This is a genomic window from Streptomyces sp. NBC_00358, from assembly GCF_036099295.1.
Classification (GTDB): domain Bacteria; phylum Actinomycetota; class Actinomycetes; order Streptomycetales; family Streptomycetaceae; genus Streptomyces.
Genome location: NZ_CP107976.1, coordinates 6,317,207 through 6,374,877 on the forward strand (window position 1 = coordinate 6,317,207; position 57,671 = coordinate 6,374,877).

General features: G+C 73.2%; 41 protein-coding genes, 3 tRNA genes and 1 pseudogene (2 of these 45 running past the window's edge). 15 read left to right on the forward strand and 30 right to left on the reverse strand.

Features of this window, described 5'->3' with window-relative positions; all coding sequences use genetic code 11:
• On the reverse strand, positions 1–1,337 hold the 5' portion of the coding sequence (locus OHT01_RS26890; RefSeq protein ID WP_328555683.1) for a M4 family metallopeptidase. It extends 307 nt beyond the left edge of the window; 1,337 of the gene's 1,644 nt are visible here — the first part of the coding sequence; its start codon is at positions 1,335–1,337; the stop codon falls past the left edge of the window.
• 209 nt (positions 1,338–1,546) lie between these two features.
• On the opposite strand from OHT01_RS26890, the gene cutA reads away from it, so the two are divergent.
• The 3 genes from cutA (at position 1,547) to OHT01_RS26905 (ending at position 2,769) form a co-directional block, all read left to right on the forward strand.
• Positions 1,547–1,873: a divalent-cation tolerance protein CutA gene (gene cutA / locus OHT01_RS26895; RefSeq protein WP_328555684.1), complete on the forward strand. Its 327-nt coding sequence runs from the start codon at positions 1,547–1,549 to the stop codon at positions 1,871–1,873.
• Positions 1,870–2,337, forward strand: a complete 468-nt coding sequence (locus OHT01_RS26900; protein ID WP_328555685.1) for a gamma-glutamylcyclotransferase family protein — start codon at positions 1,870–1,872, stop codon at positions 2,335–2,337. The genes cutA and OHT01_RS26900 overlap by 4 nt, the downstream gene beginning before the upstream one ends.
• Positions 2,338–2,556: 219 nt before the next feature.
• The gene (locus OHT01_RS26905; RefSeq protein ID WP_328555686.1) at positions 2,557–2,769 is read left to right on the forward strand and encodes a hypothetical protein; all 213 of its coding nucleotides are present in this window, start codon (positions 2,557–2,559) and stop codon (positions 2,767–2,769) included.
• A gap of 58 nt (positions 2,770–2,827) precedes the next feature.
• On the opposite strand, the gene OHT01_RS26910 is transcribed toward OHT01_RS26905, so the two are convergent.
• On the reverse strand, positions 2,828–3,550 hold the full coding sequence (locus OHT01_RS26910) for a SanA/YdcF family protein (protein WP_328555687.1): 723 nt from the start codon (positions 3,548–3,550) through the stop codon (positions 2,828–2,830).
• Positions 3,551–3,919: 369 nt separating this feature from the next.
• Between OHT01_RS26910 and OHT01_RS26915 the strand changes: the two genes are divergently transcribed.
• The 5 genes from OHT01_RS26915 to OHT01_RS26935 all read left to right on the forward strand — a co-directional run bounded on the left by OHT01_RS26915 (position 3,920) and on the right by OHT01_RS26935 (position 11,305).
• Positions 3,920–4,840: a sirohydrochlorin chelatase gene (locus OHT01_RS26915; protein ID WP_443043443.1), complete on the forward strand. Its 921-nt coding sequence runs from the start codon at positions 3,920–3,922 to the stop codon at positions 4,838–4,840.
• An 81-nt stretch (positions 4,841–4,921) separates the two neighbouring features.
• Positions 4,922–6,376 (forward strand): deoxyguanosinetriphosphate triphosphohydrolase, encoded by a 1,455-nt coding sequence (locus tag OHT01_RS26920; RefSeq protein ID WP_328555688.1) that lies wholly within the window; start codon positions 4,922–4,924, stop codon positions 6,374–6,376.
• Positions 6,377–6,469: 93 nt separating this feature from the next.
• Positions 6,470–7,735, forward strand: coding sequence for an NAD(P)/FAD-dependent oxidoreductase (locus OHT01_RS26925; protein WP_328555689.1), 1,266 nt, complete (start codon positions 6,470–6,472; stop codon positions 7,733–7,735).
• A gap of 124 nt (positions 7,736–7,859) precedes the next feature.
• Positions 7,860–9,764, forward strand: coding sequence for a DNA primase (gene dnaG, locus OHT01_RS26930; protein WP_328555690.1), 1,905 nt, complete (start codon positions 7,860–7,862; stop codon positions 9,762–9,764).
• A gap of 236 nt (positions 9,765–10,000) precedes the next feature.
• Positions 10,001–11,305 carry an RNA polymerase sigma factor gene (locus OHT01_RS26935; RefSeq protein WP_328555691.1) on the forward strand — a complete coding sequence of 435 codons (1,305 nt, stop codon included), beginning with the start codon at positions 10,001–10,003 and terminating at the stop codon, positions 11,303–11,305.
• Positions 11,306–11,483: 178 nt separating this feature from the next.
• On the opposite strand, the gene OHT01_RS26940 is transcribed toward OHT01_RS26935, so the two are convergent.
• The 4 genes from OHT01_RS26940 to OHT01_RS26955 form a co-directional block, all read right to left on the reverse strand.
• Positions 11,484–13,412 (reverse strand): ABC transporter ATP-binding protein, encoded by a 1,929-nt coding sequence (locus OHT01_RS26940; RefSeq protein WP_328555692.1) that lies wholly within the window; start codon positions 13,410–13,412, stop codon positions 11,484–11,486.
• Positions 13,412–15,145, reverse strand: a complete 1,734-nt coding sequence (locus tag OHT01_RS26945; protein ID WP_328555693.1) for an ABC transporter ATP-binding protein — start codon at positions 15,143–15,145, stop codon at positions 13,412–13,414. Before OHT01_RS26945 ends, OHT01_RS26940 begins: the two co-directional genes overlap by 1 nt.
• Positions 15,146–15,309: 164 nt before the next feature.
• Complete coding sequence (locus OHT01_RS26950) at positions 15,310–16,764, reverse strand: FGGY family carbohydrate kinase (RefSeq protein ID WP_328555694.1); 1,455 nt, start codon at positions 16,762–16,764, stop codon at positions 15,310–15,312.
• A gap of 74 nt (positions 16,765–16,838) precedes the next feature.
• A complete protein-coding gene (locus OHT01_RS26955; RefSeq protein ID WP_328555695.1) occupies positions 16,839–17,144 on the reverse strand; it encodes a YtxH domain-containing protein in 306 nt (101 codons plus the stop codon).
• A gap of 144 nt (positions 17,145–17,288) precedes the next feature.
• On the opposite strand from OHT01_RS26955, the gene OHT01_RS26960 reads away from it, so the two are divergent.
• The 3 genes from OHT01_RS26960 to OHT01_RS26970 all read left to right on the forward strand — a co-directional run bounded on the left by OHT01_RS26960 (position 17,289) and on the right by OHT01_RS26970 (position 17,678).
• Positions 17,289–17,361 (forward strand) — tRNA-Asn (locus OHT01_RS26960).
• A gap of 5 nt (positions 17,362–17,366) precedes the next feature.
• Positions 17,367–17,439 (forward strand) — tRNA-Asn (locus tag OHT01_RS26965).
• Positions 17,440–17,604: 165 nt separating this feature from the next.
• Positions 17,605–17,678, forward strand: a tRNA-Ile gene (locus tag OHT01_RS26970).
• 388 nt (positions 17,679–18,066) lie between these two features.
• Here OHT01_RS26970 and OHT01_RS26975 read toward each other — a convergent pair.
• The 12 genes from OHT01_RS26975 to OHT01_RS27030 all read right to left on the reverse strand — a co-directional run bounded on the left by OHT01_RS26975 (position 18,067) and on the right by OHT01_RS27030 (position 36,566).
• Positions 18,067–19,656 (reverse strand): GMC family oxidoreductase, encoded by a 1,590-nt coding sequence (locus OHT01_RS26975; protein WP_328555696.1) that lies wholly within the window; start codon positions 19,654–19,656, stop codon positions 18,067–18,069.
• Positions 19,653–19,784, reverse strand: a complete 132-nt coding sequence (locus OHT01_RS26980; protein WP_328555697.1) for a hypothetical protein — start codon at positions 19,782–19,784, stop codon at positions 19,653–19,655. The genes OHT01_RS26975 and OHT01_RS26980 overlap by 4 nt, the downstream gene beginning before the upstream one ends.
• Positions 19,785–20,014: 230 nt before the next feature.
• Complete coding sequence (locus OHT01_RS26985; protein WP_328555698.1) at positions 20,015–21,730, reverse strand: aldehyde dehydrogenase family protein; 1,716 nt, start codon at positions 21,728–21,730, stop codon at positions 20,015–20,017.
• A gap of 67 nt (positions 21,731–21,797) precedes the next feature.
• The gene (locus tag OHT01_RS26990; protein ID WP_328555699.1) at positions 21,798–23,255 is read right to left on the reverse strand and encodes an MFS transporter; all 1,458 of its coding nucleotides are present in this window, start codon (positions 23,253–23,255) and stop codon (positions 21,798–21,800) included.
• 116 nt (positions 23,256–23,371) lie between these two features.
• Positions 23,372–24,295: a TauD/TfdA dioxygenase family protein gene (locus OHT01_RS26995; RefSeq protein WP_328555700.1), complete on the reverse strand. Its 924-nt coding sequence runs from the start codon at positions 24,293–24,295 to the stop codon at positions 23,372–23,374.
• A 219-nt stretch (positions 24,296–24,514) separates the two neighbouring features.
• On the reverse strand, positions 24,515–25,117 hold the full coding sequence (locus tag OHT01_RS27000) for a TetR/AcrR family transcriptional regulator (protein ID WP_328555701.1): 603 nt from the start codon (positions 25,115–25,117) through the stop codon (positions 24,515–24,517).
• 457 nt (positions 25,118–25,574) lie between these two features.
• Positions 25,575–27,083, reverse strand: coding sequence for a GAF domain-containing protein (locus OHT01_RS27005; protein ID WP_328555702.1), 1,509 nt, complete (start codon positions 27,081–27,083; stop codon positions 25,575–25,577).
• 29 nt (positions 27,084–27,112) lie between these two features.
• Positions 27,113–28,150 (reverse strand): rod shape-determining protein, encoded by a 1,038-nt coding sequence (locus OHT01_RS27010; RefSeq protein ID WP_328555703.1) that lies wholly within the window; start codon positions 28,148–28,150, stop codon positions 27,113–27,115.
• Between the two features lie 136 nt (positions 28,151–28,286).
• Positions 28,287–33,311, reverse strand: coding sequence for an SAV_2336 N-terminal domain-related protein (locus OHT01_RS27015; protein ID WP_328555704.1), 5,025 nt, complete (start codon positions 33,309–33,311; stop codon positions 28,287–28,289).
• Positions 33,301–34,314 carry an AAA family ATPase gene (locus OHT01_RS27020; protein ID WP_328555705.1) on the reverse strand — a complete coding sequence of 338 codons (1,014 nt, stop codon included), beginning with the start codon at positions 34,312–34,314 and terminating at the stop codon, positions 33,301–33,303. Before OHT01_RS27020 ends, OHT01_RS27015 begins: the two co-directional genes overlap by 11 nt.
• A 60-nt stretch (positions 34,315–34,374) precedes the next feature.
• Positions 34,375–36,135, reverse strand: coding sequence for a VMAP-C domain-containing protein (locus tag OHT01_RS27025; protein ID WP_328555706.1), 1,761 nt, complete (start codon positions 36,133–36,135; stop codon positions 34,375–34,377).
• Positions 36,132–36,566: a CU044_2847 family protein gene (locus OHT01_RS27030; RefSeq protein ID WP_328555707.1), complete on the reverse strand. Its 435-nt coding sequence runs from the start codon at positions 36,564–36,566 to the stop codon at positions 36,132–36,134. Before OHT01_RS27030 ends, OHT01_RS27025 begins: the two co-directional genes overlap by 4 nt.
• A 230-nt stretch (positions 36,567–36,796) precedes the next feature.
• Here OHT01_RS27030 and OHT01_RS27035 point away from each other — a divergent pair, with 230 nt between their 5' ends.
• Positions 36,797–40,447: a S8 family serine peptidase gene (locus OHT01_RS27035; protein ID WP_328555708.1), complete on the forward strand. Its 3,651-nt coding sequence runs from the start codon at positions 36,797–36,799 to the stop codon at positions 40,445–40,447.
• A gap of 67 nt (positions 40,448–40,514) precedes the next feature.
• Here the strand turns inward: OHT01_RS27035 and OHT01_RS27040 are convergent, their stop codons facing one another.
• Both OHT01_RS27040 and OHT01_RS27045 read right to left on the reverse strand, forming a co-directional pair.
• Complete coding sequence (locus OHT01_RS27040; RefSeq protein ID WP_328555709.1) at positions 40,515–41,906, reverse strand: carboxyl transferase domain-containing protein; 1,392 nt, start codon at positions 41,904–41,906, stop codon at positions 40,515–40,517.
• Positions 41,899–43,512 carry an acyl-CoA synthetase gene (locus OHT01_RS27045; RefSeq protein ID WP_328555710.1) on the reverse strand — a complete coding sequence of 538 codons (1,614 nt, stop codon included), beginning with the start codon at positions 43,510–43,512 and terminating at the stop codon, positions 41,899–41,901. Before OHT01_RS27045 ends, OHT01_RS27040 begins: the two co-directional genes overlap by 8 nt.
• 239 nt (positions 43,513–43,751) lie before the next feature.
• On the opposite strand from OHT01_RS27045, the gene OHT01_RS27050 reads away from it, so the two are divergent.
• Positions 43,752–43,934: a hypothetical protein gene (locus tag OHT01_RS27050; RefSeq protein ID WP_328555711.1), complete on the forward strand. Its 183-nt coding sequence runs from the start codon at positions 43,752–43,754 to the stop codon at positions 43,932–43,934.
• Complete coding sequence (locus tag OHT01_RS27055; protein WP_405917205.1) at positions 43,931–44,572, forward strand: toxin-antitoxin system, toxin component; 642 nt, start codon at positions 43,931–43,933, stop codon at positions 44,570–44,572. The genes OHT01_RS27050 and OHT01_RS27055 overlap by 4 nt, the downstream gene beginning before the upstream one ends.
• Positions 44,573–44,686: 114 nt before the next feature.
• Here the strand turns inward: OHT01_RS27055 and OHT01_RS27060 are convergent, their stop codons facing one another.
• On the reverse strand, positions 44,687–45,778 hold the full coding sequence (locus tag OHT01_RS27060; protein WP_328555712.1) for a MerR family transcriptional regulator: 1,092 nt from the start codon (positions 45,776–45,778) through the stop codon (positions 44,687–44,689).
• Positions 45,779–45,995: 217 nt separating this feature from the next.
• On the opposite strand from OHT01_RS27060, the gene OHT01_RS27065 reads away from it, so the two are divergent.
• On the forward strand, positions 45,996–46,871 hold the full coding sequence (locus tag OHT01_RS27065) for an ATP-grasp domain-containing protein (protein WP_328555713.1): 876 nt from the start codon (positions 45,996–45,998) through the stop codon (positions 46,869–46,871).
• A gap of 88 nt (positions 46,872–46,959) precedes the next feature.
• On the opposite strand, the pseudogene OHT01_RS27070 reads toward OHT01_RS27065, so the two are convergent.
• The 9 genes and pseudogenes from OHT01_RS27070 to OHT01_RS27110 all read right to left on the reverse strand — a co-directional run.
• Positions 46,960–47,544, reverse strand: a pseudogene (locus OHT01_RS27070) (hypothetical protein); the annotation flags it as partial.
• Positions 47,459–48,364: an FkbM family methyltransferase gene (locus OHT01_RS27075; protein WP_328555714.1), complete on the reverse strand. Its 906-nt coding sequence runs from the start codon at positions 48,362–48,364 to the stop codon at positions 47,459–47,461. The pseudogene OHT01_RS27070 and the gene OHT01_RS27075, both read right to left, overlap by 86 nt.
• On the reverse strand, positions 48,361–48,663 hold the full coding sequence (locus tag OHT01_RS27080) for a Trm112 family protein (protein ID WP_328555715.1): 303 nt from the start codon (positions 48,661–48,663) through the stop codon (positions 48,361–48,363). Before OHT01_RS27080 ends, OHT01_RS27075 begins: the two co-directional genes overlap by 4 nt.
• A complete protein-coding gene (locus tag OHT01_RS27085) occupies positions 48,660–49,565 on the reverse strand; it encodes a hypothetical protein (protein WP_328558279.1) in 906 nt (301 codons plus the stop codon). Before OHT01_RS27085 ends, OHT01_RS27080 begins: the two co-directional genes overlap by 4 nt.
• A 15-nt stretch (positions 49,566–49,580) precedes the next feature.
• The gene (locus OHT01_RS27090; protein ID WP_328555716.1) at positions 49,581–50,435 is read right to left on the reverse strand and encodes a class I SAM-dependent methyltransferase; all 855 of its coding nucleotides are present in this window, start codon (positions 50,433–50,435) and stop codon (positions 49,581–49,583) included.
• Complete coding sequence (locus tag OHT01_RS27095; protein WP_328555717.1) at positions 50,432–51,877, reverse strand: condensation protein; 1,446 nt, start codon at positions 51,875–51,877, stop codon at positions 50,432–50,434. The genes OHT01_RS27090 and OHT01_RS27095 overlap by 4 nt, the downstream gene beginning before the upstream one ends.
• Positions 51,874–56,553, reverse strand: coding sequence for an alpha-(1->3)-arabinofuranosyltransferase (locus OHT01_RS27100; RefSeq protein ID WP_328558280.1), 4,680 nt, complete (start codon positions 56,551–56,553; stop codon positions 51,874–51,876). The genes OHT01_RS27095 and OHT01_RS27100 overlap by 4 nt, the downstream gene beginning before the upstream one ends.
• A complete protein-coding gene (locus OHT01_RS27105) occupies positions 56,550–57,407 on the reverse strand; it encodes a class I SAM-dependent methyltransferase (RefSeq protein ID WP_328555718.1) in 858 nt (285 codons plus the stop codon). The genes OHT01_RS27100 and OHT01_RS27105 overlap by 4 nt, the downstream gene beginning before the upstream one ends.
• Positions 57,408–57,661: 254 nt before the next feature.
• Positions 57,662–57,671 carry the final stretch of a glycosyltransferase family 4 protein gene (locus OHT01_RS27110; protein WP_328555719.1) on the reverse strand. It continues 1,142 nt past the right edge of the window, so the window shows 10 of its 1,152 coding nt (coding positions 1,143–1,152); the start codon falls outside the window, past its right edge; the stop codon is at positions 57,662–57,664.

The window sequence follows — 57,671 nt, forward strand, 5'->3', positions numbered from 1 at the left end:
AGGTTGCCGACCGAACTGCTCCAGCAGTCGGCCGAGTTGCCGTCCTTGGAGGGCTTGTCCATGAAGCGGAGCGCGGGCCTGCCGAAACCGGGGCGGACGATCTTCTCGCCGATCAGGTAGTCACCCGGGTCCGAGGCGTTGTCCGCGTACCACTCCACCATGGTGCCGAAGATGTCGGACGTGGCCTCGTTCAGGCCGCCGGACTCGCCCGAGTACGTCAGCGCGGCCGTCTTCGAGGTCACGCCGTGCGACATCTCGTGCCCGGCGACGTCCAGTGCGACCAGCGGCCCGAACGTCGAGCCGTCACCGTCCCCGTACGTCATGCAGAAGCAACTGTCGTCCCAGAAGGCGTTGTTGTAGTTGGTGCCGTAGTGCACGCGGTTGTACGACCCCTTGCCGTCGCCCGCGATGCCGTTCCTGCCGTGGACGTTCTTGTAGTAGTCCCACGTCTCGTCGGTGCCGTACTGCGCGTCCACCGCGGCGGAGGAGCGGTCCGAAGTCGCCCCGGTGCCCCAGTGGTTGTCCGCGTCGGTGAAGAGTGTCGCGGGCGCCCGGCTGATGCAGATCCCGAAGATGCACAGGTCCGTCTTGTTCGCCGCGTCGCCGGTGTACGTGTTCCCGCGCGTCGGGTCCTTCAGCTGGTACGTCGATCCGGAGGCCGTCGTCTCCAGCGGAACGGTGCCGCTGTAGAGCGAGTCGCCGTCGCCCGCCGCCGTCTCGACGCTGTCCCACGCGTCGATCCGCGCGCCGCTGCGGGCGTCGGTCAGGACCGTGCGGGCGACCGGGTTGCCGAGCGGGTCCCGGGCCACCGCGTCGGTGCGCCAGGCGAGCCTCGGAGTGCCGTGCAGGGCGTCGACGACCAGCCGTGGCTTCGCCGTCACCTTCCTCAGCGTCTCACCGGGGTTGGCGGCGCGCAGCGCGTTCACCGCCAGACCGGCCGCCTTCGCTCCGGACAGCTCGGGGGTGACACTCGTCAGCGAAATGGCCTTCCTCGTCGCGCGGTTCGCGCCGCGGTAGGCACCGTCCGGGGCCAGATGAACCACGAAGTCACCGCCGAGAACCGGGAGTTCGCGGTACGTCCGGTCGTACCGCACATGCTGGGTGCCGTCCTTGTCGACGACGACGTCCCGGACGGAGGTGTGCTGCGCCGAGGTGAGGCCCAGGTCCGTGGCGTGGGCCACCAGCGCCGAGACCGCGTTCTCGATCGCGGTGTCCCGGGTCGGCCGGGCTTCGGCGTTCGCGGCGGGGGCGAGCGCGGCGGCCAGCAGGGTGGCCGTCGTCACGGCCGCTCCGGCGGTGGCGAGAGAGGAACCTCGGATGTGCCGTATTCGACTCATCGGTCTCCTTGGAAAGGTGCCTTGGGGAGGGCGCGTGGGGGAGAGGGGCATGCGTGGGGCAGGGGTGAGGGGGGGAGAGGTGCGTGGGGGGAGGCGCTGAGAGCTGACTCAGATTTAAAGGTGCATGACATGCCCTGTCCATAGGGCCTGTCGGGTGCGTGCGGGATGCGGCGAGAATCGTTTCCGTACCCTCACGAATGGAGGCGATCATGGAACTGCCGGCCTGCCTGACCGTCCTGACCACGACGGACGCGGCGGAGAAGGCGGGGGAGCTGGCCCGTGGCGCGGTGGCGGCGCGGGTCGCGGCCTGCGCGCAGATCTCGGGGCCGGTCACCTCCGTCTACCGCTGGGAGGGCGCCGTACGGACCGACTCCGAGTGGCAGATCCAGTTCAAGACGACCGTGGCGCGCTACCCCGCGCTGGAGGCGTATCTCCTGGACGCCCACGGCTACGACACACCCGAGATCATCGCGACCCCGGTCGTGGCGGGGAGCCCGGACTATCTGCGCTGGCTGGAGGAGGAGACGGCCCCTTGAGCCGCCCGAGCTCCTTCGGTGAAGCGGAACTGCCCTTCTTCGTCTACGGCACCCTGCGCCCCGGCGAGCACAACCACGACCTGTTCCTGCGCGGCCGGACCCGGTCCGAGGAGCCCGCACGGATGCGCGGGCTCTCGCTGTACGCGGGGCCCGGATACCCGTACGCCGTCGAGGAACCCGGCGGCGTGGTGAGCGGCGAACTCGTGACCGCGCTCTCCGGGGCGTACCGGGAACTCCTCGCGGCACTGGACGAGTTGGAGGAGTACACGCCGGGCGATCCGCGCAACCTGTACGAGCGGGTCGTGCGCGAGGCCGTGCGAGGGGACGGCCGCACGGCCGTACGGGCCTGGGTGTACGTTGCCGCCCCCGCGGTCGCCTCCCGCCTGCGCACCGACGGCAAGCCGGTCGAGAACGGTGACTGGCACGGCGACGGGGGAGACACCCCGGCGCGCCGGCCCGGCTGAGGCGCCCGGCAGGACGCGTCGCGCGAGGCCGCGCCGACGGCCGGGGACGGGCCCGCCGAGCGGGCCGGGATCCGGGTGGCAGGCGGCTCCGCACCTGGCGCCGCGGCGCGCGAGGGGGTTCCGGCGGGCGGGGGGGCCCGCCGTGCCGGGTGCACCCGTGCGGGTGGCGGCCCCGTGCGCCCCCGGCGGCGCGGGTGTTCCCGCATCTAGGGTCCGGCCATGACCGACCGTGACTTGACCAGGCGACGTGTCCTCGCGCTCAGCGGGGCGGCCGTCGGCGCCGCCCTGGGCATCGGGCTCGGCTCCTGCTCGGCGGACCCCGGGCCGGGCGGACACTCCGGCACCGGCACCACCACCAACACCGGTTCCGATTCGACCCGGGCCCCCAAGCCCGTCGAGCGGCCCGGGACGCAGGGCCCGAACGGGGGCTGACCCGAAGGACATCGAGGCCGCCGCCGGTGCGCCAGGTGATGTGGTGCCAGGCCCCCGTCTAGCGGGCCGAGGCGAGCGCCCGGGCCACCCCGTGCTCCTTCGGCCCCAGGAAACGCGGATCCGGCTCGAACACCGCGTCCAGCGCGGCCTTGCCCGCCGCGAAGATCTCCCGGGTGCCGCCGTAGTACCAGGTGGCGTCGTGCTTGGCGTCGACGCCGATGCCGTACGAGCGGACGCCCGCCGCCTGGCACAGCGCGAGAGCGCGGCGGATGTGGAAGCCCTGGCTGATCAGGACCGCCTCGTGGACACCGAAGATCCTGCGGGCGCGGACGCAGGAGTCCCAGGTGTCGAAGCCGGCGTAGTCGCTGACGATCCGGCGCGCGGGCACCCCGTGCGCCGTCAGATAGGAACGCATCGCGTCGGGCTCGTCGTAGTCCTTGCGGCTGTTGTCGCCGGTGACGAGGACGACCTTGATCCGGCCCTCCCGGTACAGCTTCGCGGCGGCGTCCAGGCGGTGGGCGAGATACAGGGACGGGCCGCCGTCCGACAGACCCGCGCCGAACACGATGGCGACCTCGGTGCGCGGAGCGTCCGCGGTGGTCCGCAGCCGGTCGCCCGTGGCCACGTACAGCCAGGTGGCCGGGAGTAGCGCCAGCACGCACAGCACCATCAGCGCCTGCACGGCCCGCCGTTGTCCCTTGCGCGTACGCGGCAGGGGCGGCAGACGGAGCAGACGGGGTCGGCGGAAGCTCGGGCGCTTCGGGCGCGGCAGGCGCGGCATGATCGATGTCCCCCAGGTGTCGTCACGCGCGGCGGCGCGGGGGCCGGCCGGCGCGTGCGGCGGTGCTCGCGTCGGCCGGGTCCGGCCTCCGCAGCCGATTCCGCTTCGGTTCTCGGCTCGCTTCTCGTCTGTTCGTCGCTGTGCCCGCCGGTGCGGCTCCCGTGCCGGATTCCGCGTCGCCGTTCGTCATATGAGGACGCATCGTAAGGCCGTTCGGTTCGCCCGCCTCCACCGGCCTCGGGCACCCGGCAGGAAGGAGTCGCAGGTGGGAGCGGCTCACACCGTGCCGCAGCCGCCCGGTGAACCGACGGAAAACACCCGTCATACCCATGCAACGGCCCGGCAACCTCCTACCGCCAGGATCGATCCATGACGGCGTCGAACCCCGCTCGCGACGAGTCCTCCCAACGCCCCGGCGGCCCGCCGCCCCGCGGCGCCCATCCCGAAGGCCACCTCGACAGTACGGCGCAACTCATGAACCGGATCGCCGGCCAACTCGGCAGCCAGCTCAGCCTCGTCTCGCTCGACGGCACCCGGCGTCCGCCGCCGCCCGCGCTGGTCCTGGTCGCCCACGGCAGCCGCGACCCGCGCGCCCTGGCCACCGTGCGCTCCCTGATGGAACGCGTCCGCGAGCTGCGCCCGCACCTGTCCGTGCGCCTCGGCCACATCGAGCTCAACGAGCCCCCGCTCCGCGACACACTCGCCTCCCTGGCCGGCCGGGAGGACGCCGTCCTCGTACCCCTGCTGCTCGGTCGCGGCTACCACGTACGGCGCGACATCCCCGAGACCGCGGCGGCCGTTCCCGGCCTGCGCGCCCGCGTCGCCGATCCGCTCGGCCCGCACCCGCTGCTCGTGGAAACGCTCTACGCCCGTCTGGTCGACGCCGGTTGGCGCACCAGGATGAGCGACTCGGCCCGGCGCGCGAGCGCCGTCGTCCTCGCGTCCGCCGGGTCCCGTGCCCCGGACTCGGCCGCCGACACCCGCCGCACCGCCCAACTGCTCGCCGAACGACTCGGTGTGCCGGTCGTCCCGGCGTACGCCTCCGCGGCCGCGCCGACCGTCCCCGCCGCCGTGCGCTCCCTCGCCGCCCGGGGCCGCCACCGGATCGCCGTCGCCTCGTACTTCACCGCTCCCGGCCGCTTCGCCACGCAGAGCGCCGAGGCCGCCCCCTGGATCTGCGCCGAACCCCTGGGCGACCACCCGGCGATGGCCCGGCTGGTCCTGCACCGCTACGACCAGGCCGTCGCGGCCCCCGAGTCCGCCCGGGAGCGCACCCTGGTCCCGGCCTGAACCCGACGCCTCCCGCACGCCTGACACCGCGCGGACGGCGGCCGCGTCCCGATTGTCACCGCCTGCGTCTACTGTCGGTACATGGAAGGCATGGCACCGAGGACCGAAGACACCGCACCGCAGGCACACGGGAACAACACCGCGCACGAGAACAAGACGCCGCACGAGAACGACACCGCGCACCACGAGTACGACGTGTCGGCCGTCGAGCGCTGGGCCGTCGAGCCCGACAAACGCCCCGGCCGCACCGCCTTCCAGCGCGACCGCGCCCGCGTGCTGCACTCCGCGGCCCTGCGCCGACTCGCGGGCAAGACCCAGGTCGTCACCCCCGGCACCCTTCCCCAGGTGCTCGGTCCCGCCGGATCGGGCGGAGCGCCCATCCAGGTGTGGGACGCCAGTCCGCGGACGCGGCTGACCCACTCCCTGGAGTGCGCCCAGGTGGGCCGCGAACTGGGCGCCGCGCTCGGCTGCGACCCGGACCTGGTCGAGGCGGCCTGCCTCTCGCACGACCTGGGCCACCCGCCCTTCGGACACAACGGCGAACAGGCGCTCAACGAATTCGCCGAGGACTGCGGCGGGTTCGAGGGCAACGCCCAGTCGCTGCGGCTGCTCACCCGGATCGAGCCCAAGCGCTTCGTGCGCAGCGACATGGTGACCTCGGCCGCCGCCGCACCGGACGACGACCTCGTCAGCGTCGGCCTCAACCTCACCCGCGCCGCCCTCGACGCCGCCACCAAGTACCCCTGGCCGAGAGGCGCCCGTCCCGCCGACCCGAAGTCCCCGAAATTCGGGGTCTACGAGGACGACCGGCCGGTCTTCGACTGGATCCGCCAGGGCGCCCCCGGCACGCGTACCTGCTTCGAGGCCCAGGTGATGGACTGGTCCGACGACGTGGCCTACTCGGTGCACGACGTCGAGGACGGCCTGCACGCCGGCCACATCGACACCGCGAGCCTGCACTCCGAACCGGAACGCCAGGAGATCTTCGCCGTCGCCATCGGGCGGTACGTGCCCGACGACACCGATCCGGCCGAGCTGTCCGAGGCCCTCGACCGGCTCCTCCGCCAGGAGTGGTGGCCGCACGGATACGACGGATCGGGCGTCGCGCAGGCCCGGCTGAAGGACGCCACCAGCCAGCTCATCGGCCGTTTCTGCCTGGCCGCGGAGGGCGCGACCCGCGCGCGGTACGGCAGCGGACGCCTCACCCGGTACGCGGCGGAACTGGTCGTCCCGCGTGACGCCCGGTACGAGTGCGCCGTCCTCAAGGCGGTCGCCGACCGGTACGTGATGCAGCGCGCCGAGCAGGAGCGGCTCCGCGCCGACCAGCGGATCGTCGTCGCCGAGCTCGCCGAGGCGCTCACCGCCCGCGCCCCCGAGGTACTGGACCCGCAGTTCCGGGCGCTGTTCGAGCACGCGACCGACGACCGAGCCCGCAAGCGGGCGATCGTCGACCAGATCGCATCCCTCACGGATGCCTCGGCGCGTTCCCTGCACCTCAGGCTCACCACGCGTTCCCATGGGAGCGGACAAGTGTGACCCTGCGTGGCCTGATCGGGCCACTACCCCTTCCCGCATCACGCTCCGTGCGGGACGCTCGCATATGGCGACATCCTTACGAGGAGGCATCAAGTGGTCGACGCGGATCAGACATTCGTCATCGTCGGAGGAGGCCTGGCAGGCGCCAAGGCGGCCGAGACGCTCCGAGCGGAGGGCTTCACCGGCCGCGTGATACTGATCTGCGACGAGCGCGACCACCCCTACGAACGTCCGCCGCTGTCCAAGGGCTACCTCCTCGGCAAGGAGGAGCGCGACAGCGTCTTCGTGCACGAACCCGCCTGGTACGCGCAGAACGACATCGAGCTGCACCTCGGCCAGACCGTCGACGCCATCGACCGCACGGCCAGAACCGTCCGGTTCGGCGACGACGGCACCCTTGTCCACTACGACAAACTGCTCATCGTCACCGGCGCCGAGCCGCGTCGCCTCGACATCCCGGGCACCGACCTCGCCGGCGTCCACCACCTGCGCCGCCTCGCCCACGCCGAGCGCCTCAAGGGCGTCCTCGCCGCGCTGGGCCGGGACAACGGCCATCTCGTCATCGCCGGAGCCGGCTGGATCGGCCTGGAGGTCGCCGCCGCGGCCCGCGAGTACGGCGCCGAGGTCACCGTCGTCGAACCCGCGGCGACCCCGCTGCACAACGTGCTCGGGCCCGAACTGGGCCAGCTCTTCGCCGAACTGCACCGCGAGCACGGCGTCCGCTTCCACTTCGGGGCCCAGCTCACCGAGATCGTCGGCCAGGACGGCATGGTGCTGGCCGCCCGTACCGACGACGGCGAGGAGCACCCCGCCCACGACGTCCTCGCGGCCATCGGCGCCGCCCCGCGCACCGGCCTCGCCGAGGCCGCGGGCCTGGAGCTGGCCGAGCGGGCGCACGGCGGCGGCATCGCGGTCGACGAACGGCTGCGCACCTCCGACCCCGATGTGTACGCCGCCGGTGACGTCGCCTCCTTCCACCACAGCCTCTTCGGCACCCGGCTGCGCGTCGAGCACTGGGCCAACGCCCTCAACGGCGGACCGGCCGCCGCCCGCTCGATGCTGGGCCGCGGAACGACGTACGACCGCGTGCCCTACTTCTTCTCGGACCAGTACGACGTGGGCCTGGAGTACTCGGGCTGGGCGCCCCCGGGGTCGTACGACGAGGTGGTGATCCGCGGCGACGCGGGCAAGCGGGAGTTCATCGCCTTCTGGGTGAAGGAGGGGAGACTGCTGGCCGGGATGAACGTGAATGTGTGGGACGTCACGGACCCCATCCAGCGGCTCATCCGATCCCGGGCCCGGGTGGACACCGACGCGCTCGCCGACCCGCATGTTCCGCTGGAGAGCCTGGCCCCCTGACGGGCCGGCCGGCGGGCTCCCGCACCGCCCAGGCGCCGGGGAATCCGGGGGCGCGCCCTCGGACCCCGGCCGCCGGTCGTTCACCTGCCCCTGGAGTGTCGGTGCGGCCCCGTAGAATCACCACGTGGCAGGCAGGATCAATGACGAGGACGTGAAGGCTGTTCGGGACGCGGTCCCGATCGACGCCGTGGTGTCCGAGTACCTCCAGCTCCGCAACGCGGGCGGCGGAAACCTCAAGGGTCTCTGCCCCTTCCACGACGAGAAGTCACCGTCCTTCCAGGTCAGCCCCAGCAAGGGACTGTTCCACTGCTTCGGCTGCCAGGAGGGCGGCGACACCATCACGTTCGTGATGAAGGTCGACCACCTCACGTTCTCCGAGTCGGTCGAGCGCCTCGCCGCCCAGGCCGGCATCACCCTGCGTTACGAGGAGGGCGGGTACAACCCCGCCCACCAGCGAGGCGAGCGCATCCGCCTGGTCGAGGCGCACAACGCGGCCGCCAAGTTCTACATCGAGCAGCTCGACAGCAGCCCCGAGGCCGACGCGGGGCGCTCGTTCCTCGCCGAGCGCGGCTTCGACCAGGCCGCCGCCGCCCACTTCGGTGTCGGCTACAGCCCCCAGGGCTGGGACCACCTCACCCGCCATCTGCGCGGCAAGGGCTTCACCGACAAGGAGCTGGTCCTCTCCGGCCTCTCCCAGGAGGGCCGGCGCGGCCCCATCGACCGCTTCCGCGGACGCCTCATGTGGCCGATCCGCGACATCGGCGGCGAGGTCGTCGGCTTCGGCGCCCGCAAGCTGTACGAGTCCGACAACGGCCCGAAGTACCTGAACACGCCCGACACCGCGATCTACCGGAAATCCCAGGTCCTGTACGGCATCGACCTCGCCAAGAAGGACATCGCCAAGAGCAGCCGGGCGGTCGTCGTCGAGGGCTACACCGACGTCATGGCCTGCCACCTGGCCGGCATCACCACGGCCATCGCGACCTGCGGCACCGCGTTCGGCGGCGACCACATCAAGATCCTCCGCCGGCTCCTGATGGACAACGGCTCGGCCCGGGTGATCTTCACCTTCGACGGCGACGCGGCCGGCCAGAAGGCCGCCCTGCGCGCCTTCGAGGACGACCAGAAGTTCGCCGCCGAGACCTACATCGCCATCGCGCCCGACGGCATGGACCCCTGCGAACTGCGCCTCGCCAAGGGCGACGCGGCCGTCGCCGACCTGGTCGAACCCCGCACCCCGCTCTTCGAGTTCGCGCTGCGCCAGATCGTCCTGCGCTACGACCTGGAGACCCCGGCCGGGCGCGCCGCCGCACTCGACGAGGCCGCCCCGATCGTCGCCCGCATCAAGAACAGCGGCGCGCAGCACGAGGTCGCCGTGCAGCTCGCCGGCATGCTCGGCATCCTCGACACCCAGTTCGTCGTCAAGAGGGTGTCCCAGCTGGCCCGTTGGGCCCGCGACCGTGGCGGTATGGGCCCCGCGCCGGCCGGCGGCCGCCCCCAGCAGACCTACGCCGCCACCCAGGCGCCCACCGGTGGCGGCCCGGCCCTCACCCTGCGCAACCCCGTCTTCGCCACCGAGCGCGAGCTGCTCAAACTCGCCCTCCAGAGACCGGAGTTGGTCGCCCCGGCGTTCGACGCGTACGGCATGGACGAGTTCACCGCCGCGCCGTACGCGGCCGTGCGCCAGGCCGTCATGGACGCGGGCGGCGCCGAGTACGGCGTCCAGGACCCCCAGGAGTACCTGATCCGGGTCCGCGACGCCGCCCCGGACGACGTGGTGCGGGCGATGGTCACCGAGCTGGCCGTCGAGGCGATCATGCGCAAGACCGTCGACGAGACCTACGCGGGCGACCAGCTCGTCGCGGTCCGCCGCCGCGCCGTCGACCGCCGCATCCGGGACGTCCAGGGCTCCCTGTCCCGGCTCAGCGCGGGCGGCGACCCGGCCCAGCTCGCCGCCGTACAGAACGAGTTGTGGGTCCTCCAGCAGTACGGGCAGGCGCTCCGCGAGAAGGGCGCCGAAGCCCTCTGAGGCCGGACGGCGGGGTTCCGGGGCTGTTCCACGGGTGAACCGGCGGGACCGCCGGGGCGGGGCGGGCGCTCGGAGCGACCGGCGCACATGCCAATACCGCACCCCCTTCCGGGGGTTTCGTCTTCGCTGAGCTGCGCACTCGTGCGGGACAGTCACCACGCGGTCACGAACCGGACGCAAAAAGTCACCGCACGCCCCTCGTGGCGGCGATGTGTCGTACTCCACACTGGGTTCCGGTGCCTGAGTCCTCGGAGCGCGGCCGACCCGCACGCGACGGGTTCCCCATACCCGCGGTTCCGCCAAACGACTACGGGATGGACAGCGGCGAGGTCGTCGCCCCCGTCCCCGACGTACCGCTGCCGCACGCCTCAGCAGCGACATTCCTGGAGGTCGCCCCCGTGCAGACCCAGACCCTCGCCCAGACCGACAACACCATCGACACGGACGCGGATACCGACGTCGTCGCGGCTGTCCCCCCGCAGCGCCGCGCCGCGCACCACCCCGAGGCCGAGCCGGAGAGCCCCCCCGAGGCTCCGGGAGTGGCTCCCGGGGCGGAGGTGGAGGTGGAGATCGAGGCCGAGGACCCCGAGCCCGTGGCACCACCCCGGGGCCGCGCCGCCGACACCGGTGGCCCCTCGTCCGACCTGTTCCGCCAGTACCTGCGGGAGATCGGCCGGATTCCGCTGCTCACGGCGGCCGAGGAGGTCGACCTCGCCCGCCGTGTCGAGGCCGGGCTCTTCGCCGAGGAGAAGCTCCGGCTCGCCACCGACCTGGACAACCAGCTCGCCCTGGACCTGGACAAGATCGTCGTCATGGGCCGGATGGCCAAACGCCGGCTCATCGAGGCGAACCTGCGGCTCGTCGTCTCCGTGGCCAAGCGGTACGTGGGCCGCGGCCTGACCATGCTCGACCTGGTCCAGGAGGGCAACCTCGGCCTGATCAGGGCCGTCGAGAAGTTCGACTACGCCCGCGGCTACAAGTTCTCCACGTACGCCACCTGGTGGATCCGGCAGGCCATGTCCCGCGCCCTCGCCGACCAGGCGCGCACCATCCGGGTCCCGGTGCATGTGGTCGAGCTGATCAACCGGGTGGTCCGCGTGCAGCGGCGGATGCTCCAGGAACGGGGTTACGAGCCCACTCCCGAAGAGGTCGCCGCCCATCTCGACCTCACCGGCGAGCGGGTGAGCGAGGTCCTGCGGCTGGCCCAGGAGCCGGTGTCCCTGCACGCCCCCGTGGGCGAGGAGGACGACGTGGCCCTCGGGGACCTGATCGAGGACGGCGACGCGACGTCCCCGGTGGAGTCCGCGGCGTTCCTGCTGCTCAGGCAGCATCTGGAAGCGGTGCTGTCCACGCTCGGCGAGCGGGAGCGCAAGGTCGTCCAGCTCCGGTACGGGCTGGCGGACGGGCGTCCGCGCACCCTGGAGGAGATCGGGCGGATCTTCGGCGTCACGCGCGAGCGCATCCGCCAGATCGAGTCCAAGACCCTCAACAAGCTGCGGGACCACGCCTTCGCGGAGCAGCTCCGGGGCTATCTGGACTGAGGGGGCTCGCCGGGGCAACGGCTTTGTTCGCCCCCTCCGCCCCTTCCCTCCCCCGAGGTCTCGGCTTCGCTCGACCAGGGGGGACCCCATCGTTCGCGGGGGCGCTGCCCCCGGACCCCCGCTCCTCAATCGCCGGAGGGGCTGAATCTCTTCAGCGGGGGTCCAGGGGAGGCGGGGCCTAGTCGACCTCGGCCACCGCCTGGGCGAACTGGGCCTGGTACAGGCGGGCGTACGCCCCGCCGGACTCCAGCAGCTCCGCGTGGGCGCCCTGCTCCACGATGGACCCGTCCTCCATCACGAGGATGGTGTCCGCGTCCCGGATGGTCGACAGGCGGTGGGCGATCACGAACGACGTCCGGCCGTGCGCCAGCTTCGCCATCGCCTTCTGGATCAGCACCTCGGTCCGGGTGTCGACGGAGCTGGTCGCCTCGTCGAGCACCAGGATCACCGGGTCCGACAGGAACGCGCGGGCGATCGTGATGAGCTGCTTCTCACCCGCGCTGACCCCCGATCCCTCGTCGTCGATCACCGTGTCGTAGCCCTCGGGCAGCGTGCGGATGAACCGGTCGGCGTGCGCCGCGCGCGCCGCCTCCTCGATCTCCCCGCGGGTGACGTCCCGCGAGGCCCCGTACGCGATGTTGTCGGCGATCGTGCCGCCGAACAGCCAGGTGTCCTGGAGCACCATCCCTATCCCGGACCTCAGCTCGTCCCGGGACATGGACGCCACATCGACCCCGTCCAGGGTGATCCGGCCGGCCGTGACGTCGTAGAACCGCATGAGCAGGTTCACCAGGGTCGTCTTGCCGGCGCCGGTCGGGCCGACGATGGCCACGGTGTGGCCCGGCTCCACCTTCAGCGAGAGGTCCTCGATGAGGGGCTTCTCCGGGTCGTACCGGAAGGACACGTTCTCCAGCGCCACGCGCCCGCGCAGTTCCTCGGGACGGACCGACTCCGCCGGGTCCGCCTCCTGCTCCTCCGCGTCGAGGACCTCGAAGACCCGCTCCGCCGACGCGACGCCCGACTGCACCAGGTTCGCCATCGACGCGACCTGCGTCAGCGGCATCGAGAACTGGCGCGAGTACTGGATGAAGGCCTGCACGTCACCGATCGACAGCGAGCCCGAGGCCACCCGCAGACCGCCGACGACGGCCACCAGCACGTAGTTCAGGTTCGACACGAACATCATCAGCGGCTGCATGACCCCGCTGTTGAACTGCGCCTTGAACCCGGCCTCGTACAGCTTGTCGTTCTGCTCGGCGAACTGGGCCGCCGACTCGTCCGCCCGCCCGAACACCTTCACCAGGTTGTGGCCGGTGTACATCTCCTCGATGTGGGCGTTGAGCTTGCCGGTGGTGCGCCACTGCTGCACGAAGTGCGGCTGCGAGCGCTTGCCGACCCGGGTGGCCACGACGAACGACAGCGGCACCGTGACCAGCGCGACGAGCGCGAGCAGCGGCGACACCCAGAACATCATCGCGAGCACGCCCACGATGGTCAGCAGCGAGTTGACGAGCTGGCCCATCGACTGCTGGAGCGTCTGCTGGATGTTGTCCATGTCGTTCGTCGCGCGGCTGAGGACCTCACCGCGCTGGCGCTTGTCGAAGTACGACAGCGGCAGCCGCGACAGCTTCGCCTGCAGGTCCTCGCGCATGCGGTAGACGGTCCTGTTGACGGACCGGTTCACCAGCCGCGTCGCCACCGCCATCAGCAGGCCGGCCAGCAGGAACGTGCAGAGCGCGAGCAGCAGGATGTTCCCGACGGCGGTGAAGTCGATGCCCTTGCCGGGGGTGAAGTCCGTCCCCGAGAGCATGTCGGCGACGGCGCCCTTGCCGTGCGCGCGCAGCGAGTCCAGGGCCTGGGCCTTGGTGGCCCCGGCCGGCATCTGGCGTCCGACGATCCCCGAGAAGACCAGGTCGGTGGCCCTGCCGAGGATCTTCGGGCCGACCACCGAGAGGCCGACGCTCAGCACGACGGTGACCAGCATCACGTACAGCGTGGCGCGCTCGGGCTTGAACTGGGTGAGGAGCCGTCGGCCCGACACCTTGAAATCCATCGAGCGCTGGTCAGGGCCGGTCCCGGCCATCATGCGCCCCATAGGCCCGGCCATCAGGCGGCCTCCGCTTCCGTGAGCTGGGAGAGCACGATCTCCCGGTAGGTCTCGTTCTCGGCCATCAGTTCACGATGCCGTCCGCTGCCGACGACCCGGCCCTCGTCGAGGACCACGATCCGGTCGGCCTCCCTGATGGTCGACACCCGCTGGGCGACGATCACCACGGTGGCCTCCGCGGTCTCCGCGGTCAGGGCCGCCCGCAGCGCCGCGTCGGTCGCGTAGTCGAGGGCGGAGAAGGAGTCGTCGAAGAGGTAGATCTCGGGGCGCTGCATGAGGGTGCGGGCGATGGCCAGGCGCTGCCGCTGGCCGCCGGACACGTTCGTGCCGCCCTGCGCGATCGGCGAGTCGAGCCCGTTCTCCAGCTGTTCGACGAAGCCCTTGGCCTGCGCCACCTCCAGCGCGTGCCAGAGCTCCTCGTCGGTCGCCTCCGGGTTGCCGTACCGCAGGTTCGTGGCGACGGTCCCGGCGAACAGGTACGGCTTCTGCGGGACCAGCCCGACCGTCCTGGCCAGCAGCTTCGGCTCGATGGTCGCCACGTCCACGCCGTCGACCAGCACCTGGCCGTCGGTGGCGTCGAACAGGCGGGGGATCATGCCGAGCAGGGTCGACTTCCCGCTGCCCGTCGACCCGATGACCGCGGTCACCTCGCCGGGGCGCGCGACCAGGTCGACGGACTTCAGGACCGGCTCCTCGGCGCCCGGGTAGCGGAACCCGGCCTCCCGGATCTCCAGGTGGCCGTGCCGGCGCAGCTCCAGGACGGGCGCGGCCGGCGGGACCACGCTGCTCTCGGTGGAGAGGACCTCCTGGATGCGCTCGGCGCACACCTCCGCACGCGGCACCATCATGAACATGAAGGTGGCCATCATCACGGACATCACGATCTGCATCAGATAGGCAAGGAACGCGGTCAGGTCGCCGATCTGCATCTGGCCGCTGTCGATGCGGTGGGCGCCGAACCAGACGACTGCGATGGACGACAGGTTCACGACCGTCATGACGATCGGGAACATCAGGGCCAGCATCCGGCCGGTGGCCAGCGACGTCTCGGTGAGTTCGGTGTTGGCGCCCTTGAAGCGTTCCTTCTCGTAGCCGTCGCGCACGAAGGCGCGGATCACGCGGTTGCCGGTGATCTGCTCGCGCAGCACCCGGTTCACGGTGTCCAGGCGCACCTGCATGGTGCGGAACAGCGGGCGCAGCCGGCGCACGATGAGCGTCACGCAGATGCCGAGGGTCGGCACCACGGCGACGAGCACCGCGGACAGCGGCACGTCCAGGCCGAGGGCCAGGATGATGCCGCCCACACACATGATCGGTGCCGACACCAGCAGGGTGAACGTCATCAGGGCGAGCATCTGCACCTGCTGGACGTCATTGGTGGTGCGGGTGATCAGCGACGGCGCGCCGAAGTGGCCCATCTCACGTGCCGAGAAGGACTGGACGCGGTCGAAGACGGCGCCCCGGATGTCCCGGCCGACCGCGGAGGCCGTACGGGCCCCGAAGTAGACGGCCCCGATGTTGCAGACGACCTGGGTCAGCGAGATGCCGATCATCAGGGCGCCGAAGGTCAGGATGTAGCCCGTGTCACCCTTCACGACACCGTTGTCGATGATGTGCGCGTTCAGGGTGGGCAGGTAGAGCGTGGCGCAGGTCTGCAGGAACTGCAGCAGCACCAGCAGGGCGATGGGTTTCTTGTACGGACTGAGGTGGGTCCGCAGGAGTCGTATGAGCACGCGGGGTCTCTCGGAATCGTCGAAGGCGGGGTGATCGGCGGGCGATGGATGGTGCACCACCCCCTATCGTCGAACACTCCACCCGCGTTACCTCAACCGATTAACCCAAGTGCGGTCCAAAAAAGGACCCGGCCTCCGTCTTCGGACGTACGCCGGCGGACGGCCTACGCCCGGAACGCCCCGGGATGCGTCTGTTCGCGTACGGACATGTACTGCTGCCGTACGGCCTGCCCCACGGCGAGTTCGTCACCGGGCTCCAGCACCTGGGCGACCGGCCCCTGCCAGGCGGGCGGGGTCCGCGGGTCGAGGGTGCCCTGCGAGGCGCCGAGCGCCCAGGCCGCCTGGCGGGCCGCGCCGAGCGCCGCGTAGTCCGCGGGCTGCGGGACGACGACCTGCGCGCCGAACAGCGCGGGCGCCACGGCCTGGACGGCGGGCAGCTCGGCCGCCTGGCCGAGCAGGAAGATCCGGCGGACGTCGACACCCCGGCCGCGCAGCACGTCCAGCGCGTCGGCGAGCCCGCACAGCATGCCCTCGAAGGCCGCCCGCGCCATGTGCTCGGGCCGCATCGACTCCCGGCGCAGTCCGGACAGCGTCCCGGCCGTGTGCGGCAGGTTCGGGGTGCGCTCGCCCTCCAGGTAGGGCAGCAGGACGAGCCCGTGGGAGCCCGGCGTCGACTTCATCGCCAGGTCGGACAGGCCCTCCAGGTCGGACACGCCGAGGAGCTCGGCGGCCCCGCGCAGGGCCCGTACGGCGTTGAGCGTGGTGACGACCGGGAGGTGCATCCCGGTGGCGTCCGCCAGAGAGGTGATCATGCCGCTGGAGTCCACCAGCGCCTCGGTGTGGACGGCCATCACGGAACCGGAGGCGCCCAGTGACACCACCGCGTCGCCGAGCCCGATGCCGAGCCCGAACGCCGCCGCCATGGTCTCGCCGGTCCCGGCGGAGATCAGCAGGCCCTCGGGCGTGGTTCCCGCGGCCTCGGAGGGGCCCAGGACGTCCGGCAGCCCGGCCTGGTGGCCGAGCGCCAGTTCGATGAGATCGGGCCGGTACGCGCCGGTCGCCGCCGACCAGTACCCGGTCCCCGAGGCGCCGCCCCGGTCCGTCGTCCTGCGCACGGGCCGCCCGAGGAGCTGCCACACCAGCCAGTCGTGGGCCTGCAGCAGCATGCTGGTGCGCCGCGCGGCCTCGGGTTCGGTCTTGTTCAGCCAGCGCAGCTTGGTCACCGGCTGCGCGGCCTGCGGGACGCTGCCCACCGCCTGCGCCCAGGCCTCGCGCCCGCCGAGCGCGTCGATCAGGTCGGCCGCCGCGACCTGTGCCCGCTTGTCACCGCCGACCATCGCAGGGCGCACGGTGTTGCCCTGCGCGTCGAGCGGGACGAGCCCGTTCTGCTGCGCGGACACGCCGATGGCCTGGACGCCTTCGAGCAGTCCGCCCCCGGCCGCCTCGCCCAGGGACAGCAGCCAGGCCTGTGGATCCACGTCGGAAGGACGGCCGCCACCCTCGCCGCCGTCGACGGGATGTGGCGCATAACCCTGCCTCAGCACGGCACCCGTGTCGGTGTCGCAGACGACGATACGAGTGAAATCGGGCGCACTGTCCAGCCCGGCGACTATCCCCATGGCGGAAATTCTGCCGTACCGCGAGGGCCGGCGGCGCCGGGCGGGCACACAGGGCCCGGCGCGGCCAACCGTCCCTAGGTATTACTGGTGCCCCAGTCGTCCTCGCCGGTGCCGCCCGCGTTCCGTTCCCGCAGGGAGCGCACCCGGTCCGTGACGGAGTCGGGGACGCGGTCGCCCACCTTCTCGCTCACGGTGTGCAGCGCCTTGCCCGCGATCTCGCGGCCCTGGTGCGCGGCGGTCTCCGCGGTGTTGCGCACCGCGGGGTTCTGCGCGACCTGGCGCATGGACTTCTTCAGCTGTTCGTAGCGCTCGCGCCCGGCCCGCGTGCCGAGCACGTAACCCAGGGCCAGTCCGGCGACGAACGTGAGCCGGTAGCGCATGACGGCCACCCTTCCCTTGCGTCGGCATCGGTGCGGAGGGAACCGATTGGCGGAGCACCCCCCTGCTTGCGCTAATGTATGTGTCGCAGCAAGCGCACGCCCCCTGGCGAATACCCAGGTGGGTGCGTTCGATGCAAAGATCGATCCCCTGTAGCTCAATTGGCAGAGCAGCCGACTGTTAATCGGCAGGTTACTGGTTCAAGTCCAGTCGGGGGAGCTCGATCTCCTGTAGCTCAATTGGCAGAGCAGCCGGCTGTTAACCGGCAGGTTACTGGTTCGAGTCCAGTCGGGAGAGCAACGGAAAGGGACCCCTCGGGGTCCTTTTTCATGTCCGCAGGAAGCGCTCGGGGCATGCCGAAGTCGTCCTGGTCGCGCGATGCCGACCATCCGAAGCAGGAGATCGTATGAGCGGCTATGCTGCGGCAGACGGCGCGCACAAATGTGCGCGGCGCGCCGTAACGGGGCGGTAGCTCAGCCGGTTAGAGCAGCGGACTCATAATCCGTCGGCCGTGGGTTCGAGTCCCACCCGCCCCACTACGCGCTACGCGTGCAGAATCGATGTGACCAGTAACTTCCCATTCTGGTCAGGCGAGTTGAGGGCCCGGTGGGCGCCCCGCCCGGTCACGGCCCGCTGATCGTCCGGGCCCGCCGGAGGCCGTCCCTCCGGCCAAGTCCGTCATCACCCGAATGGCCTGACCGTCCCTCGGGTGGAGTATGCCGCCGTCGGCCCACCCCCATCCCTGAAGCGGTTCCGGCATACGCAGGGGCCTGTCCCTGAGGCCGTTCGTCGCGCGCCGCGGGTCGGCGTCCGTGGCGCGGTCGGCGTCCGCGTAACCCCCGGCGCCGGCGATGGCCGCGCTCAGGTGCCCGCCGACAGAACCTGAGGCCGTCGTGTACCGGTTCGCGCCGTCGTGCCGCGGTCTCAGTCGGCCGCGAGCAGATCCGCGGCCCGTTCCCCGATGACGACGGACGGGGCGTTGGTGTGCCCCCGGATGATCGCCGGCATGACCGAGGCGTCTGCCACCCGCAGCCCGCGCACCCCCCGTACCCGCAGCCGCGGGTCCACGACGGAGGCGTCGTCGCTGCCCATCCGGGCCGTCCCCACCGGATGGTAGAGGGTGTGGGAGTGATCGGTGAGCGCGAGCGCGTCGCGGCGGTCCCGTGGCAGCCCCTCGGCCCCGGGCGGCATGAGGAAGCGGCCTGAGGACAGTCCGCGCTCGGTGAGCCGGCCGATGATCTCCTCGCAGACGTCCAGCCCGGCCAGCAGGGCCGCCCGGTCGGCACCGTCCGGGTCCGTCAGATAGCGCGGGTCGATGACCGGCTTGGCGAAGGGGTCCGCCGAGGCCAGCGTGACCGACCCGGTGCTCCGGGGCCGCAGCAGGATCGCGCCCACGGTCAGCCCGTGTCCGGGCGCCTCGACGAGACCCTCACCGAGGAACGGCACCGGCGCGAAGATGATCTCGATGTCGGGGAGTTCGAGGCCGGGTCGGCTGCGGACGAATCCGTACGCCTCACCGACGTTCGAGGTGAGCATGCCCCGGCGGCGGGTGAGGTACTTCAGCAGCTCGGAAGGCCGCTCGGCGGCGAACAGGGTCCGGTCGGCCGCGTCCACGGCCAGGCCGCTGAAGAGGTGATCGGTGAGGTTCGCGCCGACCTGCGGGGCGTCCACGAGCACGTCGACGCCCCGCTCGCGCAGGTGGGAGGCGTCACCGATGCCCGACAGCATGAGCAACTGGGGGGTGTTGACCGCGCCCGCGCTCAGTACGACCTCACGGCGCGCCAGGACCCGGCGCGTGACACCCCCGGTGACGTACTCGACGCCGACCGCGCGGTGGCCCTCGAAGAGCACACGGGTGGCCTGCGCGTCCGTGAGGACCCGCAGGTTCGGGCGGCGGCGGGCCGGTTTGAGATAGCCGTCCGCCGTGCTGAAGCGCGCGCCGCGCCGCTGGCTCACCATCGTCTGCGAGAAGCCGTCGGGCCTCGCGGTGTTGGCGGGCTCGACGGTGCGGCCGAGTTCCCTGACGGCGTCGAGGAACGCGGCCGTGTGCGGGCTCGGATCGCGCTGCGGCTCGACGCTCATGGGGCCGGAGCGGCCGTGGTCGGGGTCGGTGGCACCGAGGACCCGCTCCGTGCGGCGGAAGTACGGCAGCAGGCCCTTCCACGACCAGTCGGCGCCGCAGAGGTCGCCCCACTCGTCGTAGTCGGCGGCGAACCCGCGTACCCACATCATGGCGTTCATGGAGGAGGAGCCGCCGAGCATCCGGCCCCGCGGCCAGTACACGGGGCGCCCGGAGAGCTCGGGCTGCGGGGCGGTCGAGTAGTCCCAGTCGAGCTCGGTCCTGAAGAGCTGGGAGAAGGCGGCGGGAATGTGCACGGCCGCCTTCCTGTCCCGGCCGCCGGCTTCCAGGAGCAGGACCGAGGCCTTGCCGCTCTCCGTCAGCCGCCCGGCGAGCGCCGCCCCTGCCGAACCCGCTCCGACGACGACATAGTCGGCACTCCCCGGCGCGTTCATCGGGTCACCCCGGTCGCGCCCGGCTCCGTGCGGCCGGGCGTGCCCGCCGTCGGCGCCGTGACGGCGCCGGGGCAGGCGACCGGCCACGCCCTCCGATGGGGCGCGATACCGGGTGCTGTGTACGTCATGACGTCCTCCTCGTCGCGGTCCGGTACAGAGCTTCCGGCCGGGCGGGTGCCGCTGGGTAGCCCGCAGGGGCCATGAGCGCGCGAAATCGGCCACCGCCCGTCCGGCGGGCCGTGCCCGGGGTCCTCAGGGTGCCGCCGGGGCGGGCGCTGTTCTCCGGCATGACGGCGAGGTTGAGCAGGGGCTGTCCTCCGTGAGGGGTGTCGACGTGGACCGGGTCCGGCCGGCCGGCTCAGCCGCGGAGCGCCGAGGCGAGGAGCGCGGGCAGCCGCAGGGCACTGGGAGCGGCGGTGAAGCGGGTGAGGCGCCGCACGGTGGTCAGCGCGGTGCGGCTGGTGACGAAGTACGGCGGGCGCGGGGACAGCGACGGGTCGCCGGTGACCAGACCGCGCGGCGCGGGCGTGAACGGGGCGCGCAGCACGGTCTTCTCGATGTCCTCGCCCCGGAGCATGAACGCGTTGTGCACGAACCCGGTCCCGCTGCCGATGTCCTGGCGGGTGTGCCCGGGGAAGGCGCCCCAGGGGGTGAATCCGAGCAGGAAACCCACCCCGGACCAGCAGTTGACGCCCAGGGTCCCGTAGCGCAGGCCGGCGACGGCGCTCTCCACCGCCGCCCGGTCCGTCCGTTCGGTCCTCGGGTGCACGATGAGCGTGGCGCCGAGGGTGCCGGGGAGGCTGTCGTTGGCGAAGCCGACGGCGTTGCGCAGGAATTCGGCCGCGGTCGCGCCGGGCAGCCGTACGACGCCCAGCGCGCTGGCGAACACCTCGTCGGTGACCAGGACGTCGTCGGGGCCGCCGACGTCGGGGACGAGGAGCCGGCAGCCGTCGCCGTAGCGCTCCGCCAGCGGGTGGGCGGCGAGAACGGCGTCCAGGCGTTCCCGGGCCCCCGGGTAGTAGTCGGTCCGGGACGGCAGCGCGCGCAGCACCCGGCGGATCTCGTCCAGCAGCCTCTCGGTGCCGTCCCAGTCGCGCGGTACGACGAGGATCTGACCGGCGATGCAGTTGTGGCCGGAGTTGTTCATCTTGCTGGTGACGATGTGCTCGGCCTGGAAGCGGAAGTCGGCGTCGCTCCACGGGCCGGGAGCGACGACGCACGGGCTGACTCCGCCGAGCTCGCTGCTGAAGGGCTTGGTGACCAGGGGCCGGTCGTCCCGCCGGCGCCGGCCGGCGTCCTCGTCCGTTCCCCAGACGATCGCGTCGTGCGTACGGTCGCTGCCCGTGACGTGGATCGCGTCGACGCCCTCGTGATGGGCGAGGTGGCCGCCCTCGGCCGCGCCGCCGTCCACGAAGCGGACCCAGCCCCGGGTGACGAACTCCGCGAAGACATGCTCGAAATGGGGCCGCAGATAGGCGTTGACGGGGTTCATCTTGGCGACGACGACCTGGCCCTCGGCGTAGAGCTTGTGCAGGATGTCGAGCGCGGTGATGGCGGCGACGTTGCCGGCGCCGAGCACCAGGGCCACGGCCGAGGGCTCCGGCCGGCCCCGGTACGCGTCCGCCGCCCGGTCGCGGGTCTGCTCGGCGGTGACACCCGGACGCATCCACACCTGGGCGGTGAAGCCGTTGAGCAGCAGCCGGTCCCAGCCGGTCGCGGGGAACACGTCGACACGGGTGCGGCCCTCCGTCTCCCGTACGGCCTTCGCCGCGAGCGGGTCACGGCCCGCCGAGATGCGCCGCAGCACGTGCAGATACGCCGCGGCGTTCTGGGCGAGCGCCCAGGGACCGCCGATCCAGTCCTCGGCGGCCCACGGGGAACCGGGAGCGTAGCCCTTGGCGCGGGCGCCGGCCGCGGCCAGCTCGGCGGCGCCGGAGGCCACCCGGTCCAGCAGCCGTTCGAGCAGCGCGACGCGCTCGGTGAGCGGGGCGGCGGACCAGGACGCGGCACCGCCGCGCAACTCGGCGACGGCCCGGTCCAGGCCGGCGGAGGTGTCGGGGGCAATCGGGTTCACGTCGTTCCTCGCGGTAGTGGGGAGGGGGCTGGCTGCCGGACCCGGCGCACGCCTGCGGGAGTTCCCCTCAGAGGGGTCGCAGCGGGCTGTCGTGGTCCGGGACGAGAGGGCCGGTGCCGCGGGCGGACAGCAGAAGGGCGTCGCGGGCCGGGTCGATCAGTGTGACGGCGGCGAGTCCGCCCAGCAGGAGTAGCCCTCCGGTGATCAGGAGCGCCACGCGGTAGCCGGCGGTCCCCTGGGTGTCCACGAGGTGCCCGACCAGGGTCGGGGCGATCAGGCCCGCGGTGGTCACCACGGCGTTCATGATGCCCAGCGCGCCGCCCCGGCGGTCGGCCGGTGCCAGCTCGGTGACGGTGGTGGCGGCGACGCTGCCCATCGCCCCCGCGCAGCCGAATCCGGCGACCAGCAGGACGACGGTCGTGGCACCGGCCGGTGCCACGGGCAGGGCCAGGCACGCGGCGGCGCCGACGAGCAGCAGGACGCCGCCGACCCCGCCGCGCGCCCGCCGGCTCGCGGTCCCGCGGCGCAGCAGCCATCCGGTCAGGCCGGCCTGACCGAGCACCACGACGCCGCTCAGCCCCCAGACCAGCATGAGCAGCCGGGTGGAGGCGGCCGGGGAGTACCCCAGGCCGTCCTGGAGGAAGGAGGGGAGCCAGACCAGGCAGAAGGCGATCACCCAGTAGGTGCCGAAGTAGGCGGCCGTGGCGCCGATCCAGGTCCGGGTCGCGAGGATCCGGCGGTACGGCGTTCCGCGCACGGCGCCCCCTGTCGGGGCCGCGTCCCCCAGAGCCTCGGCTCCCTCGCCCGTACGGCCGTCACCGGTCGTACGGTCATCACCGGCACCGGCACCGGCACCGGCACCGGCACCGGCACCGGCACCGGCACCGCTGTCGCGGGGCGCGGCGTGGGGTCCCTCCCCGCCGAGGGGGATCCACAGCAGCGCCCACACCGCGCCGGTGATCGCGACCACCGCGACGGCGGTGCGCCAGCCGTGCTGGTGGATGACCCAGGTCAGCACCGGGGCGGCGACCAGGACACCCAGGGTGATCCCCAGCACGATCAGCGCCCCGGGCAGGTTGCGCCGGTGGTCCGGGAACCAGGAGAGGGTGGCCTGCTGGGCCACCGGGAACGCCGGTCCCTCGGCGGCGCCGAGCAGTACGCGTGAGGTGACGAGCACCGCGAGCCCTCCGCCCATGACCAGCGGAGTCTGGGACAGGGACCACAGGACGGCCATGGCGAGCAGCAGCCACTTGGGCCGGACGCGGTCGGCGAGCAGCCCGACCGTGGCGCCGCATACCGAGAACAGCAGGAAGAACGCGCTGTTGGCGAGCCCGAACGCGGACGCGGACAGGCCGAGGTCCTTGCGGATGGGGTCGGCGGCCAGGCCCAGTACGGACTTGTCGGCGAAGTTGACCATCATGAAGACGACGAGCAGGGCGGTCACGGTCCACGCACGACGGCGCCGGTCGGGCGGCGTCTTCGCCCGGCCGGCGGGCACAGCGGGTACGACATCGGTGTCGGTCACAAGGGCTCCGCGGGAGAGGGCGGGTCGGCGACGGGGGAGAGACGGGTGCTTCAGGGGCCCTGGGCCCCCGCGGGACCGTGGGGCGGGTCCCGGGGGGCATGTCCGGTCGGCGGTCCTCAGGACAGGGGTGCGCCGGCGATCGCGACGCGCTCCATGACGCGCCGTCGCGGGTAGTAGTCGTTGATCGCGTAGTGCTGCGTGGCGATGTTGTCCCAGATCGCGACGGAACCCGGCTGCCAGTGGAAGCGGACCTGGTACTCGGGGATACGGGCCTGGAGCACCAGTTCGTGGAGCAGTTCACGGCTCTCGGTGTCCGACAGTCCGGAAATCCGGGTGGTGAAGGGCTCGTTGACGTAGAGCAGCCTGCGGCCGGTGCGCGGGTGCCGTACGACCACCGGGTGCTCGACCGGCGGCAAGGACTCCCGATGCGCCGCGATCTGGCTTTCCGTCATCGTCAGGCCCCAGCTCGGAACCCAGTCGTGCACCGCGGTGAGTCCCTCGATACGGGCCTTCGTCCGCTCCGGCAGGTTGTCGTACGCGGCGGCCATGTCCGCCCAGAGGGTGTCGCCTCCCGCGTCGGGAACCTCGACGGCCCGCAGGACCGAGCCGAGGGCCGGCGCGGCCATGAAGGAGTGGTCGCTGTGCCAGATGTTCTCGGTGCCGACGGCCATGGCGTCCTTGGCCAGGCGCGAGACGCCGGTGGTGTCGCCCTTGGGGAAGAAGGGGTTCGGCTCCGGGACGCCCCACACCCCGGCGAGCGCGAGCTGCGCGCCCGGGTCGAAGGCGTGCTGGTCACGGAAGAAGACCACCTTCCACTCCAGCAGGGCCTGCGTCAGCTCCGCCGCGAGGTCCTCGCCGATCGGGAGCGAGAGGTCGACGCCGACGATCTCCGTGCCGATGTGCGGGGTGAGCGGACGGATGTCCATCAGGCGGTACTCGGCCGGGGCGGTACCGGGGGCGGTGCGCTCCAGCACCCGCTTCCCGTAGTGCATCAGGGGCTTGTCGAAGGCGGGTGCGGGAGGGGTGACGACGCTGTCCATGGGCTCTCCAGAACGACAACCGGGATTTCGTTACCGGAAGTATCGTTATTGAGGTGCGAGGTGACAAGGGCCTGACGCGATCGATGTGAACGGGGTGGACCGGCTGGATCGCGGACGGTGTGAACGGGGGTCCGGCGGGATCGCGGCCGGTGCGCACGGGTGGAGCGGTCCGGCGGGGCGGTGGCCGGTGGGGACGGGCGGCTCGACGGGCCGCCGGGGTCAGGAGGCCGAGCCGACCGCGCGGGCCACGAGGTCCACCAGGGTCTCCACGAGCCGGGCGTCGGGCAGTTCCTGCTCGCCGATCAGCCGGAAGAGCAGCGGCGCGGCGACCAGGGTGGCCGCGGCCCGGACATCGGTGTCGGGGCGTACGTCACCGCGCTCGATGCCGCGTTCGAGGATGTGCCGGGTCTCGCTCGTGATCCGTTCCGTGTACTGCGCGTACTGCGCCCGGCCCGTTCCGGCCTCGGCCGCCGCGCCGATCAGCCCCGCGATCAGCCGGGCCGATCCCGGCAGCCGGTACGCCTCCAGCCGGGCCGTGAGGACGACCCGCAGCTCGGCCCGGAAGTCGCCCAGATCGGGCACCGACAGCTCGCCGACGCGGCTCTCGGCGGCGGCGATGACGAGGTCCTGCTTGGTGGGCCAGCGCCGGTAGATGGCCGGCTTGCTCACCCCGGCCCGCGCGGCGACGGCGTCCATGGTGAGCGCCCCCATGCCCTGTTCGACGACCAGGTCGACGACCGCGTTCAGGACCGCTCCGGTGACCCGCTCCTCGCGCGGCCGACCGGGTCCCCGCTCCGTCCCTCGCGTCCGCGCACCCGTCATGCCCCGAGCCTACGGGGGCCGGTGTCCTGCCCGGGGAGGAGGGCCGCCGCGGGAACATCCTGCTCGGAGGGTAGGACCGGTGCCTCCGTGGGCACGATGCGTCTATGCGCGTCGGCGAGGACGCTCGTCTCATCAGTCATGAGGAGGGGTCATGAACCGTCAGATCCGGATTCGCGTCAACCGTCGGCCCGCCGCTCCGCGCGAGATGCCGATCGACCGCAGGACGCCGTCGGGGCGCCTGCTGCCGTACTGATCCACGCGCAGGGGACGCCCGCCTGCGGGGGCTCACGCGCGAAGCCGTGATACGGGCGGCGGAAAGAGGAGTTCCTGCGCGTGGTCGACACCGTGCCGCGCTCAGGCGGCACGATCCCCGAGGTGACGGTGATGCCCCCGCCGCCCGCCGCCCGCCGCCCGCCGCCTGCCGCCTGCCGCCCGCCGCCCGCCGCCCGCCGCCCGACTACCGGGGTGACTGCCAGGTGACGTCCGGGTCGGTGCCGTCGTCGTGGACGGTCAGCCGGACGCCGGGGCGGCCGTCCGGCAGTGTGACCGTCACATCGACGGCGACCTCGATCCGTGACACCCCGGAGCGTCGCGACGCGGCGGCCAGCGCGCGCCGCAGTACGGCGAGCAGCTGACCGGCCACCGGCCCCGTGAGCAGGTTGTCGACCGGCCCCGCGAACCGGGTGGACGGCTGGACACCGAGGACCGCCGCGGCTCCGGCCGTCTCGCGCAGCACCTTGCCGCGGAACGTGGTGGGCGCGTCGGCGGGCGGCTGCTGCAGCGCGAAGATCGCGGTGCGCACCTCCTGGACCGTGGCCTCCAGTTCGTCGACCGCCCGGCCCAGGGCCCCGGACACCTCCTCGGCCCCGCTGTCGCCCGCGCCGTTCACGGCGTTCCTGCGCTGGGTGGATTCCAGCATCATGCCGGTCGCGAACAGCCGCTGTACGACCAGATCGTGCAGGTCCCGGGCGATGCGGTCCCGGTCCTCGTACACCGCGAGGAGTTCGCGGCGGTGCCGTGCGTCGGCGAGGACCAGGGCGAGCGCGGCCTGCGAGGTGAACTGGGTGGCCAGCAGGCGTTCGACCTCGGTGTACGGGCGGTCACCGCGTCCGCGCGGCAGGGCCAGCGTGCCGATGAGCCGGCCCTCGGTCTCCAGGGGCAGCATCATGTTCGGCCCGAACCGGGACCGTACAGGGGTCGTCATCCGCGGGTCCGTCGCCGAGTCCTCGATGAACACCGGCTCCCCGCCGAGGAGTTGTTCGAGCAGGGGACTGCCGGGCGCGATGGTGGTGCCCACGATGCCGGCGGGGTCCCCGGGCGTGGAGGCGACCACGATCTCCATGCCGCCCTCGTCCGTGGGCTTGAGGATGATGCCCGCCGAGGCACCCGCGAGAATCCGGGCGCGTTCGGCGACGGTCAGCAGCGCGTCGGTGTCGGTCCCGCCGCTGAGCAGGGCGGTGGTGACGGCGGCGGCGCCCTCGATCCAGCGTTCCCGCTGGCGGGCCGTCTCGTACAGCCGGGCGTTGGCGATCGCGATCCCGGCCTGGTTGGCGAGCAGGCGCACGACCTGCTCGTCCTCACGGGTGACGGGCCCGGTGGACTTGTCCGCGAGCCAGAGACTGCCGAACACCTCGTCGTCGACCCGGATGGGGACGTCCAGGCAGATGTCGGCCTCGCGGGCCTCGGGCGACTCCTGGGCCTCGGGAGACCCGGGACGCTCGGGGTGGGGGGCCGCCTGCGTGCGTGACTCCGCCGAGTCCGGCTCCGTCGTGCGGGGCTCCGCCGTGCGGATCCGTACCAGTCCGTCCCGGCCCGGGTCCGCCATCCCGAGCGCCGCGTACCGGGCCCCCGTCAACTCGGCCGCGGCGTCCACGATCCGCTGGAGGGTGGCGCGCAGTTCGAGTTCGGTGCCGACACTGAGCACCGCTTCGAGAAGCGGCGGGAGTCCCGGTACCGGGTCGGCCATGCGAGGCACTCGGGCGCCCGGACCCGGCGTCAGTTCGCCAGCGGGTCCAGGATCATCGGCTCGATCTTGCCCTCCAGCATGTATCCGAGGCCCTGGACGGCACAGACGTCCGGCCGTTCGGCGATGTGGACGGGCATCCCGGTCGCCTGCCGCAGCATCTGGTCGAGCCCGGGGAGCAGCGCGCTGCCGCCGACCATCATGATCCCGCGGTCGGCCAGGTCGGCCACCAGATCGGGCGGGCAGGAGCGCAGCACCTTGCCGATGCCGTCCAGTACCGCGGTCAGCGGGGTCTCGATCGCCATGCGGACGGCGGCGGTGTCGACCTGCACGGTACGGGCCAGGCCGGTCGCCACGTCCCGTCCGTGAATCTCGGTCAGGGCCGGGCCGTGCGGGGTGAGCCCGTTCCCGGAGAGGGCGAGTTGCAGGGGCCGTACGGCCTGACTCGGCAGCATCAGCTCGTGCTGGTGGCGCAGGTGCTGCACGATCGCGTGGTCGACCGCCTCACCACCGACCGGGATGCGTTCGGCGGTCACGATCGAGCCCAGCGACAGCACGGCGAGCTGGGTCGCGGCGGCCCCGCAGACCATGACCATGGTGGCCTCGGGCCGTTCGACGGGCAGCCCGCAGCCGACCGCGGCCGCGATCAGTGTGTCGACGAGCTCGACCCGTCGCGCCCCCAGCCCGACCAGCGTCTCGATCGTGGCGCGCTGCGCGAGCGGGCCCGCGTCGTGCGGGGTGCAGGCCGCGGCCCGCAGCCGGGGCTTGCGGCGCAGGGTGCGGCGGACCTTGTCCCCCAAGAGCTGACGCAGCATCCGCTGGGCCATGTCGATGTCGACGACGGTGCCGCCGGACACCGGGCGCACCACTCGGATGTACTCGGGGGTGCGGCCCGTCATCCGCTCCGCGAACTCCCCGACCGCGATCAGCGCGCCCGTCTTCGTGTTGATCGCGGCGACACTCGGCTGGTCGACGACCAGGCCGTCGCCCCGCACCCACACACGGGTCCTCGCCGCTCCCAGGTCGACGGCGAAGTGACAGCGGCGCAACTGCTCCAGACTGGCGGTCATGGCAGGTCCTCCCGAGAGCGCAGACCATGGGCTCCGCCGGGCGGCGGTCCTCTCTCGTATCCTGCGCGCGCCGGGCGCGGCCCGCCCCTTTTGGAGGGCCGGGCGGGGTGCCGCCGGGCGGGTGGTGTCGCGGCTCTCAGGCGCCGCCGACGGCGGCGAGCACCTCCTCCAGGGAGGCCACGGTGTCCGGACAGCCGAAGTCGGCGAGACGCCGGCGGCTCGACGGGTCGGGGGCGTGGCCGACGAAGGGGAGTCCGATGCGGCGGGCCGACTCCAGCTCGGTGGGGGTCGACCCGAGGAACACGGCCTGCGGAGCGGCGACGCCCAGCTCGTCCAGGGCGCGCTCCAGACTGTCGGGGTGCGGCATCAGCAGCCCGAGGTCGTCCGAGCGGCCGTGGACGCCGCCGGTCACCCGGTCGGCCAGCCCCCGTTCCTGCAGATAGGACACGGCGGCGCGGGCCGAGGTGTCGGTGACGACGGCGGGGCCCCGGCCGTCGGCGGCGAGGGTACGGATCAGGTCGTCCGCGTACGGGATCGGCCGTGCCGTCCGGACGAGCCGGGCCTCGATCCGGTCGAGCTCGCGGCGCAGGTCCGCGCCGAGCCGGTGGTGGGCGAAGTCGCGCAGCAGATCGAACGGATCGACGTACTGCTCCGGCGGGGTGGACGATGCGCCGTCCGGCAGGAGCAGATGACGGGTCGAGGCCTCCTCGCGACCGCGCAGAGTCATTAGCAGGGCGCCGAGTTCATGGGCCACCCGCCGTTGCGGCACGCCGTGGAACAGCTCGGTCAGCGTGCCGTCGAAACCGAGGAGGACGCACTCCGCCCCACGCAGCGGACGGTCCACGGACCGCTCCCGTGCCGCCCCGTCCCGTGCCGCGGACCGCCGCGGGTCCTGCGGCGGCGCCGGGTCCCGGGTATCCCGGTTCACGGAGCCGCCCGTCGGGTCCGGGTCCGGGGCCGGTGTCCCGGGAGCCGGCGTGCCCTCACTCAGGCGTACCGAGCAGGCCACCGACAGGCCCGGTACCGGCCAGCGGCGCAGCCCTTCGTGCACCGCGCGCTGCGCCGCGCCCGCGCGGCGCAGCGGGTGACGGCGCGTGATGCGCCCCGCCTCCTTGACGAGATGGTCGAGCAGGCGTCCCGACACGTCGTGGGTCTCGCCTCGTACGAACGCCACCGGGTCGTCCACGTGCCAGGACAGTTCCACCGAGGCGGCGAACGAACCGCGCCCGGAACTCGGCAGATGCAGTTCGTGCGCGGCGCCATGGGTGGTGAGGTCGACCTCGTAGTACGTGATGAGGGAGCGCGGCGGGCGCTTGCCCTGCGGCCGGTCGAGGTCGAGCAGGGTCAGTGAGGCGTCGGGGTCCGTGTGCACGACGGCGGTGCGGCCCTGCTCCACGCCCCGGAGCCGGGTGAGGTCGCGGATGGTGAACGGGCCCCGGACCAGGTCGCGTTGGACCGGTTCGGGATCGGGGAGACGCTCGGGGAGGTCCAGCGCGCAGTACCAGGCGGTGACGGAGCCGTCCGCCGGCGCCGGTCGGCGCAGCGGGCGGAAGCGCTCGGGGGCAGGCGTGGCACCGCTGCCCATCAGCTCCTCGTGCAGAACGGGCGAGAGCACGACCAGGATGTCCGCCTCGGGACGGTCCGGATCGGGCCGCAGGTCCGGCGGCACGGTCGGGGTGCCCGCGCCGGCGAACAGCGCCGTGTGCCAGAAGGTCACACGTATCTTCGGCGGCTCGGCCAACTCCAGCAGCGCGCCCGGCAGTTCACGCAGAATCGAGTTCAGGACGGTCACTACGGAGACCTCGGGCTCGGTGATCACGACATAGCCGTTGTCGCGGCTGAGGAGTTCGTACGCGGTCGGCGCCAGGTCGCTCAGGGAGAGCAGCCAGGCCAGCGTTCGGCCGAGCACACTGTGGGTGTGCGGATCGTCGACCGAGTCCGCGGTGTACTCGACGGCGATGACGGGGCTGCCGCGTTCCGGCGCGGCCCGCAGCTCACGGAAGAGCTCCAGCAGCATGGGGTCCGGCGGGCTGGGTGCCTGGAGGTCCTCGTACGCCTGGTACGACTCGATGGCTTCGGAGATGCGGCCCTGGCCCCTGAGGGCGAGGAGGTGCAGCCGCCGGAAGTCCTCGCGCCTGGGGTGGGACCGCAGGAGTTCGCCGAGGTCGGTGGCGGCCCGCCCGAAGTCACCGATCTCCAGGTCGAGTTCGGCGCGGGTGGCGCACAGGCTGAGGCGCAGGGCGCGGAGCCGGGCGCGGGCCCCGTCGGCGGCGGGTCCGGGGACGTCGGCGAGCGGGGTGCCGTGCCAGAGCCCGATGGCCTCCTGGACCAGGGTGCGGGCCGCGGCCGTGTCTCCCGCCTCCCGGCGCGACCTCGAATCGGCCGCGAGCTGTTGACAGCGGTGCACGTCGATCGTGCCGGGCGGCGCGTGCAGCGCGTAACCGGTGGCGGTGGTCGCCAGGACTCCCGGACCCAGCGCCTTGCGCAGTCCGGACGCCCGGGTGGCGAGGCGCCGCCGTGGCTGATCCGGCGGGTTCCCGCGCCACAGTCCGTCGATCAGGATGTCGTAGGTGACGGTCCTGCCTTGGTGCAGCAGCAGCATGCCGAGCAGGGACTGCTCCTCCGGATGGAGCGGGGGCAGGGTCCGGCCGCCACGCGTGATCCCCACCGGGCCGAGCAGCCGGTACTGGTACCGGTCGCGCGCCGCGGCCTCCAGCAGGACGTCGAAGGAGGGCGCCAACAGGAGATCCAGTCCGCGGTGCTGAGCGGCGGGGGACGCGGAACGGAGCCCGCCGATCGCGTCGGCGACCAGGGGGCGGAACGCCTCGGGGACCGCGACGAGTTCGTCGGGGGCCGTGCCGCCCGCCAGGTCCGCCAGGAGACGCCCGAAGGACGCGAGGTCCTTCGACTCGTCCCGGTCGCCCAGCCGCCCCAGGGCGAAATCGCTCACCCTGAACGTGCCGTCCGGTGTCAGCACCAAGCCGATGGGACTGAGCCATCCGTGGGTCAGGCCCTGGGCGTGTACGGCGCGCAGGGCCAGCGCGACCTGGCGTGCCAGCAGGGCGAACGTGGTGAACGGCAGGCGGAAGCCGCCTTCGGCGGTGAGCTCGGCCAGCGACGCCCCGCCGAGGAGCTCCGTCACCAGGTACGGCGTGTCTCCGTCGAACCCGAAGTCGTAGACCTTGATGACGTTTTCCTGCTCGATGGCGGCGAGCGCGCCCACTTCGTCCGTGAACCGTTGGCGCCACCTCGGTTCCACGTCGTACTCGTGCAGCACCACGTCCCGGTCCAGCCTGGTGTCCACCGCCACCCACAGCCGCTTGCGCCGGCCGAGCCGACGTGTGATCCGGTACCTGCCCAGAACGAGCCGACCGTCCGGCGTCCCGCCCCCCAGCCGTCGCACGCTCTCCTCGCGCACCGAGGCGAACGCCTCGCCGTCGGCGGTCGCGTCACCGGGTCCGGGGGCGACCACGGGGAACTCCCCGGCGGCCACTCCGGCCCGTGCGTCGATCAACGCGCCGACACGGCCCAGTAGTTCACCGGTGCGGCTGCGCGCGGAGCGCGGCAGCGTGTGCAGCAGGAGTTCGCGCACGCCGGGCCGGAAGACGTACGAGCCGGGCTGACCCGAAGGGCCCGTGCTGAGGAGGCCGCTGAGGATCACCTCGGCGAGATGCTGCGGCCGGGGGCTCCGCTCGATCGCCGCGTGCACCAGCCGCATGACCGGCAACTCCGGCCGCCCTACGGCGAGATGGCCGGCGAGCCGGAACGCCTCGGGGGAGGCGAGGGAGCGGAAGCGCAGCACGAGCTCCTCCGGGGAGAGCCGTTCGACGTCGCCGCGGCCGTGCTCGTCGAGCGGGGCGGGCACCGGGGCCGTGTCCAGCATCGCCACCGAGCCCGGAAGGCGTCCGCCGCCCGCCACCAGCGACGACCAGTTCGCCAGCCAGCGGGCGGAGGGCTCCAGGACGGGCAGCGCGAGCACCCGGCCGGGGCCGGGCAGGTCGTCCGAGGCGTAGGAGTCCACGGTGTACGCGGAGTTGGGGGCGGCCGGCCAGGGAGCCGTGAGACGTGCGGTCGTCGCGGGCAGGGCCGTGGTGCGCCACAGCCGCTCGGGCAGCGGCTGGAGCACGGCCACCGGCATCCGGGCCGCCCAGCGGCGCAGCGTGCGGTACCAGCGGGTGCCCGCCGGACCGTCCCGCCACTGCGCGCCCATGCAGTCGCTGACCAGCAGGGTGACCGTACGGCCGTCCGCGTACGACTCCTGCGAGCCGGGCCTTCGGACGGTTCCCCCGGCGGTCAGCCGGTGCAGTTCCACCGTGCGGAAGACGCCCGACTGGGCCAGCGCGGAGTGCAGTTCGCGGACGAGCGGACGCCATACGGGCATGGTGGGCCCGGTGTCGTGCACGAGATGCAGGGTCAGCCAGCGCTCGGTGGCCGGGCGCAGCACCGGCAGCCACCACTGGGCCACCGCGCCGAGACGCGCGATCCGGTCGGCGGTCGCCTCCTCGTCCAGGATGTGGCCGACGGGCGCTGGCACCCGGCGCTTGAGCGGACGCAGGGTGCGTTGCAGAGCGAGCGGGTGGGGCAGCATCGGGGGAGCGGGGGCGAGGAGCGTGGTGTGCGGGGTGTTCGCCGGGCTGTCGTCCGCCGCGTCCCGGCCGGCGCCGTTCGCGTCCCGGTCCGGGGGGCCGGAGTCGGAGCCGGGCAGGCGCAGGGGGACGCGGCCGTCGTCGGGACGGGCCGGACCGGAGGGCGGGTCCCCGAAGGGCGGCTCCGGCGGCACGCCCGTCCGCGCGGGTTCCACGGGTGCCGCCGGGGGTGTACGCGGTCCGGCTGGCCGCCCGCCGGGCCTGGGCGCCGCGGGCGGCGCGACGGCCGGCCCCTCGATGTGCCCCGCGAGCCACAGCAGTTCGGCCAGCTCCACGGAGGTGGGCGGTTCCCCGCCGCCGGCCCGCCCCAGCAGCTCGGCGAGCAGGGCGGGCCCCGGGTCCGCGGCGGGGTCCGCTCCCGGGCCCGTCGGGGTGTCCGGTCCCGGACGTGCGGGGGTGTCCGGTCCCGGACGTGCGGGAGTGCCCGGGGCCGGGTCTTCGGGAGTTTCCGGGTCCGGGCTCCCGGGAGTGTCCGGGGCCCGGTGCGCGGGGGTGCCCGGGTCCTCAGAACTCATCGTCGTCCCGCGTGCTGCTGAGGTAGGGCATCAGCTGCTCCGCGAGGTCGTCGCGCGAGGCCGCGTCGATCCCCGCCGTGCCGGTGAGGTAGACGGCGTTCAGGAGCTGGTCCGTGGCGAGTTCGCCGCCGGTGCCGCGGGAGAGGAAGCGGGCGATCAGCTCACGGGCGTAGTCGTCGGGCTCGCCGAGGTGGGCGCGGACGATGCTTTCGAGGTGGGCGTCGCGCGGCTGGTGGAGTTCGAGCCGGACGCACCGGCGAAGGAAGGCGGGCGGGAACTCGCGCTCGCCGTTGCTGGTCAGGACGACGAAGGGGAAGGCCCGGCAGCGGACCCGGCCTCGGGAGACGGTGACCCGCTCGTCCGTGCCGGCCACCATCACGTCGGCGGCCGGGGTGTGACGGGCCGCCCGGACCAGCTCCGGGATCTCGTACTCGCCCTCCTCCAGGATGTTCAGCAGGTCGTTCGGCAGGTCGAGGTCGCTCTTGTCGATCTCGTCGATGAGCAGGGCCCGAGGGCGCCGGTAGGGGAGCAGGGACGTGCCGAGCGGGCCGAGGCGCAGATGGTCCTGGAGCTCGCCGCCCGCCGGGATCTCGTGCGCGGCGGCGCGGCCGGCGGCGTACAGCCGGGAGAGCGGATCGTACTGGTAGAGGCCGTCGTGCAGTGTGGTGCGGCTGGTGATGTTCCAGCGCAGCACCGGTCCGAGCCGCAACTCCCGTGCCACCGCGTACGCGAGGGAGGACTTGCCGCTGCCGGGCGGCCCGGTCACCAGCAGGGGGCGGCGCAGATACAGCGCCGCGTTCACGAGCTGGACGGCCCGGTCGGTCGCCCGGTAGGTACGGGCACGGTGCCTGCGGTCGGGGGAGGCGGCCGAGGTGTCGCCGTCCTCGGCGGGAGTGTCCAGCTCGGGACCGCCGTCGAAGTCTCGCCACGGCGGCGGCGCGGGCAGCTTCGCGATACCGTCGTGGGGCTCGCTCCCACCCGTGTAGACGGGCCACAGGGACATGCGCTCTCCTCCTCGTTGCCGCTTCTCGCACGGTCGCCGTCGCCGGGTGGTCCCCGGTGCTCAGCCGACCGGTGAGTGCAGATAGCCGACCGGGTCGGGCAGGCATCTGGGGTCTTCCCAGAGCAGCGCCAGGTCGTACGCCCAGTGCGGCTCGGGACCGTCGTCCGCGTACGCCGTCTCGCGCAACTCATGAATGTGCGTGGGGAGTTCGGAGGGCGGCAGATCCGCCAGATGGGCGGCCAGCCGGTCCAGGAACGCCTCCCCCGCGCAGTCCTCGCGCGCCTCGCCCCGGTGCTCATCGCGGCAGCCGCCGCGCGGCCAGAGCATCACCGGGACGGCCGCGTTCAGGCCCGCCCGGAACAGTCGGCGGGTGGCCTCGGCGCGCGGCGGGGAGGCGAAGCCCACCATCTCGGCTCCGCGCCGCAGCCCGATGGTCAGCCGGACCGGATCCTGCCCGAGGGACCCGCAGCCGATGCGGTGCAGCCGCGCCGTGGGCTGCCCGTCGAGCCGCTGCCACTTCTGCAGCAGCTTGTGCTGGAGACCGCCGCTGCGCCGCCGTTCCAGGTCCATCACCACAAGGGGTGCGAAGGCGCCGAGCGGACTGTCGTCGTCGGTGCTGCGCTGCCAGTGCGCCACATCGGTGTTGAGCCAGCGGCGTGGCAGCACGAAGGCGATCAACTCGCGCGCTCCCGGCTCCAGTTCGCGATAGGCCTCGTCGATGCGCTCCAGCGCGTAGGCGCGCACCCGGTCGGCGGGCAGGACGCGTGAGCCGACGACGCGGCGGTGCCGGCCGTTGTACGCGGAGACCTCGACGAGGAACTGGTGGTCGCCGGCACCGCTGGGCGCGATCTCCACGAGGATCGGCGACCAGGGCGGGGACCCCGCGGCGGGTGGCCCCGCGGGGTCCACGGGTGGCCGGGGGCGCCGGTCGTACGCCCGGGACGGCCAGGACCGCAGCGCGCCCCGGGTCTGCGCGTCCTCGGTGAAGTCGGCGAGCCGCGCGGCGAACCGGGCGACGGCGCCGGTGTCCGGCACCTCGGAGAGCAGATACCAGGCCGCGTCCCACAGCGACCGGAACCGCTCGCGCGGCAGCGGCGGTCCGAACGGGCCCACGGCATCGCTGTACAGCCGCTCCGGGCTGCACTCGGGCCGTCCGTCGAACTCCGGAGCGCGCGCCAGCACCAGCTCCCGCAGCCGCTCCTTCTCCGCCCGCCCGTACTCCGGTGTCGGTATCAGCTCGCCGAGCCGCGGCCAGTAGCGGGCCATGATGTGCGCGGGCAGCATCCGTCCGTTGCGGATCCCGGGGTCACGCGCGGCGGAGGACACCATGCCCACCACCCGCCCGGAGTCCGCGAGGGTCACCGCCGCGCCGCTGAAGCCGGGTGCGAGCGGCTGCCCGTACCCCGCCCACGCCTCCAACTGGACCCACTCGCCCGCAATCAACTGATCGGCGGTGGCCCGGTATTCGGCGAGGGTCCCCTCCTCGTAGCCCTTGGGGAAGCCGTACGCCACCAGTCTGCGCCGGGCATCGCCGTAGGCGTCCGAGGGCGCCGCGAACCGCGCGGGCTCCAGCGGGACGGAACGGTCGAGTTCGAGGACGGCGACATCACCGGAGGCGTTGTCGTGGCCGTCCCAGCCGCCGTGCGCCACGACCTTCGCGGGCAGGGCGTGCTCCTCGCGGGCGAAGAAGACGCGCACCTCCGCGCTCCCGCTGCGCGCCACCACGTGCGCGCAGGTCAGCACGTGCCGCTCGGTGACGAGGAAGCCCGCCCCGGTCTCCCGCCCACAGGTGATCCTGGCCTGCCAGGAGGCGCTGCTCATGACCGCGCGGCTGTCCCCGACACCCCGGGCGCCGCCCCGTTCCCGGGCGTGCCCCCCGTCCCGTGCGTCGTTCCGGAAGCCGTGTCGAGGCCGGACCGGGAGCCGTCCTGCCCGGACCCCTCCGGCTTCCACGAGAGTTTGACCACCAGGTGGCCCTCGACCGCGCTCTTCGTGATCAACGCGCCCGCCTCCGCGCTGAGTCTGACCCCGAACTCGATCTCGACGGAGTCGGGCCGCAGGCTCCCGTCGCGGAACACCCGCAGCGCCGAGTGCGCGGCGGCCCGTACGCCCTCCAGCGCGCCCTCGAAGGTGCGTGTGGCCCGCACCGTGCCGTCGTCGCGGGACACGAGCCGGGAACCGGATCTCTCGTCCACCGCCTCCACGACGACCAGCGCCCCGTCCTCGGTCTCGAACTCCACCAAACCGTCCATGGCGTGCCCCCGTTGTCCGTGACGTCCGATCACCGACATTGTTCCGGACGGCAGTTGGGGCTGTCCCGGTTTCTGCGGCTCGTACCCGCATGTCCTGGCGGGAAGCCGCCAGGGCGCCTTCCCGCCAGGTTCCGTCAACACCCCCGCAACACAAGCCCCCCGACACTCTTCGCAAGCCCCGGGCGCCACCCCTGTCCGGCGCGGGAACGGCCGATGAAGAGAGGGCACGAATGACCAGAGGACCAGTGAGACGTCCGGCGGCACTGCTGTCGGCCGGGCTCGTGCTCGCCCTGCTGCCCATGGGGCAGGCGGGCGCGCTCGCCCCCCGAGGCGCCGCGGACACCGGAGACACCGGCACCCCGGCGTCGACGCGAGCCGCCGACACCGCCCGCACCGCCCGCACCGTCACCCTCGTGACCGGCGACAAGGTGACCGTCACCGATGTCGGCGGTGGCAAGAAGACCGTCTCGGTCGTGCGCCCCCGCGGGGCCACCGGAGCCGTGCGCACCCAGGTCGCCGACGGCGCCGTCACCGTCGTACCGGACGAGGCGCTGCCGTATCTGCGGGCCGGCACCCTGGACCGGCGGCTGTTCGACGTCAGCGAGCTGATACGCCAGGGGCTCACCGACCGGCAGACCGGTGAGCTGCCGCTGATCGTGACGTACGACCCGAAGGCCCGCGCGGCCGTCCCCGGTGGCGCCGAACGCACGCGCTCGCTGCCGAGCATCCGCGGCGCGGCCGTCGACGCGGACAAGGGCCGGACCTTCTGGAAGGCGATGACCCGGCAGACCGGGATCGGCAAGGTCTGGCTCGACGGGCGCGTCAAGGCCGACATGGCCGAGAGCAACGCGCAGATCGGCACGCCGAAGGCCTGGGAGGCCGGGCTCACCGGCAAGGGCGTGACCGTCGCCGTACTCGACACCGGCGTGGACACGAGTCACCCCGACCTGGCCGGCCGGGTCACGCAGACCAGGAGCTTCATCGACGGACAGGAGGTCGCCGACCGCAACGGGCACGGCACGCACGTCACCTCCACCATCGGTGGGGACGGCGCCGCCTCCGACGGCAAGGAGAAGGGCGTCGCCCCCGAGGCCACGCTCGCCGTCGGCAAGGTGCTCAGCGACGAGGGCTCCGGCAGCGAGTCGCAGATCATCGCCGGCATGGAGTGGGCCGCGCGCGATGTGCACGCCAAGGTGATCTCGATGAGCCTCGGCTCGTCCGAGCCCAGCGACGGCACCGACCCCATGGCCGCGGCCGTCGACACCCTCTCCAAGGAGACCGGCGCCCTCTTCGTCATCGCCGCCGGCAACACCGGCACCCCCTCCTCCATCGGCTCGCCCGGCGCCGCCGACTCCGCGCTCACCGTCGGCGCCGTGGACTCCGCCGACGAGGCCGCGTACTTCACCAGTGCCGGACCCCGCTACGGCGACAACGCGCTCAAGCCCGACCTCTCCGCGCCCGGCGTCGGTATCCTCGCCGCCCGCTCCCAGCTCGTGGACGGCAGCGGCTACTACACCTCCATGAGCGGTACGTCGATGGCGACACCGCACGTCGCGGGCGTGGCCGCGCTGCTGGCCCAGGAGCACCCCGACTGGACCGGCGCGCGGCTCAAGGACGCGCTGATGTCGACGTCGAAACAACTCGACGCACCCGTCTATCAGTTGGGCTCCGGCCGGGTGAGTGTCCCGGACGCGATCGACGCGAGCGTGACCGCCACCGGCAGCGCCGACCTCGGCTTCTACGGCTGGCCCTACGAGGACGACAAGCCCGTCACCCGGACGCTCACCTACACCAACTCATCCGACACAGCGGTGGAGTTGACGCTCGCCGCGAAGGGGGCCGCCGAGGGTGTCGCCACCCTCGCCGACACCGCGCTCACCGTGCCCGCGCACGGCACCGCGTCCACCACGGTCACCGGCGACGTGTCCAAGGCGCCGGTGGGCGACACCTCGGGGCAGATCGTGGCCTCGGCGGACGGCACACCGGTGGCGCACACCGCGTTCGGGCTGGTCAAGGAGGAGGAGCGGTACACGCTCACGGTCCATGTGAAGGACCGGGACGGCGCCCCGGCCGCGGCCTACCTCGCCGTGCAGCGACTGGCGCAGGACGCCGAGGCGTACCCCGCCTCCGTCGGAGACTCCGGGACCCTGAAGCTGCGGCTGCAGCCCGGAACGTACAGCCTCACCTCGTTCCTCGACGTACGCGGCAGCCACGGCGCCGACTCGCTCGGCATCGGCTTCCTCGCCGCACCCCAGATCACGCTCGACCAGGACCGTGAAGTCACCCTGGACGGCCGGGCCTTGCGGGAGATCACCGCGAAGGTCGGCCGGCGCACCGAGACCCGGCAGCTCGTCATGGAGTACGACCGCGACGGCGGCGGCTCCGACCTGTTCGGCGCGGTCCAGGTACCCGTCAAGTACGACAGCGTCTTCGCCGCGCCGACCCCGAAGGTCACCGAGGGCACCTTCGACTACCGCACCGTGTGGCGCCTCGGGAAGCCGCTCCTCGACGTCGTGGGCGTCGGGGCGGCGCTCGCCCAGCCCGGCGGCACCCTGATCGAGGGCCGCAGCAGGCTGCCGCTGGTCGACGTCGGGGACGGGCCGTTCACCGGGGTGAGCGGCAAGGCCGTCCTCGCCCGGCTCGACGACGGCGTCGACCCGGCCGCGCTCGCCCAGGCCGCCCAGGACGCCGGCGCCAAGGCGCTGTTCGTCACCGACGACACACCGGGACGCCTCAACGCCTGGTTCGGTACGGACGACAACGCGGACCGGCCGCTGCAGATCGCCACCGTCGACGCGGCGGACGCGGCACGGCTGCGCGCGACCCGGACCGTCGACATGACCGGCACCCGCAACACGCCCTACGTGTACGACCTTTCGCACGGCTACAAGAACGCCGTCCCGGACCGGGGCCTCACCTACGAACCCGGCCGCCGCGATCTGGCCGTGCTGGACGCCAGGTTCCACGCCGTGAAGCCCGTCTCGGGCAGCGAGTTCCGCTACTCGATCGCCGACCCCTTCCCCGTCGGCCTCGGCTTCCAGGAGCGGATCGACTACCCGGCCGAGCGGACCGACTACGTCTCCACCGGCCCCGGGCAGACCTGGGCGGAGTCCTCGTACGTCGGGGACGGCACGCTGGAGGAGCGCAGCGGCCTGGTCGCGTACCGGGGCGGTAGCCACGAGACCCTGAACTGGTTCAAGCCCGTCTGGCACCCCTGGCTCGGCACCGGACTCGGCTGGGGCCAGCAACGCGCGGGCAACCAGATCGAGTTCAACACCCCCGGCTGGGGCGACTCGGGGCCCGACCACACCGGATTCGGTGACGTGTGGAGCGAGGACACCGGGATGACGCAGTTCACCTCCGTCTACCAGGACGGTGTCCTGCTAGCCCGGCGGCAGAGCTCCGCCGGATACGTCTGGGACGCGCCCGCCGACGAGCACACCTACAAGGTCGTCACGGACACGACCCTCGACCCGGAGCGCTGGAAGCTCTCCACGAAGGGTCACACCGAGTGGACCGTCCGCTCGGCGGCCACCCCCGAGGACCACTTCACCTTCCTCCCGCTCATCAACCTCGGCTACGACATCGACACCGACCTCGCGGGTGACGTGCGCGGCGGCCGGGTCCCGGTCGGCATCCACGCCGAGTACGTGAAGGGCGCTCCGGACACCGGCACGATCGGCGGCGGAAAGCTGGAGGTGTCCTACGACGACGGGACGACCTGGAAGGCCGTCCCGCTCACCGGCCGCGGCGGGGCCCGCTGGAACGGCACGCTGGACGTGCCGCGCGACGCCCGGTTCGTGTCGCTGCGGGGCTCCGCCCGCGACGACCGGGGCGCCACGGTGAGCCAGGAGACCATCCGGGCGGTGGGCGTCCGGTGACCGGCCGCCGGGCGGCGGGCTCCCCGGGGGAGAGCCCGCCGCCCGGCACATCACCGCCGCCGTCCGTTCATCCGCCGTGGCGGCGGTGCGTGATGCCCCGGATCACTCCCAGGTCCAGCAGGTCCTGCGGGCGGAGCCGGAGGTGGCCGGCGGTCGCCCGGACCTCGTCGGCGGGCCGCTTGAGGATCGCGGCCGCCGACTCCGGCGCGATGACCGAGAAGTAACTGTCCGGCGTGGCCCAGGTGTTGCCGGGAGCGGCCAGCGCGAGCGCGCCGCCCGAACCGCCCTCGCCGATCACCAGCGTGGTGACCGGCGTCCGGGCGGCGGCCACCGCCGCGAACAGGTCCGCGATGGCCGCACCGGCCCCCTGCCGCTCGGCGGCCGCGTCGTTCGCGGCGCCCGGGGTGTCCACCAGCGTCAGGACCGGGATGCCGAGCCGGCCCGCCAGCCGCACCAGCCGGGCCGCGGTGCGGTACCCGGCCGGACGCGTCGGGGTCCCGCGCTGGGCCGCGTACGCCACGGTCCGCCCGTCGCGCGCGCGGCCGAAACCGCACACCACGCCGTCGTCGGTGCCGCCGCAGCGGTCGCCGCCGATCGCCGCGCGGCGGGTGAAATACGCGTCCAAGTAGGCGTCCGCACGAGGGCGTTCGGGAGAGCGGGCGCGCTGCACCGCGTCCCAGCCGGTCGCGGGCAGGTCGCTCGCACCGCCCAGCGCGGACGGGACGGGCGCGGGGTCGGCGGTGGGCCGGGTGAGCAGGTCCAGCCACAGGGCGAGCGCCTCCCGCAGCCCGTCCCTCGGCACCAGGGCGTCGACCGACCCGGCCGCCACCTGCGCCTCGGCCGTGTACGCGGCCGGGTCCGCGTCGGGCGGGCGGACCCGGGAACCCGCGAAGGCGACCTGGGCGCCTGGCAGCGCCAGGGTCACATCGGCCCCCGCGCCGAGCGTGGCCCAGCCGCCGCCCGTCGTCGGGTCCCTCAGGACGGCGATCTGGGCCAGCCCCGCCTCCCGGGTGAGCGCCGACTGCCGCGCCACCCGCTGGAGTTGGGTCAGCGCGAGCATGCCCTCCTGCATCCGGCTGCCGCCCGTGGCGACGAGCGAGACGACGGGCAGGCGGTGGGTGCGGGCGTAGTCGTAGGCCGCCTCCAGACGGTCCCCCGTGCGTTCGCCGAGGGAGCCGCCGAGGAAGCCGAACTCGAAGGCGATCAGGACGGCGGTGACCGGACCGAGCGGAGCCCTGCCGTCGATCGTGGTGCCGAAGCTGGCCGTCCCGAAGGTCGCGGTGCCGCAGACGACGGACTCCTGCTCGCCGGTGCGGGCCGCGGCGCGCGCCCGCGCGTCGTCGTACCCCACCCAGGAGAGCGGGCCGTCCGGCGGGAACTCCCCGCCGGGAGGGGGTAGTTCGCCGAAGCTGTCGGTGACCAGGGCGATGGCCTCGCGGGCCGAGATCCGTTCAGTCACGGGGCAGCGCCCGCTTCAGGATCTTGCCCATGTCGTTGCGGGGCAGCTCGGCGAGGAAACGTACGGTACGAGGTCGTTTGTGCGGGGCGAGACGACGGGCCACATGGTCGGCCAACTCCTCGGCGGACGGCGGCGCCTGGGGATCGAGCGGGACGATCCAGGCCGCCACGCGCTCACCCAGGTCGGCGTCGGGCTCCCCGGCGACGGCGGCCTCGCGCACCCCGGGGTGTTCGAGAAGCGCGTTCTCGATCTCGCCCGCGCCGATCTTGTAGCCGCCGCTCTTGATCAGGTCGGTGGCCTTGCGGCCCACGATCCGGACCGAGCCGTCGGGGTCGACGACCGCCATGTCGCCCGTACGGAACCAGCCGTCCCCGGTGTACGCGGCGGCTGTGGCGTCGGGCCGGTTCAGGTACTCGGTGAAAAGGTTCGGCCCGCGCACCTGGATCTCGCCGACGGTCTCGCCGTCGTGCGCGCCGGTCGGGGTGCCGTCGGCCTCGTACCCGGCGATCGTCGTCCCGTCCTCCTCGACGAGCCGCAGACCGACACCGGGCAGCGGCACGCCCACCGTGCCGGGCCGGATCACCCCGTCCGCCCGCACGCTCGTGTTCATCAGGGTCTCCGTCATGCCGTACCGCTCGACGACCCCGCGCCCGGTCGCGGCCGTGATCCGCTCGTGGTCGTGCGGGGGCAGCGCCGCGGAGCCCGACACGAGCAGCCGCGCCCGGCCCAGTGCCTCGGCGAGCCCGGGTTCCCCGGTGAGGGCCTCGGCGAGCCGGTGGTACATCGTCGGCACCCCGAACAGCATGGTCGCCCCCTCGTTCAGCTCCCGCGCGACGCCCTCCGCGCTGAAGCGCCCCAGATGCCGTACCGACCCGCCGCGCCGCAACGGGCCCAGGATGCCGAGGATCAGCCCGTGCACATGGAACAGCGGCAGCCCGTGCACCAGCACGTCGTCGCCGGTCCACTGCCAGGCGTCGGCCAGCGCGTCCAGGGTCGAGGCGATGGCGCGGCGCGGGATGACCGCGCCCTTGGGCGGCCCGGTGGTCCCGGAGGTGTAGACGACGAGGGCGGGGGCGGTGGGATCGGTGACTCCGCCGGGGGCTCCGGGCGAGCCGACGGCCCCGGCGACACCGGACGCGTCCGGTCCGGAACGGTCGAGGCCGGAGGGAACGGCGCCCGCTCCGGTGCCGGTGCCGGAGGCCTCGATCTCTGTCCCCGTGCCTCCATCTGCCCCTACCCGTACCCCTACCCCTACCTCGACATCGATGCGGTCCAACGCCTGGAGCGGAGCCGGAAGCCGTTCCCCCCTGGCCGTCAGCACCAGGGACGGCGCGCTGTCGCCGAGAATGTGGCCCAGTTCCGCCTCGCCCGACTTCGGGTTCAGCGGCACGGCGGGTACGCCGGCGAGCAGCGCGGCGACGACCCCGACGGCCGTCTCCAGGGTCGGTGTCGCCCAGACGGCGACCCTCCCGGCGCCGTCGAGCCGTGCGGCCAGCGCTCTCGCCGAGGCGGCCAGTTCCGCGTACGTCAGGGACCGATCGCCGAAGCGCAGCGCGGACCGGTCCGCGACCGAACCGCTCACCAGGGCCGGGAAGAGGGAGAACACGGGGACTCCTTGCCGAGAGGACCTCATCGGGACGGACAGCCTCTTCCTACACGATGGGGCTCCTTGTCCGGGTGGTCGGACGCCCGTCCGCGCCGAGGACGTGGAGGGGGAGCGCAGGCGTCGTAAGGATCGTTCCGAAACCGGGAACGATCGCTCGGGAACCGTGGCGTGGACGGACCCGGCCACGTAATGTCGGCCTCGCGTCACAACTTGATGAGTCAACTGCCGGGAGATCTTTGGTGAGTGAGTCCCCGCCGCTCCTGCCCGAGACACTCGAACGCCTCGGCGCGCGGAGCGTCAGGCAGGGTCCGGACGGAGTCGTCACCCTCGCCCCGCCGGGCACGCGGCCGGCCCCGTGCGGCCGGAAGGTCCTCGTCGGCATGGGCGAAGGCCTGCCGGACGGTGAGGGGGCGCAGCGATGACGGTGAAGCCGGGCGGGGCCGTGGGAGGCCTCCTGGCGGCACTGCGCCCGCGCGGCACCCGCTCCGAGATGCGGGCGCTGGCGATGGAGTTCGGCAGGGTGCTCCGCAGAAGGATCGATACGCCTGTCGACGTGCGCGAGTTGGCGCGGGTCCTCTGCGAGGAGATGAGCCGGCGGCGCGGCGGACGTCCCGTCCAGCTCCGTTTCGAGCGCTTCCCCGACGAGATCGAAGTCACCGGCCTGTGGATGGAGTTCAACGACTTCGACCTCGTCATCGTCGAGGAACGCGCCGAGACCGTGCAGCAACTCGTCATCCTCGGACACGAGTTGTGGCACATGAAGGAAGGGCACCGCGACCACCACGTGGACGGCGCGACGGCCGTGGCGCGGGCGGCGCTCTCGGACCGTTCCGGCTGGCGTGATTCCGGGGAACACGCGCCGTTCCGGCCGGAGGTCGCCCGCGCCGTCGCCGCCCGCGACGGATCACGGCAGGCCGACGAGGCGCAGGCCGAGGCCTTCGGCCTGCACCTGGCGAGCGTCTTCCGGTCCTGGCTGACCGCTCCGGACGGCGGCGGCCCCGTCGACCCGGTCGGCCGGGCCATCGAGACCTCCCTCGGCTACCGCAGGCCCCACGACTGACCGGCGCCACGGGACGGACCGAGGCGCCCGGGACCGGCCTGCGGACCCGGGAGCGACCTGCGCACCGGGGACCGGCCCGCGGAACCGGGATCGGGACCGGGACCGGCCGATCCGCTATCCGGCCGGACGGGCGGCCTCGACCACGTCCGCGACGACACAACTGACGTTGTCGGGCCCGCCGGCCTCGTTCGCGGCCCCGACCAGGGCCCGGACGGCCGCGTCGGGGTCGGGGGCCGAGGTGAGCAGGCGCGTGATCCCCTCGTCCGGTACGACGGTGGAGAGACCGTCCGAGCAGAGCAGGTAGCGGTCGCCCGGCAGCACGTCCTGCAACCGCAGATCGGGCACGGACGCCTCGGCGCCCAACGCCTTGAGCAGCATGGCGCGCTGAGGATGCGCGGTCGCCTCCTCGGGGGTGAGACGGCCTTCGTCGATCATCGACTGGACCACCGTGTGGTCGTGGGTGATCCGGAACAGCCCGCCGTCGCGGAGCACATAGGCGCGCGAGTCCCCGATGTGGACGAGCGCGAGCTGGGAGCCGGTCCACACCAGGGCCGTGAGCGTGCTGCCGGTGCCGTCCCCGTCCGGATCCTGTGCCGTGGCGTGTCGCGGCACGAGGTCCGCCACGGCCCGGGCGGCCCCTTCCACGGCGTCCTCCAGCAGGTTGAGCACGCCCCCGGCCGACAGCGGCTCGTCGTCCAGGAACGTGAGGGCCCGCACCGCGGCCGTGCTGGCGGGCGCCCCGTACGGCCCGCAGCCGTCGGCGACCGCGAGGACACGGGCGCCCGCGTGGACGCTGTCCTGGTTGGCGTCACGGACCAGACCGATGTCGGAGAGAGCGGAACAACGGAGTTCCAGCATGCTGGTGTCCTTCCCTGGGGACGGCGACAGATGGTCCACGAGGAACGCCGCCAGATCCCGGCGGGCGGCCGTCTCGGCCTCGACCTGGGACCAGTACGCGCGGATCTCCCGCGCGGCCGGCCCCGGTTCCAGGGCGCACACCCGCCGGATCCGGGCGAGCGGCATGCCGAGCCGCCGCAGCCACGCCACCAGCCGGGCCTGTTCGAGCTGCGCCGCCGCGTAGTACCGGTAACCGGTTTCGGGGTCCACCCGGGCGGGGCGCAGCAGCTCCAGTTCGTCGTAGAGCCGCAGCGCCTTCGGCGACAGCCGGGAGGCCTTCGCGAAGGCCCCGATCGTCAGCATGTCCATCCGCCCACCCCTTCCCTCCCGTGCCGGGCCGTTCCTCGTCACGTCACCGATGCTGGGCCCTGCCCTTTGGTGAAGGTCAATACTGACTCGGCCGGGGGCGGGGGCGGTTGTTAGCCTGCGGCGGGGTTGTCCCCGGTGGCGTGCCGGTCCGGTGCGTCCGAGGCCGTCGGCCGTACGCGGGTGGCGTACGCCGTGTCGCAGGAGGATGGAGTCCGTCGTGGCCCGTATCGCGCTCGTCACCTACGACCCGGGCGAGGAGCCCGGCGCGGACCGGGACCTGCCCGTGCTCAGGGGAGCCCTGGAGGACGCCGGGGCGGCGGCGGACATCGTGCACTGGGACGATCCCGGGGCCGACTGGGCCGCGTACGACCTGGCGCTGATCCGCTCGACCTGGGACTACAGCCGCCGGGTGGCGGAGTTCGTGGCGTGGGCGGAGCGGTGCGCGGGGCTCACGCGGCTCCTGAATCCGGCGCCGGTCGTGCGGTGGAACACGGACAAGCGCTACCTCGGGGACCTGGCGGACGCCGGGGTGCCGGTCATCCCGACCCGGTACCTCGCGCCGGGGGACCCGGTCGAGCTGCCCGGCGATCACGAGTTCGTCGTGAAGCCCACCGCGGGGGCGGGGGCGCGCTATGCCGCCCGGTACACGCCCAAGGAGCGGGAGACGGCCCTCGGGCAGCTCGCGCGGATGCACGCCGAGGGGCTGACCGCGATGGTCCAGCCCTATGTGGCGAACATCGACACCGGGGGCGAGCGGGCGCTCCAGTTCTTCGGCGGACGGCTGCTGCACGCCAGCCGCAAGGGAGCCGTACTGGAGCCCGGCACGCCCTACGACGGACCGAAGACCCCGCACCCGCGGCTGGAGGCCTGGGAGCCGACCGAGGCCGAACAGGCCGTCGCCGAAAGGGCGTTGGCCGCCGTCCCGGGAGGCGCGGAGAGCGTGCTCTACGCCCGGGTCGACCTCGTCGACGGCGACGAAGGCGAGCCCAGGGTGATGGAGCTGGAACTCGTCGAGCCGAACCTCTTCCTGTGGCTCCACCCGGAGTCGCTGCCCGTCGTCGTGGACCGGATCCTCAAGGCCGCCGCCTCCTGAGCGCCCCGTCGGCCGTCCCGTCCGCCGTCCCGTCCGCGGTTCCCTCCGCGCCCTCCCGAACGGACCGCTCGGGAGGCGCCGGTACGGGTCCCTTGACGCCCACCCGTTGCAGCAGCCCCCAGGTGAACTCCGCCGCGCACACGTGGGGCACGCCCGAGGCGTCGGGGGCCGTGAACGCCAGACCCCAACGGGTCGGGGCCGTGCCCTCCAGCGGCCGGGCGGGGGCGAACGCGCGAGCCGTCTCGTCGACCGTGCAGGACCAGGGCGTCAGGTCCTCCAGGGTCTCCAGTACCGGGCCGGGGGCGCCCGGAGCGCGTACCAGCCATTCGTTCCACACCACGCCGTTCGGGGCGAGCAGCACCTCGAAGCGCAGACCGGGCCACAGGGGCACCGGCCACCGCAGGGCCTCGCAGGTCAGATCGCCGATCCGGCGTTCCCGCGCGGACTCGGGGGCGCCGAGGACCGAGCGGTAGCGGGAGGCGGCGGACCGGGAGCGCGGGGCGCGCAGCATCGCCTGCCAGCGCCGGTTCGCCTCGCGCATGTCGGCGATGGACACCCCCAGTTCATGACGGGCGCCCTCGACCAGGTCAGGGTTGTGGTCGGCCATGCGGCGCAGCAGGACCAGCTGGAAGTCGAGCGGGGTGAAGGGGGTCGCGGGGCGTTTGGCCGGCATGGGACCCAGTCTCGCTCACCCGGCCCTCGCCCGGACGGCGCCCGTCGGGCAGGAACAGCACCGAGTTGACGTACCGGGGTCCGCGCGGCGGGAGCACCCGGCGCAGCAGACCCTGTGCGACGACGTACGACATCCGTGCCTGGTGCGCCTCCAGCGAGAAGGAGGCGAGCGGCACCCAGTCGGCGCCGGGCAGCACCCAGCCCGTGTACCCCTGCTCGGCGAGCCGCTCGACGACCGGGGCGACCGGCTGGATCCGGGACTCCAGTTCGATGAACAGGGCGGGGCGGTCGCGGGCCAGCAGGTCCCGGGCGCCGCGCAGCACCGCGGGCTCGTTGCCGTCCACGTCGATCTTGACGAAGCCGACGTCGCTCAGGCCCAGGCCGTCCAGGGTGAGGCAGGGGACCTCCAGCGCGCGGGCGTGGATGTCCCGGCGGACGAGTGAGGACACGCCACGGTCACCGGCGTCGTCCGCGGGCAGCCACAGCAGGGCCGTGCCCCGGTGGTCGGAGGCGGCGGCCCGGATCACGCGCACGTTGTCCGGAGCGGCCGACGACAGCAGGCGGGCCAGGTGCGGCACCGGTTCCACGGTCACCACCCGGCGGGCCAGCGGGGCGAGGCGGCGTGTCCACGGTCCGTACCAGCCGCCCACGTCGACCGCCGTGCCGCAGCCGGGCGGACACAGGTCGGCGAGCCGGGCCAGCTCGGGCTCGAAGCGCGGATAGACGAACCGGGCCGTCGCCGCGACCAGGCGTGTGGGGAGGAAGGGAGCGAGACGGGCGGCGAGGGTCCTGGCCGGCCGGCCGTCGGCCGATCCGCTCATGGCGCCATCCGCCGGAGAAGTTCCTGGTGTTCGTCCTCCGTCACCTGCTCCCCGGAGGACGGCAGCAACTGCGGGATGCCGTCCACGACGGGGTAACGGCGGCGCAGCCGGGGGTTGTAGAGCACCTCCTCGGACGAACGGTCCTCGGACGAACGGTCCTCGGACGAACGGTCCTCGGACGAACGGTCCTCGGACGAACGGTCCTCGGACGAGCGGTCCTCGTCCGGCGGTACGAGATGCAGCGGCCCCTTGTCGAGCGGACAGGCGAGGATTTTCAGCAGCGGGTCGTCGGGATTCATGGTGGCGTCAACTCCTTGACATCGATGGGGGGTTGAGGTGCCTCGTCATGCTTGGGCATGGCGAGCAGCACGGTCACCGCGAGAACGGTGCCGGCCAGCCGCAGCGCGAGCCGGACCGGATCGTGAGGCAGCGCCTCGCCGAACGTGAGCGTGCCGAGCACCGCCGTGAACAGAGAGGTCACGGTCGTGCAGACCGGCACGATCAGCGAGGCCCGGCAGCGCTGCAGCGCCGCCTGCGACATGACCAGACCGAACGCGCCGGTGAACAGCAGGAGATAGGGGTACGGGGAGCGCAGCAGTCCGACGATCGCGCCACCGGGGTCACCGGTCGTCAGCCGGCTCGACACCCCTTTGACGGCCAGCGAGCTCACCCCGTACAACAGCCCCACCGCCACGCCGTATTCGACCCCGGTGCTCGGCATCCGGTGCCGGTGCCGGGAGCGCCGCTCGGCCGCCCCGTACAGCCAGACCCCCAGCGCGAGCGAGGGCAGGCAGACCGTGAGGACCAGCGGTGCCGGAGCGCCGCGGCCGACCGTGTCGGAGCCCTCGCGCAGGGACAGCACGACCATCAGCAGGGCCAGCAGGATCGCGCCGAGCGCGTACCGCTCGCGGCCCGTCGTCTCCTCGCCGAGCAGCCGGGAGGAGAGCAGTACGAGGAGCACCAGTCCGGAGACGAAGATGCCCTGGGCGGCGGCGATCGGCAGGGTGCGGTACACGGCCAGTTGCGCGCCGAACCCGGAGGCCAGCGCGAGGGAGCCGCCGATCCACAGCGGGCTGCCCAGGACCAGGCGCACCAGTCGGGCGGGGCGGTGGACGTCCACCTCGGGCAGGGACGCCAACGCACGTTTCTCCAGGACGAATCCGGTGCTGTACAGGACGTTCGCCAGCAGAGCCGCGGTCACTCCCCACCACATGGGCTACGTCCTTCGCGCGTGCAGGAGCAGGATCGAGGACAGGGAGGGCACCGCACAGGCCACCCGGTCCAGCGGGCGCAGCGGGCGCGGTACTCCGTGGAAGGGCGCGCCCGCCAGCCGGACGATCTCGAATCCCGAGGCGGCCACGAACTCCCGTAACGCGCGGGCCGTGCAGAGCCGCAGATGACCGACGACCTCCCGCCCGGGACGGCCGTGCACGGCACGCAGGCTCACCTCGGAGAAGACGGGCTGGACACCGGCGAGCAGCAGGCCGCGGTTGTACCAGGCGGCGAGATTGGGGGTGGACAGCATCAAGTGTCCGCCGGGACGCAGGACTCGGCGGATCTCGTCCAGCGCGCCGTCCGGGTCCACCAGATGCTCGATCACCTCACTGAAGAGCACCGCGTCCGCCGTGTCGGCCGCGAACGGCAGTCCCTCGTCGGCGAGTTCACCGCGAACCACGTACGGGACACGGGTGCGGGCCCGGCCGAGGGCGTCCTGCGACCAGTCGACGCCGACCACGCGGTGCCCGGTGAGGAAGGGCGCGGCGGTCGCGGCGGCGGTGCCGTCGCCGCAGCCGATGTCGAGCACGGTCCTCGTGCCCGCCGTCGCCGGGCCGAGCGCCGCGGCCAGCATCCGCGCCTGGCGCAGGCTCCGCGCTGTTCCGGAGGCGACGGGAACGGCGGGGTCCTCGTAGAAGTCCCGAAGTCCGCGAGGGAAGCGCGCCGTCGAGGCGGGCCCGGCGGCCGGTGTGGTCGAGGCGGACGGAACGGAAGGGGTGGAGGGAGTGGAGGGAGTGGAAGGGGTGGTCCTGGTGGGCTCGGGCGTGGTTCTCGTCGGCTTCGCGCCGGTGGTCATCCGCCGGTCGCCTCCCTCTCCTCCGTCGCGTGCAGATAGTGCTCGAAGAGATCACGGAGATGGGCTCCGTCGCCGTACCCGAGCAGGCTGCGCGACCAGCGCAGCGAAACGTGCAGACGGCCCGCGGTGGACGCGGTCGTGACGGTCAGTCCGCGAGGGGTGCGGGCGGGGGCCGAGAACCAGACCGCGTGGGCACGGCCCGCCTCCTCGCCGAAGTCGAGCGCGTACGGGATGCGGCCGATGTTGCTGAGCAGGACGGTCGACGTCCAGGGTCCCGCCGTCCTGCGCAGAGCCCGGGTCACCGCGGCGCGCCAGGCCACGGGCATCACTGGAGCCGTCAACAAGGCTGCGGCGTAGCCGAGTTGGGGTCGCTCGACGGACTTCAGGGCCCGGGTGCGGGTGGCGGTGCGGCGCAGCAGCTCGGGCATCCGGGACGCGTCCACCTCCTCGGGAGCGAACGTCACCTCGACCAGCCGGGTCCCGTTGCCGATCGGCATGTCCGTGCCGCGCGGCCGGTCGTCGACCGGCATCGTGACGCGCAACGGGCGCGGACGCGCGCCGTGTTCCCGGTTCCAGTGGGCGACCGTCAGCGCGGTGGCGGCCATGAGCTGGTCGTTCACCGTGTAGGGGGACCCCTTGGGGCGGCGGGGCACACCGAGCTCGGTGACGATCAGGCCGTTGCCCGGGGAGGTCTCGGGGCTTCCCGGGGCGACCCGCGCGGGCGGGGTCCAGGTGGAGGGGGCGGCGTTCCCGTCCCCCGGTTCCGGGGTGTCCCGAGTGCGCGAGGGCGGCGCGGAGGGGGCGTTGTCCCGTCCTCCGTACAGCGTCGCCGCGGTGGCGAGCACCCGCAGGCAGGCGGGCCCGTCCAAGGCGGTGTGGTTGATGGTGAGGACGAGGACGGTGCCTTCGCGAACGGGCGCGGGTGCGCCTTCGGCCGTGCCGGTGCGGGCCGGCGCGGGCGTGCTTCGGGCCGTGCCGGTGGGGAAGGGGTCGCGCACCGCGTCGGGCGCCTCGCTTCCGGCCGCCGGGGCCGCCCCCTCCACCACCTCCAGGCGGATCGGCGGGGACGCCGACAGGGGCGGGGCCTCCTGGAGGGCCCTGGTCCGGGCGGCCCGCAGGGCGTCCGGCCCCGGTGGAGGGAACGACACCACCCGCACGTCCGGTTCCGCGGTCAGCTCCCATTCGTAGCGGCGGCGGTACCAGGGCCCCGGAGCCTCGCGCATCAGGACGCGCGGATGACGGCGCAGGGCCTCCGCGAACGCGGCCGTCAGACGTGCCCGGTCGAGCGGGCCGGGGAGATGGACCTCGATGTGGACGGTCTCCGGTTCCGCCTCCTGGAGGCAGTGCCGGGAGACCTCGTCCACCACCGGGAACGGAACGCGTACGCGGGGTCCCGAGGGACCGCCCGTGCCGTCCCGTGCCGGATGCTCCACCGTGGTCATGCCGACGTGTCCTTCCCTGTGTCGTCCTCGGGCTCCTCGGGCTCCTTGGGTTCCTCGACCCGGAACCTCGGCTTGCGGAAGGCGATCCGCGCGGTCGGTGGATCGGGCTCGGCCCGGAGCGCCCCCGGCCCACGCGCGGAAACAGTGGGCCCGGAGACAACCCCGCCCCCCGCTCCGGCCTGGGTTCCGGTCCCGGCCCCGCCCCCGGTTCCGGCCTGGGTTCCGGTCCCGCCTCCGGGCTCGGGTGCCCCGCCCTCTCGCCCGGCGGACGCGACCTCACGCCCCGCTGTACCGGCTCCGGGGTCCGCCGTGCCGGGGCCCGGGTACGGCGGACGAGCACCCGGGTCCGGTGTACCGGCCCCCGGGTCCGCCGGGCCGGCGCCAGGGTTCGGCGTACCGGCTCCCGGGTCCGCCGTCCGGGTACCCCGGCGAGCCCGGAACCCGGCCGGCAGGGTTCCAGGGCCGCGTGTCCCGCCGCGTACTCGTCTCGGCAGCGGGGCCGTCGGGGCCCCCGACGCGTCCGGCGGCGGCCACCCGGGGGCGGCGGGCACTCCCGGTCCGCCTGGCTCCCGTACGCTCACCAGGCCGGCGAACAGGCCGGTCAACGCCAGGAGTTGGGCGGCCGGACCGAAGGCCCCCTCTCCCGCCGAGGCCGGCGATCCCGCACCCGTCGCGGCGGCGATGCCCGCCCCGGCGAGCGCGAGGAACGCGATCGGCACGAGCAGTGTGTGGCGGCGGCGGGCGAGCAGGGCCAGGGCCGGGACCAGCAGGGCGAGGAAGCCCGCGACGAGGATGCCCACCAGGGTGAGGGCCACCAGCCCCGGCCAGAATCCCGGCAGTGGCGGCACGGGCTGCGGTTCGTCGGGGTTGGGTGCCCGGCGGCGCCACAGGACGAGGCCCGCCAGTACGACGACGGCGACCCCGCCGCCGATCAGCCCCGCCTCGTACGTCGTGGCGGGCTGGTACGACAGCCTGACCGTGCCGCCCGCGCCCGACGGGATCCGCCAGCCCTGCTGCCAGCCGTCGAGCCGTACCGGTGTGAGTTCCCTCCCGCCCAGGGTGGCCTTCCAGCCGTCGTTGAAGTTCTCGTACGTCGTCAGGTACGAGCTCGCGCCCGCGCCGACCGTCACCTCGCGGCGGTCGCCCAGCCAGTCCCGTATCCGCAGCGCCCGGCCGGAGGTGGTGGCCTCGGCCGGGGTCCCGCGGGTCAGCGTCACGTCCGTGACGGCCAGTGGCCCGCCGTCGCCCGCCTCGACCCGGTGCGACCCCGCGGAGAGCGGCAAGCCGGTCGCCGCACGGCCGTCCTGGCAGAGCGTCACCTCGACGGCCCGGCGCTCGACCAGGTCCTGGACCCTTCCCTTCGCGCTCGTCGCGTACAGCTTCCCGTCGACCGCGACGACCGGACCCTTCCCGCACGGGAGCGAGAAGGGGCGGGTGCCCGGAGGCTGCGGGGTGCGGTACCGGCCGAGCGCGGGGATGTACGCCTCGGTGAGGCCGACCGGCAGTTGCAGGTCGGCACCGACCAACGGGTTGTGGAGGGTCAGGGGCGCGGTCCGGGTGACGGTGATGTCGAGGTGGTCGGTGGTGATGGGGTCGAAGCGGGCCCAGCCGAACTCGTCGACCCCGGCGACCGCCGCGCCGTCCGGCGAACCGATGTCGATCTGCGTCGGACGGGTCGACAGTCCGCCCGCCGGGGCCAGCACGATGGACGAGACGGGCCGCTTGCCCGGCCAGCTCAGATGGATCGTCGGGTTGCCGCCCGCGATCCACGCCGTCGTCAGATCACCGTCGGTGAGGTTGCGCGCGGACAGACCCGCGCCCAGCTTCGCCGTCGAGTCCGCGGTCGCCGTGATCCGGTTCCGCTGCCCGGGCGCGACCTCGTAGAGCAGTCTGTCGAGTTCCTCGCCCGGCACGGGGACGGCGTCCGCCTTCATCGTGTACGTCCCCGGGACCGAGGTGGAGAAGAGCCGGTGCAGGCCCGCCTCGGTGCCCGTCGGGGACAGACCGGTCGGGTCGGTGGAGCGGTGCAGCGAGACGATCTCGGCGGAGGCGTCCGCACCCGAGGCGTCCGTGGGGAGCTTCAGCAGACGGGTCACCCGTACATCCGGCAGCGCGATCTCGGAGAAGCCCGCGCCGGTGAGTCCCGCGTGCTGTCCGGTGGACGCGATGATCGTGATCTTCAGCCAACTCGTCCCGCCGGGACGTGCCTTGACGGACTGCTTCATGCCGTTCGGCAGGAGGTAGCTGGTGGCGGAGCCCCTCTCCGTCTCCACCCGGACGCGGGTCGCCGCCGAGCGCACCCCGTCCTGTGCCAGCGGGATCACGTCGAAGGACGTGGGCATGTCCACGGAGCGGTCGAAGCGGATCCGCAGCCACTGGCCGTTCGCCGAGCCCGCCGCTCCCTCGGCCCACGCCGTGTCCGGGTTGCCGTCGAAGGCGTTCACCGGGTCGTACTGCGGGAGATGGAACAGCCAGTTGCCACTGGACGAGGCCGTCACCGAGCGGGCGCCGCGCAGCTCCGCGACGGTCTGGTGCGTGACACCCCTGGCCGGGAGGATCTGCCGCGGGTTCTCGCCGGGGTCCTGCGCACTGCCGACGTCGTTGCGCTGGTCGGGCGTGTACGTGTACGAGGTGTTGGCGTCGACCAGACCGAAGCGGGTGTCGGCGCGGCGCAGCCCGTCGCCCACCACCTGGACCGGCGCGGTGCCGAGACCGGGGTGGCCGTCGCCGGTCAGTACGGCGGCGCGCCCCCGAAGCGCGGGGTCGGCGGCCAGCGGGAGCAGCGACTCGGGCCCGCCGGAGACCACGGCGGTGTCGGCGACCGGCTTCAGTCCGGCCTGCCCAGGCCGTGGAACGGTTTCGTCGGTCGGCTCGTAGATCTCCACGGCGCGCTCGCGCGGATAGAGGCCCTCGACCTGGAGCGGGGTGTGGTTCGCGATCCGGCCGCCGGTCGTCACCGGCCCGAATCCGTCGACCCGCCGGTACCCGGACTGCTCCAGGGTCCGCCGCACGGTCGCGGTCGGGACGTAGCCGATCTGGCCGGGGTCGAGGTCGTTGCGTACGACGACGTAGTAGAGGCCGGCGCGGCTCAGATAGTCCGCGAGCCCTGGGACGTCGCCGCCGGTCAGCAGTGCCTGCTCGACCGCGTCCATGGCACGCCGGTTGCCCGGGGTGCCGAAGGGGACGTAGTCCCGCTCGGCCCAGCGGGAGTCCGCGAGCACGTCGAGGGGTTCGTCGATGGGGGAGCCCCAGGTGTAGATGCCGTGCGCGGTGGCGGGGACGACGAGGGCGCGGGAGTCGGGCGAGTACTTCTTGAGCCAGTCCGCGGTCGTCCGCCAGTAGCGGGGGAGTTCCTGGAACGAACCCGGTTGCAGGATCGACCCGTTGAGATAGGGCCAGGCCAGTCCGGGCAGGACGAGGACCGCCGCGATCAGCGGGGCGAGGCGCCGGCCCCGTACCGGACGGGCGCCGTGTGTCCGCGTCGCGACGTCCACCAGATGCGCGAGGCCGAGGACGAGGGCGAGCGCGAGGCCGGTCTGGAACTTGTAGATGTTGCGGAAGGGGACGAGCGGACCGTCCAGCCAGTCCCGCGCCACGCCGTGGAAGGGTGCCCCGAGCGAACCGCCGTACCCGGCAAGGGTGATGAGGGCGACCGACAGGACGGTCAGCACCAGCCAGCGGCGCTCGGGCATGTCACGTCTCGCCAGGCCCGCGAGCCCGAGTCCCGCCGCGAGGGCGGAGCAGACGATCACGATCACCGAGGACGCGACGGACCACCCGGCCGGCAGCCAGGCCTCGCCGAAATGCAGGTACCCCACCCAGTTGCCCGCGCCGCGCAGTGCCTCGGTGGCCGACATGGTGGCGGTCGTGGTCTGTGAAGTCTCTATGTAGGGAAGGAAGTTCTCGCCGTAGACGCCCAGCAGCAGCAGCGCGATCCACCACCAGGCCGTCGCCAGGACCACGCCGGGCACCCACCAGGAGATGAGCTTGCGCTGCCGGGGCCCGCGCGGGCGGGACAGCAGGTACAGCCCGACCGGCAGGAGCGAGGCCAGGGTCGCGGCCGCGTTCACCCCGCCCATGAAGGGGACGACCAGGGCCGAGCGCAGGGCCGCGATCCGGGCGCTGTAGCGCTCGTTCGTCAGGGGCAGCAGAACCCAGGGGAGGAGGGCGCCCGGGAGCGCGGCCGCCGAGGTCGAACCGACGACGGTCGTGAAGAGCGGCCACAGCGCGTACGCGACCGCCGCGAGCAGACGGGACGCGCCGCTGCCGGTCCGCAGCCGCTCGGCCAGTCTGAGCGCGCCCCAGAAGGCGACGGACACGATGACCGACAGCCACAGCCGTTCCGACAGCCACACCGGCAGACGGACCAGCCGGCACAGCCCGTAGTACGGCAGCATCGGCCAGGCGTAGCCGACGTACTGGTCCTGGATGCCGCCGAAGCCGCCCCGGTCGTGCCACAACTGGCCGAGATCGGAAAGGAATTGCCAGGGGTCGAGCGCGACTCCGAGCTTGGTGTCGAAGGTGGTGCGCCCGGGGTGGACGGCCAGGAACAGCACGAACACCACGGCCCAGAAGCCCAGCAGCCACCGCCGGGAGCGCGGCCCCTCCGGAGGGCCGGACGTGCCGGTGGCGGGGCGGACCGCTGCCGGGGGAGGAGCCTGGACCGTGCTCGTCATGGTGGACACCGCCGGAGGATGAGGAGGAGGTTCCAGGTGGCGAACTCGCGCAGCCCCGGCGCCTTGGCGACGGCTTCCGCGAGGAAGGGCCAGTAGCGGGAGCGGGCCGAGACGATCGTGATGTCGTCGCGGGCGCGCACCTGCCGCAGGGTGGTGCCGATGTGCACGGCGAAGAGGTTCTCGCCCAGGGTGTGCTTGGCGGGTCTTCCGGTACGGCGCCGGTAGCGGGCGCGCGCCCGTTCGGCGCCGAAGTAGTGCCAGGGCGCCCACTCGTGACCGCCCCACGGGGACAGCCAGTTGGTGAACGACACGTAGATGAGGCCGCCCGGACGGGTCACCCTCACCAGTTCGCTGAGGAACGTCTGCGGATCGGCCACGTGCTCAAGGACGTTGGAGGAGAAGCAGACGTCCGCGACCCCGTCCGCGAGCGGCATCAGATAGCCGTCGGCGACGACGGCCTGGGCGGGCGGCTCCGGGCCGAGCTCCCGGCGGTCGGGCTCGAAGAGATAGGCGTGGGCTCCGCGCCGCCGGAACTCCTCGGTGAAGTAGCCGCCGCCGCCCCCGATGTCCACGACCGTACGGCCCTCGACGGCGCCGTACGCCGCTTCGACCTGGTCGGCGGCGTCCCGGGCGAGCAGCGTGTAGCAGGCCCCGGGGTCGTCCCGCTCGTGCAGAAAGGCACGGAAGAGGGCGAGCGACCTCCGTACGGAGGGATCCTTGGGACCGGCGCGGGTCCCGCCGTGGGCCCGGGTCCCGTCGCCGGCACCCCCGCCCGAACGGCCCCCCGCCCCGGCCCCACCCCCGACGCCGACACCGGCACCCATGCCCGCGTCGGCCAGGTCACGGGCACCCATGCCCGCGTCGGCCGGGCGCCTCGCGCCGGTACCGCTACCCGCGCCGGAACCGTTACCCGCACCAGTGCCGTTACCCGCGCCGGTGCCGTTGCCCGCGCCGGAACCGCTACCCGCGCCAGAACCGCTACTCGCGCCAATGCCGTTGCCCGGGCCGGTACCGCTACCCGCGCCGGTGCCGCTACCCGCACCAGTGCCGTTGCCGGCGGACGGCTCGGCGTCCGGCCGGACGTCTCCACCGGTGGGCCCGGTGTCCGTCACGGCGCC

Bases quoted from the DNA above. Each gene is read 5' to 3' on its own strand.
- OHT01_RS26950 (WP_328555694.1), bottom strand. From the start codon at position 16,764: ATGGGGATAGTCGCCGGGCTGGACAGTGCGCCCGATTTCACTCGTATC.
- OHT01_RS27060 (WP_328555712.1), bottom strand. From the start codon at position 45,778: ATGGACATGCTGACGATCGGGGCCTTCGCGAAGGCCTCCCGGCTGTCG.
- OHT01_RS27075 (WP_328555714.1), bottom strand. From the start codon at position 48,364: ATGAGCGGATCGGCCGACGGCCGGCCGGCCAGGACCCTCGCCGCCCGT.
- OHT01_RS27105 (WP_328555718.1), bottom strand. From the start codon at position 57,407: ATGGGTGCCCGTGACCTGGCCGACGCGGGCATGGGTGCCGGTGTCGGC.
- OHT01_RS26995 (WP_328555700.1), bottom strand. From the start codon at position 24,295: ATGGACAGCGTCGTCACCCCTCCCGCACCCGCCTTCGACAAGCCCCTG.
- OHT01_RS27025 (WP_328555706.1), bottom strand. From the start codon at position 36,135: ATGAGCAGCGCCTCCTGGCAGGCCAGGATCACCTGTGGGCGGGAGACC.
- OHT01_RS26915 (WP_443043443.1), top strand. From the start codon at position 3,920: ATGACGGCGTCGAACCCCGCTCGCGACGAGTCCTCCCAACGCCCCGGC.
- OHT01_RS26910 (WP_328555687.1), bottom strand. From the start codon at position 3,550: ATGCCGCGCCTGCCGCGCCCGAAGCGCCCGAGCTTCCGCCGACCCCGT.
- OHT01_RS27035 (WP_328555708.1), top strand. From the start codon at position 36,797: ATGACCAGAGGACCAGTGAGACGTCCGGCGGCACTGCTGTCGGCCGGG.
- OHT01_RS26920 (WP_328555688.1), top strand. From the start codon at position 4,922: ATGGAAGGCATGGCACCGAGGACCGAAGACACCGCACCGCAGGCACAC.
- OHT01_RS27005 (WP_328555702.1), bottom strand. From the start codon at position 27,083: ATGGCCGACCCGGTACCGGGACTCCCGCCGCTTCTCGAAGCGGTGCTC.
- OHT01_RS26975 (WP_328555696.1), bottom strand. From the start codon at position 19,656: ATGAACGCGCCGGGGAGTGCCGACTATGTCGTCGTCGGAGCGGGTTCG.
- cutA (WP_328555684.1), top strand. From the start codon at position 1,547: ATGGAACTGCCGGCCTGCCTGACCGTCCTGACCACGACGGACGCGGCG.
- OHT01_RS26905 (WP_328555686.1), top strand. From the start codon at position 2,557: ATGACCGACCGTGACTTGACCAGGCGACGTGTCCTCGCGCTCAGCGGG.
- OHT01_RS26980 (WP_328555697.1), bottom strand. From the start codon at position 19,784: ATGACGTACACAGCACCCGGTATCGCGCCCCATCGGAGGGCGTGGCCG.
- OHT01_RS27100 (WP_328558280.1), bottom strand. From the start codon at position 56,553: ATGACGAGCACGGTCCAGGCTCCTCCCCCGGCAGCGGTCCGCCCCGCC.
- OHT01_RS27030 (WP_328555707.1), bottom strand. From the start codon at position 36,566: ATGGACGGTTTGGTGGAGTTCGAGACCGAGGACGGGGCGCTGGTCGTC.
- OHT01_RS26940 (WP_328555692.1), bottom strand. From the start codon at position 13,412: ATGGCCGGGCCTATGGGGCGCATGATGGCCGGGACCGGCCCTGACCAG.
- OHT01_RS27080 (WP_328555715.1), bottom strand. From the start codon at position 48,663: ATGAATCCCGACGACCCGCTGCTGAAAATCCTCGCCTGTCCGCTCGAC.
- OHT01_RS27090 (WP_328555716.1), bottom strand. From the start codon at position 50,435: ATGACCACCGGCGCGAAGCCGACGAGAACCACGCCCGAGCCCACCAGG.
- OHT01_RS27055 (WP_405917205.1), top strand. From the start codon at position 43,931: ATGACGGTGAAGCCGGGCGGGGCCGTGGGAGGCCTCCTGGCGGCACTG.
- OHT01_RS27095 (WP_328555717.1), bottom strand. From the start codon at position 51,877: ATGACCACGGTGGAGCATCCGGCACGGGACGGCACGGGCGGTCCCTCG.
- OHT01_RS27000 (WP_328555701.1), bottom strand. From the start codon at position 25,117: ATGACGGGTGCGCGGACGCGAGGGACGGAGCGGGGACCCGGTCGGCCG.
- OHT01_RS27020 (WP_328555705.1), bottom strand. From the start codon at position 34,314: ATGTCCCTGTGGCCCGTCTACACGGGTGGGAGCGAGCCCCACGACGGT.
- OHT01_RS27015 (WP_328555704.1), bottom strand. From the start codon at position 33,311: ATGAGTTCTGAGGACCCGGGCACCCCCGCGCACCGGGCCCCGGACACT.
- OHT01_RS26955 (WP_328555695.1), bottom strand. From the start codon at position 17,144: ATGCGCTACCGGCTCACGTTCGTCGCCGGACTGGCCCTGGGTTACGTG.
- OHT01_RS27010 (WP_328555703.1), bottom strand. From the start codon at position 28,150: ATGACCGCCAGTCTGGAGCAGTTGCGCCGCTGTCACTTCGCCGTCGAC.